This window comes from Thiothrix eikelboomii, from assembly GCF_900167255.1.
In the GTDB taxonomy this organism is placed as follows: Bacteria; Pseudomonadota; Gammaproteobacteria; order Thiotrichales; family Thiotrichaceae; genus Thiolinea; species Thiolinea eikelboomii.
Genome location: NZ_FUYB01000001.1, coordinates 142975 through 200300 on the forward strand (window position 1 = coordinate 142975; position 57326 = coordinate 200300).

The window sequence follows — 57326 nt, forward strand, 5'->3', positions numbered from 1 at the left end:
ACTCTGAAAAAGTGGTCGGGGTAGAGAGATTCGAACTCCCGACATTCTGTACCCAAAACAGACGCGCTACCAGGCTGCGCTATACCCCGACTTGAGTTAAGACAACTTTCGTTGCTTGATGTTTCAAGACCGCGAAATATACAGATCGAAATTAAAGTCGTCAAGTAGAAAAATACAAGTTAAACACGTTCGTTTAGCCAGTAGCCAATAGCGGGGGGAATCGTCTTTTGTGCCTTCCCGCTGACATAAACACCAATATGTCCGCCATTAAAGCTCAGCTCTGCATAATCCTTAGAACCGACATAGTTGGCTAGTGCTTTAGAAGCAGCTGGCGGAACTAAATGATCCTGATCTGCATAGATATTTAGCACAGGCATCGTCACATTCGCAAGCTTGACTGGCTGTCCAGCAAGCTCTACTTCGCCTTTAATTAATTTATTCTGTTGGAAAAAATCCTTCATAAACTGACGGAAGGTTTCACCGGCTTGATCGGGGCTATCAAAAATCCATTTTTCCATGCGCAGGAAGTTTTTCAGAACCTCCTTGTCGCCCATCATATCCACCAGCCCTAAATACTTCTGCCCCATCAATTGATAAGGCTTTAGATTCAGGAAAGTCCAATTCAGCATCTCCCCCGGAATATTACCCAAAGTATCCACCAGCAAGTCGACATCAACTTTCTGAATCCAGTTACTGAGCATATTATCCGGTGTTTGGAAATCGACTGGGGTCACCATTGTGACAAGATTTTTTACCCGTTCAGGATGCAAGGCGCTGTAACACAAGCTAAATGCCCCACCTTGACATATCCCTAATAAGTTGACCTGCTCAACCCCATGTCGCTCGCACAACTGATCAATACAACGATCAAGATAGCCATTCAGATAATCATCCATCGTTAAATAACGATCCGAGGCATCGGGATAACCCCAATCTATCAAATACACATCCTGTGCTGCCTCTAACAAGCCTTTAATCGTGGAGCGGTTTTCCTGTAGGTCGGTCATATACGGCCGATTGACTAAGGCATAGACCACCAATAAAGGAATGGGATTACGCTCCATTTCTGGATCACCGAGATAATGCAGGAGTTTGAGCTTGTCTTCTTGATAAATCACCTCATGCGGCGTTACCCCAGCTCTGCCCTCTTGCATAGCCAGCATATTCGCCATACCTTCGGTCAGCTTCTCATTAAAGGCTTTGACTTCAGCGGCTAAAGCTTCGGGACGCATATTAAAAGGAATCATTGGGCAGCCTCCTCAGTAGCGGTTGCTGTGGTTTGCAGAGTTTGCTCAATTCGTTTCAAGCGCTGCTCTAAAGTACGAACTTGCTGGCGTAATAGATTATTTTCGCGCTTTATTTCATATTGCTTTTTAATAACTGCCTCATAATCAGCACGGACAGGCAAACCAAAAGCTTTGAACTCAGCCTCTAAATGCTCATTCATCCCCTGCTTGAGCAGCAAGAAGGCATTCACTAATTCACCATACAAGGTTTGATAATGCTCACTCGCCGCAAATTGCGCATAAGTATCTTCACTGACATCAACCCATAAATCATACAGCTCGCGTAAGGAAGTCACCTGCTTGCCCGCATCCGCCAAGCTTTGAATACGGACTCGCAAAGCTTGTACTGAGGCCTGACCTTGAGTCGCAAACGCCTCGCTGTAACGATCCATCGCCTGCTGATAACCTAAGGCTAGCGCAGCTAATTTCTTTAAGCGCGCTTGCCCTTCTTGCGATAACCCAAAACTAGGACTCGCCAAAGCTTTTTGTAGATGCTCTTGCCATAAACCCGCGTTCGGCATATTCAGGCCACCCGTACCGACATCTCGGAACAAGTTCATGCTCTGCATATTGCCAACCAGCTGCTGCCAACCCTCAAATAAAGAATGGCCTAAACCTAGATTACCTGCTGTCACGCCACCTTGATTACGCCCTTGGTTAAAACTCTGCTCGAGTGTACGCATCCAAGCTTCCACACTCGGTGTGTCGGGATCAATTTTTGAGTTGCTATACACTTGCTCGGCTAAACCCAGATAGACCTTGCCCATCTCCATGACACGACTTAAGACATCTTGGATTTGTGGTGGAGAATCTTGGGTGACAGAACTCCACCATTGGTTTAAATCCTGCGCCCAAGTGGGTGCTTGTGAGTGCGGCGTAGTAGAAGCAAGAGGATTAATTGTGGAGAGAGTTGACCAATAGCGCTGTTGTGCATCTAGCCATGTTTTGATGGCTTCTTCCGACCATTGTTTAGAACTCATCTCGGTCTCCTCCAAACCTAAAGATAAAATGGTTGTACAGTTCAACCATATCATGCTAATTTGTGCAGCGCAACAAGCGCAACCTAGCGGGTGACTTGTGAGTCTACTCGTTCTAGCTAAGCCTTGTGAATACTCCATCATGTATGGTCCCCACTGTTGATTTTCACATCATCGTTTAACGGAGATTTGGTTATGAGTAAAGTTGCACTAGTTACTGGTGGTACCGGTGGTATTGGCACCGCTATCTGTAAACGTTTAGCAGCTAATGGTTATACAATTATTACAACTTACTTCGAGCCAGAAGAAAAAGCGAAAGCTTGGGCCGAAGCTCAAGACTATGATGTGGATCTCTATCCTTGTAATGTCAGTGATTATTATTCTTGCCTCGAACTCAAAGAACGCATCTTAGCGGATCATGGTCAAGTTGATGTGATCGTCAATAATGCGGGTATCACTCGTGACGCGAAATTTACACGCATGACCCCAGAACAGTGGAAAGCCGTTTTATCCACTAACTTAGACAGCTTATTCAATGTTTGCCATCAATTTGTCGAAGGTATGACTGAGCGTGGCTTCGGGCGGATTATCAATATTGCATCCGTGAATGGCCAAAAAGGTCAAGCCGGTCAAACCAATTACAGCGCAGCTAAAGCCGGCGTTCATGGGTTTACAATGGCCTTAGCACAGGAAGTTGTTCGTAAAGGTGTCACCGTGAATACCATTTCTCCGGGCTATATCGGTACAGAAATGGTCATGGCGATTCGTGAAGATATTCGTAATGCCATTGTTGAACAAATCCCAGTGAAGCGTTTAGGTAAGCCAGAAGAAATTGCAGCGGTTGCCGCTTTCTTAGCTTCTGATGATGCGGCCTTCATCACGGGTGCAAATATCAGCGCTAACGGCGGCCAATTCATGCACTAATCACGTGCGAGCAGCTGTCAAAGTAGCATAGTCAAACTATGCTACTCGTTACAAAACCCGTGAATTCTCACAAATTTCCTCTTAAATCATTGATCAAGAGTATGCAGGGCAAAACAATAGCCTATACAATAAAGATGCATATACTTAGTGCACACCACATTGATCACCAGAAGTTTGGTAAAGAATGAGCATGACCGATATCCGGATTATTAAAAAATACCCTAATCGCCGCCTGTACGATACGCATCAAAGCTGTTACATCACGCTAGCTGATGTACGCGAGCTGGTAATGCAAGAGATTCCTTTTCAAGTCGTTGACCGTCAAACTAGCGAAGACATTACCCGTAGCATTTTGTTGCAGATCATCATGGAGCAAGAATCAGGCGGTAAACCGCTGTTTAGTAGTGACCTATTGTCTAAATTTATTCGTAACTATGGTGTCACCACTCAGCAAGGCTTTAGTTCATTCATGGAGCAGAGCATGCAATTGTTTAATAATCAGCAACAAGCGATTAGTGAGCAAATGCATCGTGCCTTGGCTGGCACACCCTTAGACAATTGGTTAAAACTGAGTGAGCAGAATTTGCAAGCTTGGAACAAGATGCAACAGGATATTTTGAAAAGCATCTCGCCTAATAAGCGCGATTAATCGAATCAAGCTAATCAGCTGAACACGGCTCTGATAAAGGTCTTGGCCGGATGGAAGAGTAGATAAAAAATTACCCGCCTTGAGCGGGTAATTTAATAACTTCAGCAACTAAGCACCGGAGGAGGAGAGGAGAGCACTTAGTGGCTGGTTCAAACGGATATTAAGCAGATTTAACGTCTTCAGCCGCTTTCTTAGTGGCAGCGACTGTTTTGTCAGCTGCGTCTTTTGTCGCAGCAACTGCTTTATCGGTTGCATCTTTGCCAGCAGCGATTGCTTTATCAGCCGCTTCTTTGCCAGCAGTTGCCGCTTCTTGAGTTAATGCGGTGGCTTTAGCCATTGCTTTTTCAACTGCAGCTGAGGCTTTTTCCATGTTTTCAGTTAAAGCTTGCTTGCTCAGCTCAGTGGCTTTTTCAGTGGTTTGAGAAGCGTATTTTGCAGCTTCTTCAGCAATAGCAACTAATTCATCACGAGTCGCTGTTAACAGTTCAGCCGCTTCACGAACATTGGCTAACCACTTTTCGCCACAAGACTTCAATACTTCTTGTTGCAGAGCAAACGCTTCTTTCGGGTCTTTAGCTTTTGATAAAGCATCAGCATTCTTAGTGCCTGCTTCGAAACAGCTGCTCAGTAAAGCAGTTTGCTTAGCCGTTAAAGTTTCGAAAGTTTTCATATTTAATTCGCCAACGCGCTTAGCTGAGCTCATAGCGTTGTCATTCAATTGTTTGAACAGATCCATCATAGCGTTTTGCATGGTCATATATCCCTTAGTGAGTCAGTATAAGTGCCTGATTTTAATTTCAGATTTCGTCTTGCTTTTCAGCATTTGATGCAGTGCACAATAGCGAAGTTCTAATCTGCTGTCAACCATTTTTGTGCATTGCAACAAAAGATTTATTTTTAAGCATATCCTAAGTATAGCGTCTTTTTGTGACCGGTGAATTTCAATAGTCCTGTGCAAAAAGCTGGTGCATAATCAATACTCTATCCTGCTAGCAAAAGACCCTACTATGCAAACGAATACTGCCCCCTATGAACTCGCTAATCTCAAAGAATTAGAAGCTCGAGTGCGTCAATTTGGCGAACTGCTGGGTGAAATTTTGCGCGAGCAAGAAGGGCTCGCTTTATACGAAGCCGTAGAAAAATTACGTCGTGGTTATATCCAGTTACGTCAACAAGATGATCCCGCCCTGCGCGAGGCCTTGATGCAATTTATTCTCGAACTGGATGTACAGGCAATTGAAAAAATCATCCGTGCCTTCAATACCTTTTATGTCATATCCAATATTGTTGAAGAGGACTTTCGGGAACGTGAGCGCCGCCGTAAGTTCGCCCACGGCGATGATCCATTGCTTTGGAAAGGTTCAGCACGGCGTACCGTAGTTGAATTAAGAGATGAGGGGGTGACAGCTGAGCAAATGCAAACGCTCATGAATCAACTGCGTTATATCCCTGTGTTTACGGCCCATCCAACCGAAGCTCGCCGCCGCACTCTAATGGGTATTCAACGCCAGATTTTCGTGATGATTAATCAACTCGAAACCCTAGATGAGGCTAGTGATGATGAGCGCTCTGCCCTTTTGCGCCAAATTAAAGGCCAGATTCAAATGCTCTGGCGCACCAATGAAGTTCGCACGCGCAAGCCTACCGTTGAAGATGAAGTCAATTATGGGCTTTATTATTTCCGCGAAAGTTTATTTGACGCCATTCCACTGCTGTATCGTTTCTTTGAGCGCGCCATGCGTTATGCCTATGGCAGCCATCAAGTCAATGTACCGAGCTTTTTGCGGATTGGCTCATGGATCGGCGGTGACCGCGATGGCAATCCGTTTGTCACGGCAGCGGTTACCCGCAATGCTATTCGCTTAGGGATGAGTGAAGCTCTGTATGCCTATATTGAGCGAGTGGATGTGCTGCGTAATTCACTGTCGCATTCCACCGAGTTTATTACGCCCTCACCTGAATTTTCCCAGTACTTAGCGGCTATTAACGAGCAAATGGGTAATCGCTTACTCGCTAAGCGTACTGACCAATTGCTTGAAGAACCTTATCGCCGCTTACTCACCATTATGCGCTATCGCTTAAAAAATACCTTAGAAGTGGTACGTGCGCGGCTCAATCATCAGCAGGCAGTTTTACCGCTAGCTTCTTATAACCATGCTGAACTCTTCCTACACGAATTGAAGCTCATCTATGACTCACTGTATAGCCATAATGATGGCCTGCTCGCAGGACGTGAATTACGTGATTTGATTCGTTTAGTCGAAACCTGTGGGTTTGGACTCTACCAATTAGATATTCGCCAAGAGTCAACCATTCACAGCGAAACCGTCGCCGAGCTGCTCAATCGTTCAGGCTTATGCGGTCACTACTTAGCCTTACCAGAAGACGAACGGATTTCATTACTGGCTGAACTGATTCAGCGTCAGCGCCTACCGATGCCTTATCGACCCGAGCTGACTGCACGAACTGCAGAAACCTTAGAAGTCTTCGATACTCTGACTGAAATGCGCAGCGAGGCAGGCCCTGAAATCTTTGGCACTTATGTGATCTCGATGACCCATCATGCCAGTCACATTATGGAGGTACTCCTGCTGGCTAAAATGGCAGGTCTGATTGGCTATACCACTGAACGGCAATTATTCTGCAACATTCGTGTTTCACCGTTGTTTGAAACCATTGAAGACCTCAAACATATTACCAGTGTATTAACCCATCTATTTGAAAATCCCACTTATCAAGCTTTGCTGCGAGCCTCGGGTAATTTACAAGAAGTCATGCTCGGTTATTCTGATTCGTGCAAAGATGGCGGTATCCTTGCTTCTAATTGGAATTTATACAATGCACAAAAAGAAGTTTTAAGCCTCACCGATCAATACGGGATTACTTGCCGCCTGTTCCACGGACGCGGTGGTACCGTTGGACGCGGTGGCGGCCCCACCCATGAAGCCATTGTCGCGCAACCCCCTAATACCGTGCGAGGGCAAATCAAATTCACTGAGCAAGGTGAGGTATTGGCTGCCAAATACAGTAATCTAGAAACCGCTGTGTATGAATTAGGCGTGGGCGCGACTGGCCTACTCAAAGCCAGTGCGGGCTTAGTGATTCCGCGTGTGGCAGATCGTGCGTCTTATCACACGGCGATGCATGAGATCGCCGCGATCGGCGAAAACAGCTATCGACAGTTAACGGATCGGACACCGGGCTTAATGGACTATTTCTATGAAGGTACACCCGTACAGGAAATTGGCCAGCTCAATTTAGGCTCGCGCCCCTCACATCGTAAACAAACAGTCCGTGACAAATCGTCGATTCGGGCGATTCCTTGGGTCTTTGGCTGGGCACAAGCACGGCATACTCTGCCCGGTTGGTATGGTATCGGTACAGCCCTAGCCGATTTCCGCCATAGACATCCTGATGGTTTAGAGCGCCTGCGTGATATGCATAGCAACTGGCCTGCGTTTAAATCGCTGTTGGGCAATACCCAAATGGGTTTATTTAAAGCAGAAATGGATATTGCGCGTGAATATGCCAGTTTGGTGGAAAATCAAGAAATCGCTAAACAAATTTACGCGACGATTCGAGCTGAGTTTGAGTTAACGGTCAGTGAAATTCTGCTGATTACCCAGCAAGCACGTTTGATGGACGATACGCCGTTATTGCAATACTCGGTACTCAGGCGCAACCCTTACCTCGACCCCTTGAATAATATTCAAGTGACTTTACTCCGTCGCCATCGTGAGCATTTAACCCAAACCACTGAGCCATCCCCTTGGCTGGAAGCCTTATTGCGGACGATCAATGCGATTGCGGCAGGCCTAAGGAATACAGGCTAGCCACCTAAAAAACAAAACCCCTCCTAAGTTTGGAGGGGTTAGAAAAGAAACTTGCGTTTGAGTTGCCGTGGGCTAGTTCTTGCGAGTTTTGGGTCTAGGGACTGAAAGAAGAACCGCAGCCACAAGTCGTTGTCGCATTCGGATTACGAATCACAAACTGTGCACCCTCTAAACCTTCGGTATAGTCGATTTCAGCACCTACCATATATTGGAAACTCATGGGGTCGATGAGCAACTTCACTCCCCCGTTTTCGACCATCGTATCACCCTCACCTTCAGCTTCGTCAAAGGTAAAGCCATACTGGAAACCCGAGCAACCACCACCCGTCACAAACACCCGCAACATTAAAGCGGCATTATTTTCTTCATCAATCAACTGTTTTACTTTAGCTGCAGCAGCATTAGTAAACACCAGTGGAGAAGCCATTTCTACGGTCATGTAAAAACTCCTGCAAACTGTGCAAAATCAAGATAAAGAATACGTTAACACCTGCCGTCAACAGGGTCAATAAAGCCTCTTTTCTAGCTAGATAAGCTTAAGTATTGCTTGGCTCTGGTGCTTTGGGTGGGGGTAATTTACTCGTATCATTGGGTTTTTGCCGTACTAACTTACCATTGACTTCGGCACCGACGGCCATTTCCAACAAATTGTAATAAACATCGCCACAAATACGGGCTTTTTCAAATAACTCAACCTTGCCATTGGCGAAGACATCCCCATCAATCGCACCATTCAACAGCATACTCGAGACACGTACTTCACCTTGAATACGGCCTTGCTCGCTCAGAATCAAGGTAGAATCATCATTATCAGCCGTTAGATTGCCTTTAATTGTGCCTTCAATATTCAAATTGCCCGAAAAGGTCAAATCCCCGTCAATCGTCGTACCCCGACCAATTAAAGTGTCAATACGTGCACTGCGGTTGCCACCCTTTTGTTCGGCTGTCGTAGTAGCAACCGCAGGGGTTACTGGATTATTGGTAGTCGCTGGCGGATTCGCTTTCGGATTACTCTTACCAAACATTGACTTTTACTCCTTAACTTGCTGCAGATTTTTTAGATAAATTAAATACTTGCCAATCATAGCTCTTGGTTACTGGGTTAGCACCTGACTCAGGACGCAAAGTCACTAAGACTTGCTCTGGAGTAAAATCCGGTGGCAACTCAATCATCCCCTCAAAGCGCTGATAATACTTCAAAGAAAAACGATTAACATCTTGATTCTGCTCAGTGGATTTCACTCGCAGGGCGCTCAAGGGTAAATTGAGTTTTGCACCTGCCTTTAAACCTTTGATCTCTAGATGATAGTGACCTGAGACACCTGCCTCATTGCCCCGTACATTGGCTAGTACTAATTGATACTGATAAAACCGCTCATGCTCAAGCTTATTTCCCTCAGCATCAATCACACGCGGCTTGAGTCCAAAATACCGAATGGATAATCCCGCTTCGACATCTTTAGGAGACAGAATATCCTCATAAAGCAGTAAATTATCTTTGGCATCCGCTAATTCAGTTTCAACGAGAGCCAACCGCCGCCTTAAGGCTTCATTCGCAGTCGTTTGCACTTGCTCAGAACGAGTCGCTGAGGCTGCTTGGCTTTCGAGCTTAATAATGTGTTGATTTTGCTCTTCAAGCAAGCGCGCCTGCTCATTCATCTTGCCGCGCAAAGACAGTGCTTGTGTTCCATCCGTGGCATCAACGGGGGTTAAATAACCACTGACATATAACCAAGCAACTAGCACTCCTAACAATAAGAGTAAGGCGACTAACAACGGCCAACACCGACTCGGTTGGCGCGCTGCTTGAACCTGAACAACACCCCGATGGTCAATCCGATATTCAAGACTCATACAGGTTTAAACAAGGCAATCAAGGCAATAACCCGGGGCTGAGTAAGCCGGTGGTTTCTGGATAACCAAACATTAAATTCATATTTTGCACTGCCTGCCCAGCAGCCCCTTTCACCAAATTATCAATCACCGACAGCACCACTAAACGTTTACCGCCTTGTGGTTGATGAATCGCAATTCGGCAAGTATTCGCACCCCGTACCGAGCGAGTTTCTGGATGAGACTTAGGCGGCATCACATCAACAAAAGCCTCCGCTTGATAACGCGCTTCATAGAGAGCTTGAATCGAAGCAGCGCTTTCAGTGTTGGCGGTTAAATCTGCATACAAGGTGGCATGAATACCGCGAATCATCGGCAATAAATGCGGTACAAACGTCAGATCCACCGCTTTACCGGCCAAGTTTGTTAAAGTTTGCGCAATTTCAGGCTGATGTCGATGCCCAGATACACCATAAGCTTTGAAGCTATCCGCTGATTCACAAAGCAAATGCGCCACACTGGCTTTGCGTCCTGCACCGCTTGCACCCGATTTAGTATCCGCAATAATATCTAAATCGACTAGGCCTTGTTCAATCAGTGGCACTAAGCCTAAAGTCACTGCCGTAGGATAACAACCGGGGTTCGCAATTAAACGCGCTTTGGCAATCTCAGCACGATTTAGCTCAGGCAAACCGTATACAGCTTCTGCAACCAAATCGGGGCAAGCATGCTTCATTTCATACCATTTTTCCCAGACTTCGATATTTTTGATGCGAAAATCAGCAGCAAGATCAATGACTTTAACCCCTGCTGCTAGCAAAGCGGGCGTGCTTTTCATCGCAACCCCATTGGGGGTGGCAAAGAACACTAAATCATTATCAGCTAATTGCTCCACTTCAGGGGCAGTGAAGTCGAGATCCAAAAAACCCCGTAGATTGGGAAACATCGCGTCTACACGTGTGCCTGCATTTTCACGCGAAGTCACTTGACTGACACGTATTTGAGGGTGATTAACCAATAAACGTAATAGCTCAACACCGGTATAACCCGTAGCCCCGACAACAGCAACCTTTTTCACAGTAGTCCTTTATCTCTATTCACTAGAATATTTTGTATAATACCCCATCCTTTTTGATTCACAAGATTTTGGCTATGAAACTCGATATTAAAGCTTTATTGATTTTGGCAGTGATTGTCGGCGCAGCCGCTTTGTTTTGGTTAGTGCCTAGCGAAGGCTTGCAAGCGGCTCCTAACGCGGAGATTACCACCATTGATGGTAACAAAATTGCCACTGAGCAATTGAAAGGCAAACCTTATTTAGCGGTCTTTTGGGCGACCAGTTGCTCCGGCTGTGTGAAAGAAATTCCGCAGCTAGTTGAGTTGCAAAAAGAGTTTGGCAAAGATGGCTTTAAGGTCCTAGCCATTGCGATGGAGTATGACGAACTCCCCCTGATTAAAACCATGCGCGAGCAAAAAGGTATGAATTATGACATCACTTGGGACCAAGGCGGAGTACTCGCCAAAGCCTTTGGCGGAGTGCGAGTGACACCGACTAACTTCCTTGTCTCAGGGGATGGCAAAATTGTCATGCAGCAATTAGGTGATTTTAAAGTCGACGATATGCGTGAGCGCATTAAAACGCTGCTCTAAGCCTTAGGAAATTTTATGTACGAATGGATTAGAGCCTTCCATATTATCTTTATGGTGACTTGGTTTGCAGGCTTGTTTTATTTACCACGCCTGTATGTTTATCACGCAATGGCAGAGAACCAAGCGAGTTTTGAGCTTTTCAAAATCATGGAGCGCCGCCTGTTTGGGATTATGACCCTAGGTGCTGTGCTGACCGCTGGGTTTGGTGTGTGGATGCTAATCCTCAGCGAAGGGCTGATCTTAAGCATGGGCTGGTTTCATGCCAAGGCCGTCTTGCTGATTTTACTGCTGGCCTATCATTATGGGTGCTGGCGAATCATGCACACCTTTCGTGCAGACCATAATCAGCGCAGTCATCAATGGTATCGCTGGTTTAATGAAGTCCCCGGTGCTTTGCTGATTTTGATTGTGATTTTTGCTGTGGTTAAACCTTTTTAGTTGTAGTTTATTAACGTTAATTGAGTGGCAAGCCTATTTTCTTAATTCTTGCAGAGACCTAAAATTATGAAACAACTCATCAGTCCAATGGCCTTGGCTATTTGCTTATCCGCTTGCGTGGCTACCCCATCCAATCCGTCTTTACCCAGTGATGGTGAACCTGAATACGTATTTACCGCTACGATTCAGGCAGCTAATCGTATTAATTTGGGTCGTGGCGGGGCAACGGGCAGGATGCCTATTTATCGCCTTACGACGACCGTGCAATATGTAGCCCGAGGCGATTCATATATCCAGCCTGCCCAAAGTGTCGCAGTGGAATTATTGCCCGATCAAATCTTACCCGCCCAATTCCAAACCTGCCAATTTGTAGCCAAAGAACGTCATCCTGCTTATGCTTCTGGAGTTCTACTGTTGAATGCCCGCATTATGGGTTGTCGTTGAATAGATGTTTGATAAGGATTCTAATAGTGATATCGAGTCATTTAGCGTAGCATCAAATTCTAGACATCGCAGTTAACACCCAAAACCACCTAGGAGTGACCGATGAAACGTACCGCACAAGCCGATTGGACCGGCGATACCCAAAATGGACAAGGTAAAATTAGCTCACTCAGCGGAGCACTCAACCAGCTACCTTACTCCTTCAAAACGCGCTTTTTAAGTGAAGATGGTCAAGCAGGCACTAACCCCGAAGAACTTATCGCGGCAGCTCATGCAGCTTGCTTTACGATGGCCACCAGTCATGCATTAAATCAGGCAGGTTTTACTGCTGAGTCGCTACATACTGAAGCCGAAGTTGATATTCGCCCCGGTGCAAATGGTTTTAGCATTGAAGCTATCACTTTACGCTTACAGGCTAAAGTACCGAATATCAATGCCGAACAATTCCAAACTTTTGCCGAAGCTGCCAAAGTGGGCTGCCCGGTCTCGAAGGCGCTCGCCGCTGTGCCAATTAGTTTGGAAGTTGAGTTTCTGAGTTAATAGCTTAAAACCAACCGCATGGTGACTCTAGGTCCAAGTGCATAGAGTCTCAAACTAAGACTAATAGACTCGATCAACCCTGACTCAACCACTCACTGCTCTGCTTAAAAGCAAACAGTTTATAAAAAACTAACAGATAGACTCCACCTCATGCATTTAGGTTATTTCTTTGAGCTGATTGCTTTAGCAGCGCTCTGGGGCGCTTCTTTTTTATTTATGCGCGTAGCTGTGCCTGAATTTGGCCCAATTTGGCTGATTGCATGGCGCGTTTTTTTAGCGGGTTTAATCTTATTGCCTGTATTAATGCATCAGGGTTTGGTCGGGGAATTGCGCAAAAATCTGAAACCTTTATTTATAATCGGCGCATTTAATTCAGCCCTACCTTTTTTAGCCTATGCTTATGCCACTACCATTTTAACAGGTGGCTTTACCTCAATTCTTAATGCAACCGTGCCTTTATTTGGGGTGTTACTTGTACTATTAGGCATCAATAAAGAAATCCTTTCTTGGACGCAAATCGGTGGATTTTTATTAGGCTTTGCGGGGGTAGGTATTTTATTAGGCTGGCATACCTCGACGGCAAACCCACATTTTTGGTTAGCGGTTATGGCTGGTTTAGGCGCTGCTTTTCTTTATGCAGTTTCTGCGACCTATATTAAACGCAGTCTTGTCGGTGTATCGGCAGTCGTGATTGCGGCAGGTAGCCAGCTTGCAGCATTTTTATTATTTTTACCTTTATTGCCGTTTAGTGTACCTACCGCTGCTCCTTCTTTAATTGCTATTTTGGCATTAATTGCCTTAGCCGTTTTCTCAACCGCTTTGGCTTATTTAATGTATTTCCGCTTAATTCGTATTTTAGGCCCCGCACGCGCAGTGACCGTGACCTATATGATTCCTTTGTTTGCTATGATTTGGGGTTCACTGTTTTTACATGAGCCGATTACTTGGGATATGATTGTGGGTTGTATTGTGATTTTGACGGGGACAGCTTTGGCGAACGGGGTGTTTACGAGATGGCGGAAGAAATCTTTGGCTACTAGCGAATAGTGAGCATGCCCTTGCTTTGAACGAGTGCTCGCTCAAGTGGCATCACGAGTATTTTGTGCCACACTATGATTAAAGTGTGGCACAAAAGGTATGTATCATGGAAATGTCTATTCGGGAAGTTCGCCAGCAGTTATCTCAACTTCAAACTGTTTTAGAAAAAGCGCAAGAAATTATTATCACTCGGCACGGCAGGCCTTTAGCACGGATTGTACCTGTCGTAGCTCTTCGCAAAAAACCGACTCACGCCAAATTACGCGCTTTGCAACCGCTCCATCACATTGCTAGTGAAACTTTAATTCGTGCTGATCGAGATGAGCGATGAGAACCTATCTAGATACTAGCGCACTCGCCAAATGATATTTGAATGAAATCGGCTCAGAACAATTTGCTGCTTGGATTGATGAACAAGATGAGACCCATATCAGTACCCTAGCTGTCACCGAGTTTCGTTGCCTGCTCGCTCGCCGTGAACGTATGAAAGAACTTGGCTTAGCTTCCACACAACAAATTTTTGCCACCTTTGAGCACAATATTGAACAGGGATTTTTAATCCTATATTAAGTGCAAAATGATGATGTAGTCATAGCACGACAATTAATTGACCGCCTTGCTAATTTGCCGCTGCGAACTTTGGATGCGCTGCATTTAGCGATTGCTGAGCGTATAAATGCTGAAGCTTTAGCTAGTGCAGATAAAGTTAATGTTGGAAGCTACAGATTATTTAGGAATACATGTAGTTTCTTTTGCTCCATAAAAACTGATCTGGCGGTTACACATCCAGCACAAAGCCAAGAAATTCAAACCCCAGTTCGCCTGCCAGCCAGAAACGCTGTAACACTCACATCGCCAAGCCTCATGCACGGGTTGAGCATGTGTTTGGGGCAATCCGCGTCATGGGTGACAAGGCTATCCACACTATTGGCTTGGTACGCGCAGTGTTTGGTCTGAGCATCTAAGCGGCGGTGTATAACTTACGCCGACTTTGTTCGCTCAAAGACGGTAGAGTTATGCCCACCTGATTGAAAAATCACCATAAAAGACGATAAAAAGCCACAAAGTGCGGAGAAATAACCTAAAAATTGGCTAAATTTCGCTATATCGACGAGTTGAAATTGTTTAACAAAATACTGGCGCAGCAAGATTAAACGGCTGACACTTATCGAGTTTTTAAAGCTTCCCTAGCCTAGGGCTTTATTATTGCGCAGAGTTCTAGCCAAAACTCTGCTTTGTATTTATAATACATCGCCTAAGTACTCGTGACAAAAGTCTTTCGTAAAACAACTCGTTACATAGCCACGCTTGTAAAGCTCCGTGGTAACTTACGCCTAGATACTTTTCAAGAATTGCAACCATTTGGCCTATATATAGTGTTTTACGTCATATAAAAAACTATATCTATTAACTTTAGGAGGTATTTTTCATGGGTAGGCTGAGTAGTTACCAAGAACTTAAACTTGTCAGCCTGTAAATGATATCCATCCAGTAATAGTGGATAAAATTTACAACTACACGAGTATTTAATTGAAAAAGTTTTGGAGTTAGTTCACAAAAACATAGTTTACTTGGAGCTACTGACAAAATAGTTGGTTAGAACTCTTGCAGCATTACGAGGGAAATTGTGTGTCTATTGCTTCAGCAGAAAGTGCTTTTCAAAACCCCCTCATTGCCCTCCTTATCGGTGCTGCTGTCTCACTTGATGTTATAGCACTTATATTTTGTTCTGCGCACATCTATCAATCCAAGCGCAAGGTTTGGATGCGTTGGGCTAAGTATAATGCTGGTTGGCATGCAGGATTACTTATTTTCTATCTTTTAGTAATTGATATTGGTGCAGTACTCGTTCAATATTTAGGAGTCCTACTCTCACTACCGCTTCCTGATTGGTTAAATTTCTTTGCCCCAGCATGGTTATGGTTAGCTGATAAATTCCGCTCACATATAGTTGTCTATGCTGCCATAATAGCAATGGCATACGTTTGGTATCAATACTCAAATAAAGTTCGGGCAGTTCCTACAAACCCCAACATCAATGAAACTCCTTTTTTCATTAGACCAATATTTAGTCGTGGAAGTGGGAAGTTAAAAGATCTCAATTCACCTTGGTTTTGGCATTTGTCTGCTTGCTTGGTTGCTGTTGATATGCTTGCTCTTGCTGCAGTGGTAAAGTCTGGAGAAAAACTAATTCAGTTTCCACGTGGACTCGAAGTTGAAAACCTTGATGCAACTGAGCTTGCAGTACGTATTAATGATTCATTTGATCTAACCTTTTTTTGGGCGACGCTTACTGTTACTACTGCAGTATTTATCGTTGTTTTTTTTCTATGCTTGTTTGCTGCGAAAATTAGCAATATTTTCTGGCTAAATTTAGCCGATGACGATATGTCTGACGACAAGATATTATCTGCGGGTTTCATCGTTGTCGCATTGAAGCTTCTTGAACCTTTAGTAATTTTCTACTTTATAATTCATTCGATGGCATTTTTGGTCACAGGTGTGCCTTTGCATAGTCCTGCATTTATCCTTGGATCGGGTTTTCTTGTTGCTGCGTTAGTCGAATATGTCACATTCAACGCGATTGTCGTCGCCTCTAAAGCTCAAGTTGAACACAGTATAAATTTAGGTTCTCGTAAGGTAGGGAGGGAGGATGTTTAGCGCTGCGCTCTCTGCTGATGCAGCGATATCTTTCATTGGTGCGATAATCGTTTTTCTATTAACCTTACTGAGCACTATACATGAATTAAAAGCTCCCCTTAGTTCTACTAAACTTGGTTCTCAGATAGTTGACTGCGGTGAAAGTGCACGAAATAACTTATTCAGCATTATAGAGCGTGGTTATCAATTGCGGTTTACTAGTTTATTCATTCTTCTAGCTGTATTCGTCTCAACTATGTCACCAGTTTCCACTCTCATTGAACTTGAAGACAATATTGTTATGCGTTCGTGTGAGAATCTATATATTCATAACAGTCTGAACAATAAAACTAGTATTGATAATTGTGTTGATGCCGCAAAGAAAAGCAGCTTCTCTTTCGTTGAATCTAAGTTTAGTGAAAAACAAAACCATTTGCTACAGATTGCAATGTGGCCTTTAGTTGCGACTATCTATGGTTTTCTTATTGCTGGTTATTTTCGCTTTTTTAGAAAATGTGCCGAAGAACCATTACGGGAAATAATTGATCGTATGCCACATGTATTTCATTTAATTCATTTTCTTCTTGCTGCAATAGCAGTCGCAGCAGGTATTATCCAGAATCAACTTGGTGCTTAATAAGTAACGTAAGCGTTCACATCATCTGTAGCGTGTTACAGGGACGAATTCGATTCAGAGGAAAATGCACCGATACGTGCTTATGAGCAAAGCCCTGAGAGCAAACATCCCGTATCAAGATCGCCCTATTCATCACTATTTGACGCTGTAGAGTCTGTCAAATAAACTGTGTAACACGTTTTTCATAGGGCGGAGAGCGGTAAGCGGTCATTTCAGCCCGTCTAGCGCCCACGATTTCAAGATCCTAAACTGGTTTCCAACCAAACAACCGAAGGAAACCCCAATGAAACGCCCTCACCGCCGCACCAGCGAATGGCAAGCCCTCATCAGCCAATGGCAAGCCAGCGGCTTATCCGCCCCGGCATTTTGTGGACAGCAGGGTATCGGCTACGCCAGTTTTTGCCAATGGCGGCAGCGTCTACGGACAGCAGACGTGGTGGACGAGCCAGCGGCCACCCCCGGCACTTTCATCGACCTGGGTGCATTATCGGCGGGTAATGCCGTGCTGGGGCAAGGCTGGCACATTGTGCTGAGTTTGGGGAATGGCGTTGAACTACGCCTGAGCCAAGGCTGATGTTTACCCCCGCAGCCACCGCCCGCCTCTGGCTATGCACCCAAGCCACCGACATGCGCAAAAGTTTTACGGGGCTGACCGCCTTGGTGAAAAACCAGTTAAGGCAAAATCCCCTGAGTGGGCATTATTTTGTGTTCGTGAACCTTCGCAAAACCCAGATGAAGATCCTCTATTTTGAACCCAGCGGCTATTGCTTATGGAGCCAACGCCTGGAGCAGGGAATACCGGGTGCAGCCGACAACAACCGGGCAGCGCGAATTGACCCGGACGGATTTGCAGTTAATTTTGGCGGGTATTGAAGTGCAAAAATCCAGACAATTCAAGCGTTACCAGCATTCCTATCAGCATTTCGGTACAATGGTGCCATGATTTCAGCGCACGCCAGTACCGACAATACGCTCCTTTCCGCGCCATCCCCTGTCGCGGAAATAGCTGCCTTGCGTGAAGAAAACACCGCTTTAAGGCAGCAGGTTGCTGAGTTGACACGGCAATTGTCATGGTTAAAAAATCAGGTGTTTGGTAGCAAATCCGAAAAGCGTCCGGTTGAGATACCGGTGGAGCAATTGTCCTTACTTGCCCCCGCCGCCACCCCGGTTGCCGCGTCCGCAGGTGAAAGCATGACCGTCACCTACCAACGCGGCAAAGCCCCCAAGCTTCGCCCCGATGACTGCGTGAATGACAGCGGGCTACGCTTTGGGGCCGATGTCCCCGTCAAGGTGATTCACCTCACCCCGTCGGAACTTCGGGGGTCAGAGGCCGAGCAGTACGAAGTCATCGGCACCCACGTGACCCATCGGGTGGCGCAACGCCCTGCCAGTTACCTCATCCTGCAATACGAACGCCCCGTGATCAAACGCAAGGACAGTGCTTCGGCTTCGCTCAGCAACCGTAAGCGGTCAGCGTATGCGAGATGTCCACCCCGTACAGACGTTTGATCGTGTCTGCGATGTCGCGGGTGGTCATGCCTTTGGCGTACAGCGTCAGGATGTGTTCGTCCATCCCTGCCAGCCGTATTTGGCGTTTTTGTATCAACTTCGGCTCAAAGCTGCCATCACGGTCACGCGGTGTCTCTACCTGCAACTCACCAAATTCGCCTTTGATGGTCTTGTTGCCTTTGCCGTTACGGGTATTGCTGCGCCGTTGCCCGGCTTCGCTACGCTCACCCTTGTCGTAGTTTAGGTGCACATCCAATTCGGCTTCCAAGCTGCGGTTGATCATCCGCTGCAAGAGCTGGCTGTAAAGGTTTTTGACATCAGCAGGCGTTTTGCAATCGCTGAGTAAGTCGTCCATGAGTTTCGGGTCGAGGCGTTCCATGTTACTGCTCCTTCTCGGGATTCACGTTATATAGCAGTTACACTGTTCAGTTTACAGTCTCGGGCTGTACCCAAGACGGTAGAACCATTGGCCTTAAACCTGTCACCTTGTGCCGACTGGCTGGCAAAACTGGTTTTACGCCATTGCACATAGGATCTGATCACCCCGGTGTTTTTCAAGGTAGTTGTCGCAAAAATCATGCTGCCTCCCTCACTTTTTCCCGCACTGGTTTGTCGGGGTTGAGGGTGACGGCAGCAATGGGCGTCCAGTTCCGGGTATCGCCCGACCAGCGCTCGGAGGTTTGGCTTTGGCAGCGGCATAGACGTCTACTCGCTTGGCAATGATAGCTTTGTCTTCCCCGTGGTGGCGTTGTGCTGGGGTGACGAAGCGGATCTTGCTGTGCGGGTGTCCGTGGTTGTACCACTGCATGAACTGTTGCACCCACTCACGGGCTTCCTCCAGCGTGGCAAAGCCTTTGGCAGGCCAAGTGGGGGCATATTTGAGGGTGCGGAAGAAAGATTCCACATAGGCATTATCATCACTGACACGGGGACGGCTGAAGGATTGGTTCAAGCCGAGTTCGTCGAGTTTGGCGCGCAAAGTCTGGGCTTTCATGATGCTGCCATTGTCGTTGTGCAGCACCGGTTTGTCCTTACCGTGCAGCTTTTCGCGCCACACCGCCTTTTCCAGCAGTTCGGCTGCGAGTTCGCCGGATTCGCGCTCGTGGACTTCCCAAACGACACCATAACGGCTGTAGAGGTCTTCGACCAGATACAGGTAAAAGAAACGCCCAGTGACGGTGCTGGGCAACCACGTCACATCCCATGTCCAGACTTGGTTGGGGGCTGTTGCAGTGTGGGTGACGGGTTGACGCTTAGCTTGCGGGGCTTTGGTATGACCCTGGTGATGTAGTTGATTGTGGGCTTTCAAGGTACGGTAGATAGTGGATTCACTGGCAATATAGCAGCCTGCATCCGCCAATTTCGGCACGATTTGGGAGGGCGGTAGGCTGGCATATTCGGGTTGATTGCAGACCTCCAGCAGTTCCTGACGTTCTGTTTCACTGAGTTTGTTGGCAGGTTCAGGACGTTGGGCAAATGAGCGTTGGTCAACCCGCACTTGCTGTTCACCTTGGGGATGCCAACGTTGTAACGTGCGCACATTGATCCCGACCACTTGGCAGGCAGGGCTGCGCCTTGCTCCTGCTGATACAGCTTCCTCCACCAGTTTGACCACAGTTTCGCGCTGTTGGGGTGTGGTCATCATTCCGCGTCCTCCCACAGCGCATTGAACTTTTTTTGCAATAGCAACAGGGCGGCACTTTCTGCCAAGGCTTTTTCCTTGCGCCGCAGGTCTTTCTCCAGTTGGCGGATTTGCTTGCGGGCCTGTTTGAGGGATTCATTCCCTGTCTGTTCACCAGTCCCCGCTCCGGCGATACAGGCTTGTTTCCAGCGGGCTACCTGTTCGGGGTATAAACCTTTGCTGCGGCAATATTCGCCTACTTCGCTGGCATTCATACCGGCGGTTTCCAGTACAACGGCAAACTTGGACTCACCACTCCAGCTTTCAGGGCTGGCTTTTCCATTTCCCGGCACGACGTGTCCTTCCTCTTTGGCCTGTTTCAGCCAATTATACAAGGTGGCTTCGCTGATGCCTTCGGCTTGGGCAATTTCGGGTATCGGGCGGTTGTGCGGCGGCAATAGCTTGTTCAGCACAGTGGCTTTGCGTTCAGCAGCATAACGTGGCATGTTTTTATCCATTCCGTCCCCCATTGTCAAAATTAATAAAGGCGACAACTAGCCTGACATAGGGGGACCCGCTCAGCTCGGTTATTGGTGAGCTGAATCCGGTTCTCCTTGAGGAGTATCCAACGCATCGCCTCATCTTTCAGCAAATGCTTGCATTGGTTGGCAACCGTTCATGCAATGGTACAACCACACAGCAAGATCCGCTTCGTCACCCCAGCACAACGCCACCACGGGGAAGACAAAGCTATCATTGCCAAGCGAGTAGACGTCTATGCCGCTGCCAAAGCCAAACCTCCGAGCGCTGGTCGGGCGATACCCGGAACTGGACGCCCATTGCTGCCGTCACCCTCAACCCCGACAAACCAGCACGGGAAAAAGTGAGGGATGCAGCATGATTTTTGCGACAACTGCCTTGAAAAACACCGCACTCTGCGAATACACAAATCATCTACTTGCTACGATATAACATATTTGTTATTTTCATCGTATGGATTACACGATTAGCTATTACAGTGAAGAAGTTCAACAACAAATCCTCAACCTACCGGACACGCTTGCAGCCCGTTACGTTGTGTTGACTCGCCGCATGATTGCTCTTGGTTCCAATTTGGGAGAGCCACATACCCAACCTTTTGGTGGAGGGTTATTCGAGCTGCGTCTCAAAGGTGCTGAAGGGATTGCCCGTGTATTTTATTGTACCCTCGTCGGGCGACGAATTGTCATGCTCCATAGCTTTGTCAAAAAATCTAATAAGACACCACACCGTGAACGTGAAATAGCCGAAGCACGAATGAAGGAGGTTAAAAATGAAAACACATGATCAATTAATAGAACAGTTGATGAGCCGCCCTGGTGTCCAAGCTGAGCTTGAGCGGATTGAACAGGAAGAACTTGATTTACTAGACCAATTGCTCAAAACAAGACTGGCAGCGGGTCTGACACAAGCCCAACTTGCAGAGCGGATGGGGACACAAGCCTCTGCTGTTGCACGATTAGAGCGTTCTTTAGCAACAGGGAAACATTCACCTTCTGTTGCCACTTTACGGCGCTATCTGAGAGCTTGTGGCAAACGTCTTGTTCTTCAGGTTGCATAATTAAAAACGCCGCTAAACAGCGGCGCTCTGAACAACTGAAAACCGAAGCTTTACCGACTCACTGTCTCATTAAAACTGAGTAAACCATCTTTCACATCCACCTTGATCGTTTCACCCGGCATAAAATGCCCGGCCAAGATTTCTTGTGCCAAGGGATTTTCCACCTGATTTTGAATCGCACGTTTCAAGGGGCGAGCACCATACACCGGATCAAAACCGACGGCGGCAATATGATCCATTGCGGCATCACTAAATTCGATATTCAATTCACGTACCGCTAACCGCTTACGCAAACTATTCAATTGAATATCTGCAATTTGGCGAATTTCATGTTGATCCAGTGGATGGAAAACCACCACTTCATCAATCCGATTAATGAATTCAGGGCGGAAATGCGTACCCACCACTTCCATCACAGCCGCTTTCATCCGGTCGTAGTTTTCTTCACCCGCCATATCTTGAATCAGGTGTGAGCCAAGATTAGAGGTCATCACGATCACGGTATTACGGAAATCTACCGTGCGGCCTTGACCATCGGTTAAGCGTCCATCATCCAAGACCTGCAGCAAAACATTGAAAACATCAGGATGCGCTTTTTCGACTTCATCCAATAAGATCACCGAGTAAGGGCGACGCCGCACGGCTTCGGTCAAATAGCCACCCTCCTCATAGCCGACATAGCCCGGAGGTGCACCAATCAAGCGTGCTACTGAATGCTTTTCCATGAATTCCGACATATCAATCCGCACCATCGCATCATCATCGTCGAATAGGAATTGTGCCAAAGCTTTAGTCAACTCGGTTTTACCGACCCCAGTTGGCCCTAAAAACAGAAATGAACCACTCGGACGCTTAGGATCCGATAAACCCGCTCGACTGCGCCGAATTGCATTCGATACCGCCTTCATGGCTTCTTCTTGACCAATCACCCGCTTGCGTAACTCATCTTCCATCCGCAGCAATTTATCCCGCTCAGACTCCAGCATTTTGCTAACTGGGATACCAGTCCACCGTGCGACAATTTCAGCAATTTCATCTTCAGTCACACGATTTTTCACCAGCTTTGGCTGGTTTTGCCCAGCGGCGATTTCATTGGCATCGGCTTGCTTTAACTGTGCCTCTAGCTCAGGAATACGTCCGTATTGCAATTCAGCCATCCGTTGCAAATTCCCCGCCCGCTTCGCAGTTTCAAATTCAATCCGGGCTTGATCCAACGCTTCTTTGATATGCGTTGTGCCTTGCATCGCGGCTTTTTCGGCTTTCCAGACCTCATCTAAATCAGACGACTCTTTTTCAAGGCGGGTGATTTCTTCCTGCAAATTATTCAGGCGTTTAATCGAGGCCTCGTCCTTTTCCTTTTTCAGCGCTTCACGTTCAATCTTTAATTGAATCAAACGCCGATCCAGCATATCCAAGGCTTCTGGCTTCGAGTCAATCTCAATCCGAATCCGTGAGGCTGCTTCATCAATCAGATCAATCGCCTTATCTGGCAAATTACGGTCGGTGATATAACGATGCGACAAAGTAGCCGCTGCAACCAAAGCTGGGTCAGTAATCTCCACTCCATGATGGACTTCGTACTTTTCCTGAAGACCCCGCAAAATCGCAATCGTGTCTTCCACGCTCGGTTCATCAACTAAGACTTTCTGGAAGCGGCGCTCCAAAGCAGCGTCTTTTTCAATGTATTGGCGATACTCATCTAAAGTCGTCGCGCCTACACAATGCAATTCGCCTCGTGCCAAAGCAGGTTTGAGCATATTGCCTGCATCCAGCGCGCCATCGGCCTTACCCGCACCGACCAAGGTGTGAATCTCATCAATGAATAAAATCGTATTACCGTCAGTTTTAGCAATATCATTCAAGACTGCTTTTAAGCGCTCTTCGAAATCACCACGGAATTTAGCCCCTGCTAGCAAAGCACCTAAATCCAGCGACAATAAACGCTTGCCTTTGATGCCCTCAGGTACTTCACCATTTACAATCCGTTGGGCTAAACCCTCCACCAAAGCCGTTTTACCCACGCCCGGCTCGCCAATCACCACTGGATTATTTTTAGTACGCCGCTGCAGGATTTGGATCATGCGACGAATCTCTTCATCACGACCAATAATCGGATCAATCTTGCCCTGCTCGGCGCGCTCAGTAATGTCGATGGTATATTTTTGCAAGGCTTGGCGTTGATCTTCGGCATTCGGATCACTCACCGTTTGCCCACCACGCATCGCCTCAATTGCTTTTTCTAGTGCGCCCTTAGTTGCCCCTGTTTCCCGCAATAAATTCCCAAGTGTGCCTTTATCGTCTAAAGCTGCTAAGACAAATAGCTCGGAACTAATGTATTGGTCCTTGCGTTGCTGGGCGATTTTATCAGTGACATTCAACAACCGCGACAAATCGTTCGATACGGATACCGAACCTGCATCCCCTCCCGAAACGGTGGGTAAACGCTCCATTTCATGGCCTAATTTAGAGCGTAATTGGTTAACATTCACATCCGCTTTGGTGAGTAAACCTCGGATTGAACCACCATCTTGGTCAAGTAATGCCGTCATTAAATGAATCGGTTCAATAAACTGCTGATCACGCCCAAGTGCAAGTGACTGCGCATCTTGTAAAGCCAGTTGGAATTTGCTGGTCAGTTTATCCATTCTCATCTGGGCTACCCCTCATCAATTTTTTAAAAGCTAAAACACTTTGAATAGGTATGGATATAGGGGATAAAAACCGCAAATTCAAGACTAATCTGCTCGAAATCCCCTACCAACGGGCGCTAGGTCTGCCATAATCTATGGCATAATCCTTTTAAAGCCGATCTAGCTAAAACAGGAATTTGAGTGAAACGATCCTTGCAAGCCCTGTCTAAACAAACTGGCGAAACTAAATTTTGGCACATCATCCTCATTGTCTTAATTGTGGTCGGTCTAGCACTGTTTATTAACGCCAAAGGGACTGGCTTTTTCACTCATACCATCCCCAATAGCTTGGGTTTTACTAAAACTCAGAATAACTATAACTATACAACGAGCTATTCAGAACCCCATGTGTCTACTGCCAGTTATTACCGTGAACCTGGAGATACTGATCTTGATATATGGGTGATCGAACCTACCCCCTCTCAACCCTCAAACCCCAATCCACCGCCTACCATCGTAGAAGAATATAATGATAATCTTTATGAGACGCCGCAGAGCCTACCTAAACCAAGCTCTAGCTATGATCAACAATTTCCACCGCGCCTGAGTCGCGGCTATTACACAGTACAAGTATTTACCGGCTATAACTCAAAATTCGCTTATGATTTACGCACTGCTTTAAAGAAAGATGGCTATACCACTACCCATATTCGTGAACTACGCACCCGCAAAGGTGTCTTATTCAAAGTACGGATTGGTCGCTATAAAGAGCGCTATGCTGCGTTTGCAGTACGTGATCAATTACGCCGTCGCTATCCAAAAAACTTAAACACCAGCTTTGTTTTACTCGTGGAATATCAGTATCATTAATCTCGAGCTAATAGCTCATATTGCGCATTGTCTAAACCTTGATCAGCACACCTTAAACTACCCCGCTGCAGAGTATTCGATACGCTGACTGTACCCGCTGCATTCAACACAATACCTTGAATTTCAGTTCCACACCGTTGCGTACTTGCAGTGGGCGTGGTAGGTGTACCCACGACCGCCAGCACACGACTCACCTTATCCCGTTGATACACTTGTACCGTCTCTGTACCCGGGGATTTGATAAAAAAGCACGGTGCATTGGGCTGTAGACTAAGCGGCTCGCGTTTAAGCTTGGGGTGATCGACCTGAAGTTGACAGCGCCCATGATCAAACCAAAGCGAGATTGCCTGACCCGCTAGCGTGACTTGATCAGTGATATAAACCGGTGTGTTCCGTTCTGGAACCACTAAATTTTGCGTGATGAACTGGGAGTTATTGGTTTCTTTATCACAAGCAACCACCAGTAGCAAACTGCTGAGACTCAGCCACCGTAAACTACCCAGTCTTGAGCCACACGCTAAGCTTGCAATAGCAGGCATCACCGCTTGAATTAAACTGGGCTGCTTACTCATTAATAATGAGCATCTCCAACTCATTAAATGCCAATAAGCCATCACCTGAGTGCTCCTAATTACCCCCCTTCAACTATAGCCGATCTCAGCAGTGCTTGCCGGAATTATCTAGACCTCTTAAGACTGTAAACAGCGCTGACGTAAACTGCTCGTGCGTGGAAAATGCGCACTTAAAAACTCCATTTGATCCGCCAAAATACTTCTACCTTGTAAAAATACATACTCCACATAAGTAGGCTGAAAGGGTACGGCTAATAAAGGCATATTCGCCTGCTCAGGTGTCCGCCCACCTTTAGCACTATTACAATGTTTACAAGCAGTCACCACATTCGTCCATTTATCTTTACCGCCTTTAACCAAAGGCAGGACATGATCACGCGATAACTCATTCGCGCTAAAGTGCTCGCCGCAATAAAGACAAAGATGATTATCTCGCCGAAATAAAGTCGGGTTATTTAAAGGTGGCACATACGATTCGCCAAATAGACCTTGCTTACTACCATAAGTAGCAATAATAGAATTGAGAACTAACTCACTGCGCTGGCCCGTGCGCGCATTAATACCGCCATGAACATGCAGCAGCGAACAACCACAAGTATAGGCAACTTGTTGAGCATAATAGAGCTTGACCGCCGTTTGGAAATGAATCCATTCCAAAGGCATCCCGCTAATGTCCGTTCGCAAAATTAACTGCTGCAAGTTCGTCATGAACTTCACTCCTTCATTGATCTGCGGCCTCACCCTAGCATAAATAAATGACACAAGGGTGATAACTGCCTTTTGTTAGTTTGTCTACTGCCAGAAAATCTTGTCCAATTCCTGATATAAATCAAATAGCCTGTATTTTTTAGCTGCTAACTAGCCGATGATCGGAGAGTTTTGACTCAAATCAACAAATCGCCCCCATAGATCATACAAACTCCTGCCCATAACTTCATTATTTAGACAGGAGCATTCAATGCTAAGTTTTGACTTTGGATTACCGATGGTACTGATCGTTGCTTTGATTGTGTGGGCTTGGCTGAGTTTCTTCTCCGTGGTGTTTTTCTCTTAGGATTTTCGTCCAAATCTTGAGAGATCCACTTGCCCTACTTAGCTTCCTGAGTGGGGCTTTTCTGTTTGCGCTTGTTCTGTGTAGCGTCTTTGATTATCATCAATCACTTATAATAATCGTTGACGATAGGAACACAGAATTATGAAACTCGGTTTTGACTTTGGCATTCCCATGCTATTGGTTTGGTTGTTGATTGGTTGGTCTTGGTTTAGCTTTCTCTCAGTCGCTTTCTTCGGTTAAACCAAAGCTGCAAACTGACCGCCTAGACAGCCTAGCTACGAAAAAGGCCGCATTGCGCGGCCTTTAATTAACCTATAAACCTATTAAGCTTGCTTGCAAACTTAGAACTCGCCGACCGCAGCACGCAGCTTTTTCACGGCCACATTCTCAAGCTGACGAATCCGCTCAGCCGAGACGCCGTATTTATCGGCTAACTCTTGCAAAGTCGCTTTTTCTTCCACCAACCAGCGGCTCGCTAAAATATCTTTGCTACGCGCATCTAAACCCGCTAAAGCCTCTTCAAAACGACCATGAGTGTAGTTTTCCCATTCTTCAGCCTCTAAAGCTTCAGCTGGGTCAGCAGACTCGGCGGCTAAATATTGGCTCGGCGAATAAGAGCGCTCGTCATCGTCTTGATCATTAGCAAGATCAAATGAGACATCTTGTGAACCTAAGCGCTGTTCCATTTCCAGAACATCGGCTTTGCTCACACCTAAATCATTCGCGACTTCTTGGGCTTGGTCATTCGATAACCAACCTAAACGCGCCTTGCTGCTACGCAAATTAAAAAATAATTTACGTTGTGCCTTAGTCGTGGCGACTTTAACAATCTTCCAATTACGTAGAATGAACTCATGGATCTCCGCACGAATCCAATGCACGGCAAAAGAAATCAGGCGCACATTCATCTCAGGGTCGAAGCGCTTAACCGCCTTCATCAGACCCACATTGCCTTCTTGAACTAAATCACTTAAAGGTAGGCCATAACCGTTATAGCCACGAGCTACTTTCACAACAAAGCGTAAATTGTGCAGGATCAACTGCCGTGCTGCTTCAAGGTTATTCTCCTGACGCAGACTTGTCGCCAACTCACGCTCCTCTTCAGCCTCCAATACAGGAATGGCATGAATGGCGTGGATATAACTTTCTAAACTTCCGACTGGGGAAGGCAGCGTTTGTCCACGTAGCGTTAGGGCTTGTGTCATAGAATTTGCTCTCCTATTAATTATTAACTGTATCTTAGCACTCTTCTGGTTAGAGTGCTAATAGTTGCAATAGTTCACCAGATAGCCGCTTAATTAGTTAAACAAACCGCTTGATTATCTTTAATTTTAAATTCAACAAAACCTGTTAGAATCTTCACACAAGACCACAATAACAATAAGCTCATGAGCATAGATCATACCGTACTACTGGAAAAAATCAGTGGCAATCGCTTCCTGACTAATGAAGACCGACAAGCCCTGCTAAGCTTGTTTACTGCTTATCAGAATGAAGCCCAAGCCTTGCGTGACCAAACCAAGCAACTGACGACCCGCTTGCACAATCGGGATACCGTCATTGAGGATTTAGAGCGTGCACTCGCTCTGCGCGAACAGCAGATTCATAGTAAAGAAGAGATCTTGCAAAAAAACCAAACGGCGGATCAAGCCTATCAACATAAAGCTGAGCAATACGAACAGCGCTTACATGAGCGAGAGCAGATTATTAAAGAGCGCGATGAAGCGATTCGCTCACGTGAACAAATTATTCGTGATCTAGAAAAACGCCTGCACGAAGTTGAAAAAAACACCTACCAAACCGAGAAAAGCCTACGTGAGCGCGAAGAGCAACTTAAACAACGCGACCGCTTACTCGAGGAAAAAGAGCGGCATTTAGAAAAGCGGGATCGTGAACTAGAAAATCGTGACAAACATATCAGTCGCCGTGATACTTCCTTAAATGAATACGAACGCCAATTGCAGGAGGTCAATCAATGGGTGCTGAACTATCAGCAAGACCAACACGAACAAAAGAAAATTATTGCGGCGCGGGATGAACAAATTAGCCTACGCGATACCCTGTTACAGGAAGCCCAACAACAACTCTTAATTCTAGATCAATATTTACAAGCAGCACATCAACAATTACACCAGCGGGATGAATCACTGCAAGAGCGTGATGATCAGCTCAAAGAACGTGATCAACTGATTAAGCAAAAAATTGAACACATCAGTATCCGTAATGAACAATTATTCGCCCAAACACGCACGCTCCACGAAAAAGAACAACACGCCGTACAGTATCACCAAATGCTGGAGCAGCGTGAAAAACTACTGGTCGAGAAAGATCAACAATTGCTGGTTCTTGAGCAAGCCATTGCTCAGCACAGCCAGCAACTGAATCAACGCGATACCCAAATCAGTGCACAATTCTTGCAGCTGCAAACCCGCGATCGTGAATTAAGTCACCGTGATACCCAAGTCTCAGAGTTGGTTCAACAACTAGACAAGCTCAATACCTCGACTCAAATTCAACAGCAACAAATCCATACGCATCAACAGCAAGTCGATCAGTTGCAAGCCTATCTACAGCAGCAACATGAGCAATTCAGCCATATCCAACAAACCCTACAAGCTAAAGAGGCTCTCGTTAGCCAACGTGACACCACCATCCAGCAACTGAGTAACTTGTTAGAGCAGCGTGAAACACTGTTGTTGGCGCATGACACACAATTGCAACAACAAGCTCAAGTACTGCAGCAAAAAGCCGAACAATTGCAACAAAGAGAACAGCAACTCAATAGCCTAGCCGCCCAGCTGATGGAAGAAGAAACGCAGTTACACAAACAAATAGCGGTACAACAGACTCAAATCATTCAACTCGAAGAACGCGAGCAGCATCTACAACAATTAGAGCAACAACAATTAAAGGTAGTCACCCAACTGAATGAACAACTAACCGCCTTCCAAACACTCACTCAGCAAGAACAGCTCCAACGCCAAAACTTAGTGGAACGTTCTGAGCAGTCGATTAGCCAGACTTTTGAGCAGGTTAAAACAGATGCACAACAATTGATGAGTGATCAGCAGCGCCAACTTAAATTAATCGCAAAAATGATCGAAGCCCTGATGCAACAGCAATACAGCCACTATCAAGAAAAACTGAGTGGCCTAACAGAGCTGTATCATCAAGATGTACAAGAGCGTCAACAAGCACAGCAGCTCCAACGGCAAGTCATCGCTGATATGGGGCATTATCTGGAGCTATTGAAACAGATCAAAATGGAGCAAAGCCAAGAGCGCCTGACGATTTTGATTGATCAATTGCAAGACTTGAATGAACAATTAGGCCAAGGCTCGAATGAATTGCAGCAACAACGGCATACTGAAATTGTTCACTACTTTAAAGATCTAGGACGGCAAATGGTGGCTAATCGCCCGATTGATCAAGAAGCATGGAAAAAACGAGTACTCGTCGATTTAAAACAAATTTCTGAGCAACTGACCACTCAAACCACGCAAGCAGCTCAAATACTGCCCACACCTGCCACCGAAGCGCGTGAAGAGAACCGTGAAGAAAATCAACGCTACCAACAATTAGTGGAGCAGCGCGAAAAAGTCATTCAACTTAAAGAGCAAATGATCCAACAACTGAACAAGCAACTGACGGTGAAAGATAAAAACCTACTCGCCAAAGAAGAGCTGATTTTTAAACTCAGTCAGCAAGTGAAAAATATGCAGTCCAGTGCTTTGTAAAACCCAATGCGTGGAAAACTACAACCTAGCAGTGTAAATTTTTAGTGTGAATAATGCGATTGCAAAGCTACACTTAATAACCGTGCGGTTAAATCCACGACCGGAATGACCCGCTCATAAGGCATGCGTTTGGGGCCAATCACGCCTAAAACGCCAACATGCTCATCACCGAGGGAATACGGTGCAGTCACCAGACTGCAATCTTCAAACACTGCATAGCCTGCCTCACGCCCAATAAAGATTTGCACGCCATCCGCCTGAATGGTTTTATCCAATAAACTCAGGATATCCCGCTTGCGATTAAACGCACCGAATAAATCCCTAAGCTTGCTAATATCTGAGAGGTCGTCGTAACCCATTAAATTAGTTTCGCCAGCAATCACACAATCTTCTTCTTGCTGACTATTCAGCCCCGCAAAAGCTAACTCCCCTAATTCAATCGCAGCGAGCATTAAGCGATTCATATCCTCGCGATGTTGGCGCATTTCATCCAACAAAGCTTGACGGGCTGTAGGCACATCTTTACCGACTAAGCACTCATTCAAGAAATTGGCGGCTTGTTGCAAATCCGCTGTGCTCATTTCACCCTCCAGCTGAATGATTCGGTTTTGTACCTCATTACGGGTAAAGACCAAAATTGCCAATACTTGGTGGCTGGATAAACGCAAGAATTCGATTTGCTTTAAGGAGGAAGGATTACGACGCGGGACAGTCACTACCCCCGTTAACGAGGTGATTCCTGATAATAAACTCGAGGCCGATTGAATCAATACTTGAGAATCTAAGCCCACGCTTAACCGGCCTTGCAAAATATTAATAGCTTGGGTTTCTAACGGCTGGACTTGTAATAAAGAATCCACAAACAAACGATAGCCTTGTGAGGTCGGCACTCGCCCTGCTGAGGTATGAGGAGAGCGGATATAACCTAGATCCTCTAAATCAGCCATGACATTGCGAATGGTTGCTGCACTCAGATCAAGGCCACTACGCTTAGCTAAAGTACGTGAACCCACTGGTTGGCCATCGGCGATATAAGCCTCGACCAACACCTTTAATAAGTGCTGAGCACGCTCACTTAAATCACTAGTTTGACGGTTGACTGCCATTTGACCTGTATTATCTCCACTACATAGTGTCACAATAGATGCTTAGACAGGAAATTCAAGGCTTTGCTTATAAACAATCCAGAGTTTTTGTCTGATAAGTGCCACGGTCACTTTAGCCTTTTATTAGGCAGCTCGCTACAATAACGCGCATAAGCGCCGCATCTTATTATTTTTCAAACGGGTGCAAGACCATATGAAATTATTCACTACCGTTGGCATCTTTTCTAAGCAGGATGGCGAAGCCGTACAGTCTACCTTAGAAACCTTATATGACTTTTTAGTCACACAAGGTTTAAAGGTATTGATGAGCACCCATGCTGCCCATTTACTGAATAGCACCGCTACCGCTGATGAGGAACTAGCCAAGCAGATTGATCTGGCGATTGTGGTGGGCGGTGATGGCAGTTTACTAACAGCAGGACGCTTATTAGCCGCTCATCAAGTTCCCATTGTTGGCGTGAATTTAGGCCGAGTGGGCTTTTTGGTGGATGTCTTACCTGCACAGATGCTAGAGCAAATCACGGCGATTTTAAATGGTGACTATTTGGAAGACGAGCGCTGCCTCTTAAAAGCCTGCGCTTGGCGGGGTGAAGACAAGCTCGGCGAGAATATTGCACTCAATGATGTGGTTCTACATGCACGCAATAAAGTACGGATGATCGAATTCACTACTTATATTGATGGCTTTTTTGTCAACACCCAACGAGCCGATGGCTTAGTGATTTCCACCCCGACCGGTTCAACAGCTTATGCGCTGTCGAGTGGTGGCCCGATTCTACATACCTCATTAGAGGCCAGTATTTTAGTCCCCATCAGCCCTCATACCTTAACCAGTCGGCCGATTGTGATTCCGAATCAAAGCTTAATTGAAATTGAGATGGGCAATGATCGCCCGGTCGAGGCTTTACTATCCTTTGATGGGCATCATGATATTCCCTTAGTATCGGGTGATCAGATAAAAATTATTGCCTCCCCGAAAAAAATGCGTTTACTCCATCCCCGCCATTACGACTACTATCATATACTGCGCTCAAAATTGCACTGGGGAACGCAACTATAATGCTGACTTATATCCATATCCGTGATTTTGCCATCATTACTGATTTAGCCTTAGAATTGCAGGCCGGCATGACCGCTTTAACCGGAGAAACCGGAGCAGGTAAATCCATTCTCTTAGACGCCATTGGCTTAGTGCTAGGCGATAAAACGGATGCGAGTAGTGTTCGGCATGGAGCAGAAAAAGCCGAAGTGACGCTGAGTGTGGAAATTAGCCATACGCCACAGGCTCAGCAATGGCTAGCTGAACAAGACCTACTCACGGAGGATGACACCTGTATTTTAAGACGTGTCGTCACCCATACAGGCAAATCCCGCGCATGGATTAATGGCTCACCAACCACCTTGACAGCCTTACGGGAATTAGGCGAACAATTAGTAGATATTCATGGTCAGCACGAACACCAGTCGTTAATGAAACGAGAGATGCAACGCAATCTGGTCGATGCGTATGCAGGTCATGAGGCTTTATTAAAACAAACCCAAGAGGCCTATAAACAGTGGAAAACACTGCATGAGCGCTACCACACTTTAAGTAGTCAAAGCTCACATTTCCAAGAGCGCTTAGACCTACTCAATTTCCAAATCCAAGAATTAAGTGACTTGGCCTTAGCCACCGATGAAATCACTCAATTGGATGAAGAACTCAACCGCCTAGGTCATGCTGAGCAATTGCAAGCCACGGCTACACAGGGCTATTTGCAATTATATGAAACTGAGGGTGCTGTCTATTCTGTGCTCAGTCAACTGAGTCAAGAACTGACCCGCCAAGTGCGCGTCGATGAAGCTTTAGTGGCATCACTGGAATTAGTCAGTAGTGCACAAATTCAGGTACAAGAAGCGGCTTGGCTATTACGTGACTATGCGCAAGCCGTGGATCTTGATCCTGCTCGCTTAAGTACGGTTGAAGCGCGGATTGCTGAGATCCGCAATATGGCACGTAAATATCGTTTAGAAGCTGAACGCCTTCCAGAGCATCTAACCCGTTTACAAGCCGAACTCAGCAGCTTAGCCAGTGATGATTATGATTTAGACACCTTAAAGTCTAAATTGGATGCAGCTCAACAAACTTATCAAGCGGCCGCACAAACCCTAACTAAGTCGCGTATGCAAGCGGCTGATCAATTATCGAGTGGTGTCAGTGCTGCGATGCAAGGCCTCGGCATGCAAGGAGGGCAGTTTCATATTCAGCTCAACTGCCTTGAAGATAAACATCCACAACCCCAAGGGATGGACCAACTTGAATTTTTAGTCAGTGCCAACCCCGGCCAACCCCTCAAGGCTTTAACTAAAGTGGCCTCGGGTGGTGAGCTATCGCGGATTAGCCTAGCTATTCAAATGATGGCCGCCCAAAAAATGATTTTACCTGCGTTGATCTTTGATGAGGTCGATACTGGTATTGGTGGCAGTATTGCAGAAGTCGTCGGTACACAGCTGCGTAGCTTAGGTACAAATCGTCAGGTCTTATGTGTCACTCATTTGCCTCAAGTCGCCTCTCAGGCACATCATCATTACAAGGTGACTAAACTAAAAACCTCGGATAGCACCCAAACTGGGATTATCCATCTCGATCACCGTGCACGGGTCGAGGAACTTGCCCGCATGATCGGCGGCACTGAAATCACGCTGGCTACTCGAGCTTTAGCAGCTGAAATGCTTGAGCGCACCGAATAAATTTCTAAAAAATCACCGCGATCTTCAAAGACTACCGTTTATCAGAGACTTGCCACTTTTCACGGCTGAACTCAGCGAGAGTCTCGCCTTGCCTACTATACTGTATTTAAAGGTTAACTTGGTATTGATGCTCCACCACCAAGTAGATTTTTACCTATTAACCAAGAACAACCTTGATAGAAACTTAATATAGTTTCCGTATAGAACTCTCCCCAAAAAAGAGAGACTAATTAAGAAGCGTTAATTTTATGGAAAAAATAACGCTCTGCTCGGCGATAAATTTAATTTAGCCGCCTTGTACTTGATACTTATCAAGGAGGATTTCTGTGAAAAAAACCTTCCATAGTTTAACCGTAGCTGCTCTATTATTAGGCGCTACAGGCGTTTGCAACGCCGCGTGGGCGGATAGTCGATCCGCTGAAGTACGGTTAGTTGCAACCATTAACAATAGCCCTGCCTTTCAACCGATCATATGGAAAGTGTTTCGGGTGGATGGTGAAGGCAAACCCGTGCATGTTGAAGGCCAACCTTATGAATCTACGCGCCATGTGTTTACCATTAGCTCATTAAAGCCGGGTCGTTATACGGCTATTGCTAAGCGTAATGGTCAATCTGAGCGTAGACGTGACTTCTATGTGATGGCTGATACCACGAATAAAATTAGTATCCCTGTTGATTAAGCTTTATACAAATGCTCTCCTCCATCTCAAACCTGCCTCACCTTCGGGCGAGGCAGAACCTATTGCCTTACTGAGTTTAAATTTTTCTTAACCCCGCTTGAACCAAGGCCTTTTCTAGCTTGTCTTTATGTCATAATGGCTGTTAATAAATAACACAATAATCTAGCTCAGGGCTAACAAGCTAGACCATTAAAAATTTAAGAATTATAGAAAAATAGGGGATCATTCAAATGGGTTCAACGAGTCAGCATGCTCTTGCGGTCGGCATTGGTGTTGGCGCTGCTTTAATTAGTTATTATCTTCTACCTAACCTTGATTGGGTCGCCTTAATTTTCATTGGCTTTAGCGGTTTTGTGGGTGTACATCTACCTAATATCCAACAGCCCTCATCCTCATCTTATTGGATGGTACGCTTAGTGAGTATACTCGCGGCGATTGGTATTCCCTTTATTGTTTATATGTATCGTCCAAGTGATTTATTAATCGCATGGCTGGCGACCTATCTTTTATTTCAAGGGGCTTGGTGGATTGTAGATCGCATTTCACTGTACCGTGATTATACACATAGCTTGAGCGCGATTATTGGCCTACCTGCTGTGATTACACTGCCTGCTTATATTAGCTTAGATACACTCGCTGTTTTGCCTGTATTCTTAGCCAGCAGCACGGGTTATATCGTGCAACTATTGACTGAGCAGCGCAAGCGAGTTGGTTTAAAAACCAGAGAATTATTTCCCAAATAGACTGAGCGAATTAAACATATTAGGTTATTGGGGAGTCAGAAACTCCCCTAGCACAGCGCTTTATTCAGGCTGATCTTGCTTAGCAATTTCCTCGTGTACTTTCGCCATATCCACTTCACGTACTTTGCCAATTACTTCATCTAATTGACTTTCAGATAGCATACCCGGTTGGGCAAATAATACGACCTGCTCACGGAAAATCATCAGTGTAGGAATCGAGCGAATTTGGAAATGACTAGACAATTCCTCTTCTTCCTCGGTATTGACTTTAGCGAACACAATATCGGCATGACGCTCTGAAACCTTCTCATAAATTGGTGCAAATGAGCGACAAGGCCCACACCAAGGTGCCCAGAAATCAATAATTACAATTTCGTTATTGCTGATCAATTCATTGAAATCAGCGGCAGTCACATTTTCAGTTGCCATAGCAAGCTCCTTTTCATTAATAACTCTTGATGCTAATCGTTGCCTGACAAATGATTTGCCGGAAAAGTATCAGCAAGCTCCTGCGTGGGTGCTCCCCAACGGGGTTGTACTTGATGCTTTAGATCTAAATGATCTAAAACCCGCGCGACCATGAAATCCACTAAATCATCAATAGACTGCGGGCGAAAATAAAATCCGGGATTAGCCGGCATAATGACCGCACCCATCCGCGCCAGTTTTAGCATATTTTCTAAATGGATTTCAGAAAATGGTGTTTCTCGCACCACTAAAATTAATTTCTTCCGCTCTTTAAGGGTCACATCTGCCGCACGCTCAATTAAATTACGACTACTACCACAAGCAATCGCCGATAAGGTCGCTGTCGTGCAAGGGCAAACCACGGTCGCATCAGCCACTGCACTGCCACTGGCAATCGGCGCCATCCACTGTTCACGCTCAAACACCGTTAACTGCCCAGCCGATGCTTGATAAAGATGAGTGAAATAAGCAGCAATTTCCGCTGCACGAGCGGGGACTTTATAATCTGTTTCTGTATTAATCACCAGTAGTGCAGGCCTTGAAAGCAGCAAATAGACTTTACACTGCAAAGCCAATAGCTGCTCTAATAAGCGTAGCCCGTATTGCGCCCCTGAAGCCCCCGTCATAATTAAGGTGATTGTTTTAGACATGCGAATTAGCCAAAGCCGCTAAGACTTTATCGTGAACGCCCTCAAAGCCACCATTACTCATAATGAGTATATGATCATCAGCTTGAGCCGCCGCCGCAACTTGCTTAGCTAACTCATCAATATCTTGCTGGAGTTGTCCCTTAGAACCTAAATCGTCTAGCACTGTCTGCAAATCCCAATTCAAACCCGCCGGTTGATACAGCCATACTTGATCAGCATCGCTTAAAGAGTCAGCTAATTGCTCTTTATGTGTACCCAGCCGCATGGTATTAGAGCGTGGTTCTAACACAGCTAAAATGCGCCCTTGCCCGAGTTTAGCCCTTAACCCCGCCAAGGTAGTCGCAATCGCTGTTGGATGATGTGCAAAATCATCATAAACCGAGACTCCACGGACTTGACCCCTTAACTGCATCCGCCGCTTTACACCTTTGAATTCAGGTAAAGCGGCGATGCCATGTTCGATGGGTACACCCACATGGCGAGCAGCGGCTAAAGCGGCTAAGGCATTATGGACATTATGCAAGCCCAACAAGTTCCAACTAACTGTGCCAACCGTTTGACCTTGGTAAATAACTTTAAATTGACTACCATCCGCTGCCATTAACTCTGCCTGCCAATCCCCCACCACAAACTGCTCGATGGCTGTCCAACATCCCAGCTCCAAACTAGCTTTTAGATGCTCATCTGCTCCGTTACTAATCACCAAGCCTTTGCTCGGTATCATTCTTACTAAATGATGAAATTGAGTTTTAATCGCTTGTATATTGGGGAAAATATCAGCGTGATCATATTCAAGATTATTCAGAATCGCAGTACGCGGATGATAATGAACAAACTTAGAGCGCTTATCAAAAAAAGCCGTGTCATACTCATCAGCCTCCACGACGAAAAAGGGAGACTCACCTAAGCGTGCCGAAATACCAAAGTTTTCTGGCACTCCGCCAATTAAGAAGCCGGGTTTTAAACCTGCATACTCTAAAATCCAGGCCAGCAGACTCGCTGTCGTGGTTTTACCGTGTGTACCGGCTACCGCTAATACCCAGCGCTCACGTAAAATATTTTCATACAGCCATTGTGGACCCGATATATAAGCTAAGTTCTGATCTAAAACCTCTTCAATCACAGGCATACCACGTCGCATGAAATTCCCGATAACGATGCTATCAGCATCCGTAGGGAGCTGTGTTGGATCATAGCCATCGACAATGTGAATACCTTGATCTGCAAGCATCGTACTCATCGGTGGATAGACCTTACTATCGGCACCCGTCACTTCAATCCCACTAGCACGCGCTAATACAGCAATACCCCCCATAAAGGTACCGCAAATACCTAAAATATGAATCTTCATTCAGCCCTTGTCCTTAAGTTTTATTAGCCGATGCGGGTAGGCCGACTTGAAGATGTGTTGCAATCACATCCGGTAAAGGAATAGGCCGCGCAATCCCATAGCCTTGCCCAAACTCAATCCCAATCTCCCGCAAAATACGAATAATTTGTTCATTTTCAACATATTCAGCAATCGTTTTTACTGACATTAACTGCCCTACTTGATGCACTGATTGTACCATTGCGCGGCCTACATCATCGGTTGCAATATCTTTAACAAAGCTACCATCAATTTTTAAATAATTGACTGGTAACTGTTTCAGGTAAGCAAATGAGCTAACCCCTGTACCAAAATCATCCAGTGAAAAGCTACAACCTTGTAGTTTGAGAGTATCAATGAATTTGTGAGCTAAGGCTAGATTACTAATCGCTACACGCTCAGTGATTTCAAAGCAGAGCATGGTGGGCGGTACACCCGACCACTTCAGCACATCTAACACATATTTTAAGAAAGTTGGATCATCAAGGCTTTGCCCTGATAGATTAATCGCAAAAATGGGCAAAGGATCGCATTTAGCGACCCGTCTAATATGAGTGAGTAACTCTTTAACAACCCACCGGTCTAGCTTGGGCATCATCGAATAATATTCTGCCACCGGTATGAATTCGTCGGGTGAGATGGTTTTACCCTCTACATCGAAGAGCCTCAGTAAAATCTCATAATGATGAAAGGGCTTCAAAAAAGCTCTAGGCTCTAAGGGTTGAATCGGTTGCGCATATAAACGGAATTCACCACTTTCAAAGGCTTTGCGTAAACGTCCAATCCACATCAGCTGCCCACGATGCTTGTTGATTTCCACATCATCGGGACGATATAAATGCAAGCGATTGCCCCCCTTGGCTTTAGCCACCCGACAGGCCGCATCCGCCAAGGAAAAAACACGACTTGGTGTGCCGGATTGCTTATGAATCGGCACAAACCCTAAGCTTGCGGTAATTTTATGGGGTTGCCCATCCCAGACGAAATTATAATGCATCACGGTATTACGAATACCTTCTGCTTTACGCAAAGCCTCGATAGGCTCCGCTTCACGAATTAAAACGCCAAATTCATCCCCGCCAATACGCGCTAGAATGTCGCGGCGCTTATCAATCGCATTCTTTAATAATTCAGAAATCCGCTCAATAAAAGCATCACCCGCACTATGCCCTAAGGTATCATTCACGATCTTAAATTGGTCAAGTGCCACATGGCAGAACGAGTGCTTCACCCCTTGCTGTCGGGCTTCATCCAAGGCAACCTTAAGTTTAATTTCAAAACTTTTACGATTCAGCAATTTGGTTTGGGGATCATTCATCTGCACATAATTTAGATGTGCTTGTAAAGCTTTTAACTCTGACTGATCTTTGAATAGCAGCAGCACATGGCCATCCTCTTCTCCATTTAAGGAAAAGGGTTTGACCAAATAAGTGATTTCAACATCCTGTAAACCTTGGCAATTGAATAAGCACTCACGAAATAGCGGTTCGCGAGTCATTTGCTGGCGCTCCATCCAAGCAAGCGGCGTATGTTTAGCAGGATCTTTTAATTGGAAAACCTCAGTATGATATTTACCTCGCGTGCTGCGTGCACGTTGGCGCAATAACCGCTCTGCAGCAGGATTAATTAAAATGATGAAGCCATGCTTATTCGTAAGCACAGCAGCTTCTTCTACATCCATTAATGCTGCAATCAAGACATTTTCTTGATCCACATAGGCTCTTTTCGGCCGATTCTTTTGGCGCAGAAAATATACAAAACCTGCACCAACTGACCCTAATAATGAGACAGCTATTGATAGATACCAAAGAGACTGAGTCCATATGGATGGAATCCCAGTGTCAATCACTTAACTATACCCCATTTGATATAAATTATTTTTCTAATAGGCGTATCATAAAGAGCAGTCTATGAACTGTATAGGCTGACCAGATAGGCGCGGTAATCTCAGACCCTAACGCGAATTACCTCGGTCATTTCAATGGAAAACAAACGAAAAAAGCACTATAACAGTGCAGCTATAGTGCTTTTAGGCTGTTGGTTTTAAGCTGAGCCGCTTAAACTTTTTCTTTAATACGAGCTGCTTTACCGGTCAAACCACGCAGATAATATAATTTAGCTCGACGTACATCCCCACGGCGCTTCAACTCAATGCTTGCGATACTATTGCTATAAGTCTGGAATACACGCTCTACACCTTCACCATAAGACATCTTGCGCACGGTAAAGGCTGAATGTAAGCCACGATTACGCTTAGCAATCACGACCCCTTCATAGGCTTGCAAACGCTCTTTGTCGCCTTCTTTTACACGAACTTGAACGACAACAGTATCACCCGGAGCGAAATTAGGAATGTCCTTATTCATTTGCTCTTGTTCTAACTGACGAATAATCATACTCATGAGATAACCTCTGAAGAAATCTTGTATTCCTGTCTAAATTCATTCAGCAGTGCTTGTTCTGCTGCACTTAAATCTTTCTTTGCTAGCAAATCGGGGCGTTTTAACCAAGTCGCACCTAACATTTGCTTCTTACGCCAACGAGCAATCGCGGCATGGTTACCACTTTTAAGGATAGCGGGAACCTCTAAACCTGCAATCGACTCAGGGCGGGTATAATGTGGACAATCTAACAAACCTTCTGCGAATGAATCTTGCTCAGCAGAGTCTTCATGCCCGAGTACCCCAGGTAATAAACGGGTGATGCTGTCAATTAACACCATCGCTGCCAGTTCACCACCACTCAGTACATAGTCACCGATAGAACATTCTTCATCTACTTCAAGCTGAATAATGCGCTCATCAATGCCTTCATAACGTCCACACAATAAAATTAATGCAGACTCTTGTGCAAAGTTTTGCACTTTAGCTTGTGTTAATGGCGAACCTTGTGGGCTTAAATAAATCAGCCGACCTAGATTGCTCTGCCGTACATCACGAATAGTTCGCAATAAACAGTCAGATTTCATCACCATACCCGGACCACCACCATAAGGGCGATCATCAACGGTACGATGAACATCTGTTGTATAATCACGCGGATTATAACAAGCAAGGCTAACAGCTTGCTGCTCCACAGCACGACGTATAATGCCATGTTGTGCCACCGCCTGTACCAACTCGGGAAACAAAGTCAGTACTGCAAACTGCATCTTAAGCTCAAAAATCAGGATCCCAATCGACTTCAATCAAACCCGTGGTTAAATCAACCCGCTGAATGACGGTATCCATAACCCAAGGCAACCAATGCTCACCCGTGGTGTGCTTCACCACTAAAACGTCGTTAGCACCAGTCTCCACTAAGTGATCAACTTTACCTAAAACGACACCAGCGATGGTGACTACTGTCAAACCCTCAAGATCTGACCAATAATACTCACCGGCATCTAAACTGGGTAACTGACTACGTTGCACCGCAATGTCTGTACCCGTGAGTTTTAGCGCTAGGTCACGGTCTTGTACATGCTCAAATTGAGCCACTAAACCTTTGGCTTGTGCTTGATAGCTCACTAGTTTAACCACTTGCCATTCTTTATTAACACTCAAATACAAAGGCTGGTAATTAAAAATATCTGCCATCTTTGCCGTGTAAGAATGGATTTTCACCCAACCTTTAACCCCAAAAGCACCCGTAACTTTACCGAGTACAATCATAGAATCTGGCTGAGTTTGCATCAAACTAACCTAATTAAGCCGCTGCCTTAGCTGACTCGCTCAATAATTTTGCAACACGGTCACTAGGCTGAGCACCTTTAGATAACCAATATTGCACACGCTCTTGCTCAAGGTGTAAACGGATTTCTTGACCACGAGCAACTGGGTTAAAAAAGCCGACACGCTCAATATAACCACTGTCACGCGGTTTGCGCTTGTCAGTGACTACGATGCTATAGAATGGATTCTTTTTAGAACCACCACGAGCCAGACGAATATTGACCATAAATCCAAAACCTTAGTTAAATTCAAATAACCCTTAGCAGCACTCTGCTAAAAGTAAACGCGCAATTGTACGGTTTTTTTAAGAAATGTGAAGAGGGTATTGACAAATAAACCGTGTACTCAACCCCAAGCTTGCTTGAGGTTGAGCTAAAAAACCATTCATACGGTTAATACTGCTGTGCGTAAGCCAGTTGTGGACGACGTGAACCGGGGAAAAAGCGATAATGCCCAGTAATCGGCATCTTAAAGAGAATATCCTCCATCTTTTCACCCTCGCCAATATTATGCACGATCATGAAACGACGCGGATCAGCCGCTGAGCGTTGATCAACTACAATACCAATATGCTCTTGATCTCCGCCCAAACTCCAAGTGACCAAATCACCTGGGCGATAGTCATTCGGACTCCCCGTCACAGGTAAGCGCTGACCATGACGAGTAAAGAAGACTTTTAAGTTATGCACCCGCCGATGATCAATATTGGTATCAGGTCCTTGCAGCCCCCACTTTGGAAGGTTCGGGTAAGAATAGAAAGCCCGGGAAATATCTTCGTGAACTAAGCGTTGTAAATCAACACCTAAGCGCCGGTAAGAGCGAATAACGGTATCAGTACAAACACCAATGTTTTGTGGGACATCACCATTTGGATAACCAATTGGAATATAAGCCCCGTTATAATTGACTCGATAACGCAAGCGATCTATCGCTGCTTGGGCAAGGCGTTCAGAATAATCAATGCTTACTACCCGTTGAGAACGCTGTGTTTGCCAAGCGGCCTGAGCGTGTTGTTGTTGTCGTTGTTGATTAGTCCGTTGAGTTAGCTCCCACTGCTGGTGATACCAACGCTGTTTTTGCTCATACTCTAACTGATGCTTGTCTTTACCACGCTGAACATGATTCTTTGTAATAATTTTAATTACTGTTTTTGGTTCATTCGTTGCTAGCTTTTGCGGGCTTGAAGGCTCAACTCCCGTTTCTACGGTATTTGTGGAGCAACCTGACAAATTAGCCATTACCATCAAAGCACTGGCGTAGGCCACCAAACTAACCTTTCTTTTTAAATCTTTATCAATAAAAGAGCTCGCCATAACTCCACCCAAAGGAATAAATAGTCTAGAAGAAATGCACCTCCCCAGCCAGTGCGCCTGTAGTTTTATAATAAATACCTAAGAAATACTAGCATCAACTACATTAACTTTTTAAGGCTTGGGGCTTAATAAAACAAAACTCTGAAAATTCAATCGCTTAACTTTAAGCTATCTTTAGAAGGCATGGCTAGGTAATCAACCTAACCATGCCCACTCACTAGTACTGACTAGTACTGATACTGCTGCATAGCACCACGATCAATTTGTACCGCGCCACGATAAGTACCTTTAGCTTTTACAGGCGGTACTTTAACAGGCGGACGCTGTACAGGGCGTGGACGTGGACGTTGTACCGGTACCGGTTGCACAACTGGCGCTGGCTCTTCAATCACAGGCATAGGCTCTGGTTGAGGAACTTCGACAACGGGTTCTGGGACAGTCTCAACTGGCGGCGCTGCTTGTTGTTGGCTACAACCTGCTGCGGCTATACCCGCAATCAAAATAGCCATTGCTACATGCCGATTATTAATTTTCATTATTATTTGCCTCTATTTTAAACTTATTGTTATTAAAAATACGGTGCGTATTAAAGCCCATTGCAGACAGTCTTACTATGCTCAGACCTACCCTAATGACAGCTTAACCAATAAATTTTTAGGCAGTTGCTAAATGACGACTAGATAAACGGCAAAGACGTTCATCTTTATAGGATGAACGTCTGATAGCAGACTAGTTTATATACCTTTCCAGTAAAACCTAGTAAAGGCTTATTGCTGATAAGGTTTCAAAGTACCTTGGTCAATTTGAATCGGACCTTTGAAATTACCTTTTGCCTTAACGGGTGGAACAACAATAATTTGCTGTGGCCGATCGGGACGTTGACCACCTCTACAGCTGTAATGATGTGAGTGATTGGGATTATTGTATGGATGAGTATGTGTTATAGAGTTAGTGCAACCCGGAATCGCTGGATGCGTATGCGCCCACCGATCAGCCATCACCGGTCTTTGAGTTGGCCGTTGAATGGGCCGCTGAGGCTTACGCCCTTTGCAGCTATACTTATGCGTATGCCGTGAATTCGTGTAGGGGTGACTATGGGTCACAGAATTTGTACATCCCGGAATGGCTGGATGAGAGTGACGACCACCCATACCACCACTTGGTTTTTTACCACCACCAGAACCAATAGGGCGTGGACGTGGAGGACATTTACTGCAATCAGTGATTGTAATAACTTTGCCCGGTGCAGGAGTAGGCTCAGGAGCAGCTTGAGCGACTTGCTGAGCACCCATCATTTGACTACAGCCGGAAGTTATTAAACCTGCCAAGAAAATGGTAGCCAGAGAAAGTTGGGTTTTCATCTTCATAATAGTGGTCTCTTTCGTTGTTTAAGGGAACGCACTCTCGAGTATAGTCAAACTTTTTAAAATTGAGGGTTGGAAACTTATCTTTTGAGTTTTTTTTACGACATTTTTTAGGTTTTTAACAGGGATCATTGGCATTGGTTACTATCTAAGCAGACCTTGCTAAAGCCTTGTTCTAGCTAGCTTCGCTCCACTTGAGACTCAAAAATAAAAAGCCCCTTACTCTTTGCAAAGTAAAGGGCTTAACAGTTTTGTTGTGATTTAGCTACAAAGACTAGATCACAGCCAGAATTACTGTTGGTATTGTTGCATTACGCCTTGATCAATTTGGATCTTACCACGATAAGTACCTTTAGCCTTAACCGGTGGTACTTTAATCGGTGGAACAATCACAACTGGAGGACGTGGAATTGGACGTGGCTGAACAACCACTGGAGGACGAACGATTGGACGTGGACGTACAACTGGACGTGGGCGTGGCTTCACAACTGGGCGTGGTTTTACAACAACTGGCGCAGGGCCACACTTGCTGCAATCTAATACCACTTTATCTGGAGTCGGTGGTGGTGGTGGCTCGACAACTTGTTGAGCACTCATTTGGCTACAGCCAGATGCTAACAAACCAGCCATAATGACTGCAGCGAGAGAGAGTTGAGCTTTTATCTTCATAGTCTTCGGTCTCTATATCACGTTAATTAGGGAACAAGGTTCTCTTAGTATATTCAAAATTGTTGGACAGATAAAACAATTACCCTGACTTTTTTACAACAACTCGCCCAAATGATCAATAAGTTGGGCAAGTGGCTTGATAAGGCGTCTTTACTATACCCCAACGATACTGTAAAGGCGCATGTGGATCGGATACTAAATGACCACCCTCTAGATTTTTACGCAATTCACGTACACTCATATATAGTTCTTCACCTAGCGTCATTTGCACCATACAAAAATCATTCAAGTGCTTCATTTCGCCTGCCGGTGGCTCATCAATCGAAAACACCGCTTTAGCCCAACGCGCAGGTTGTGATTGCGGATCAAAACGGCCAATCCGATCGAGATGATGACGAATAGAACTAAAAAACATGCCTAAACGTTTATCACGCCCAGGGGTAGAGTGATCATCGTATTCTTTTGCATTCATACATTGACGACCGGTTTTACGAATCTCTTGTAAATGCCATAAAGCATCATAAACGTAAACACTACGATCATTGGCTGACATACATAAGGCTAACAATAAACGAGTCGTTTTTTCATCAGGGCGCTCGGCACGTTTACCGAGCTTTTTAGAAATAATATCCGTGAAGGCTACATAGTCATATTTCAGATCAGCTGCTAAGAGGAATTGCTCTTCACTATAACCGGGCTGAGCACTAGCAGGTTGACGAATATTTTGTGGCTGCTTAAAGCGGCGATAACCATCAGCGAAAGTTTTATCTTCCGGCACATAAAAAGGGAAGGACGGGGTGCGTAACAAGAAACGTGAAGTCTTAGGCGTAGTAGAGGCCATGACTTCCGCGATACCCGTTTCAGTCACTTCAACGATTTGATAGGAGTGCACACCCGGAGCGGCATAAAGATCGCCCGGTTTAATATCATTCAAAGCAACGGGATAGGTATCCTGCCTTAAAGATTTGGTGCTGGTCATATCCGCAACATAATCCATAAAGCGCCGGACACGCTGCGGCTCAGGTAAGTTATCCCAAGTACTCATATCATTACTAATAATCTTTCCGGGGCTTTGCTGGTTATTGACCGCAAAGGGCAACCGATGCTCAAAAGAAAAAATTAGGCGCATGGCATAGGTTGCATCAGCACAATCATTTTCAAACTTATAATAAATTGGCTTGGCTGGGTTCATGAAAATATCATCTTTCCAGTTCTGGACTACCCACTGGCGATAACGATTTTCCCACGATTCGTCCCATTGAGACTCTGTGCTCCAAACAGCCGCATATACTGAGCTTAAAGGTGCTAAACAGATCCAGACCGCTAGTAGTAATAACGCTTTAAATTTATCCATGACTTCTATGCTTATACGAGAAGAACAACTACGGTTGAGAGGCAAGAATGCAACAGTAACTGATTATCTACAACAATATCAAATTTAACCGCTTTATAAGAAAAAATAATCACTAATAAAAAACGCCCGATTTCGTAAGAAATCGGGCTGTTAAGAGTCGATTTTATTGAATCACAGCCTCAGACTGCAACCCAAAAAACACTATTCTCATTACTTTTTGTAAGTTTTCATCACGCCGGCATCAATTTGAACCGGACCTTTGTAATTGCCTTTAGCCTTGACGGGTGGCATGACTACCTCAACCTTGTTGCCACCTTTGCAGCTGTAATGATGGCTGTGGTTAGCATTGTTGTAAGGATGGGTATGGGTAATCGAATCGGTACAACCCGGAATCGCTGGGTGAGTATGTGCCCATTTATCAACCATTGGTGGCTTTTTCATTGGTGGTAAAGGCTTTTTCTTCACTCCACCTTTGCAGCTATACGCATGCTTATGGTTAGCATTCGTAAATGGATGAGTATGCGTAGTAGAATCGGTGCAACCCGGAATCGCTGGGTGAGTATGTGCGCCACTGACAGGCGGCACAGGCTTCTTGCACTTGCTGCAATCTACAACAGTCACTGTCTCAGCTGGCTTAGCCTCGGGTGCAGGTGCAGCTTGTTGTGCAGCCATTTGGCTACAACCAGAAGCAAACATACTAACTGCAAAGATCGCCGCTAAAGTATACGGAGTCTTGATTTTCATGGCCTTTAATCTCTTTCGTTGTTAAGTGTAAAGCAGCAACGACTAGACGTGAACCCCACTTTCTAATCATTGATCGACGTAATGGCTCAGCAGAATGTTTGTATGAATATGCCCAACATTCAGCCCTAAATGTTGCTAAAAGCCAACAAACCCAAGAATTTAGTTGTAACTTTCGCACAACCAAATCATACCGCTCAGTATCCAGTAGGTAAACAGTTCAAGCTATGAATTTCTATGGAAAACGCAAATTTTTAGCCCGGAAATCCGCCCCCCATCGGCGGAAAGCCCCCACCAGTCGGCAATTTACCTTTCATGCTTTGCATCAATTTTCGCATCCCACCTTTCGAAAATTGCTTCATGACTTTACTCATCTGCTGCTGTTGTTTGAGCAAACGATTAACATCTTGAACTTGCAAGCCACAACCCGCTGCAATCCGGCGTTTACGTGAAGATTTAATCACCTCAGGATTACGGCGCTCTTCAAGGGTCATTGAGTTAATAATCGCAATCATCCGGCGAATTTCTTTGTCATTGGCTTGGTCTTTGAGATGGGCAGGCATCGCCCCCATGCCGGGCAATTTATCCAGTAAGCTACTCATACCACCCATTTTTAGCATTTGATTCATCTGATCACGCAGATCCTCAAAATCAAACCCTTTACCCTTATTCAGCTTACGGGCAAGCTTCTGGGCTTTTTCATGATCGACTTTAGTTTGTGCTTGCTCAATCAAGCTGAGCACATCACCCATCCCTAAAATACGCGAGGCCATACGATCAGGATGGAAGGGTTCTAAAGCATCTAATTTCTCACCCACACCAATAAATTTAATCGGCTTACCCGTGATATGCCGCACTGATAATGCTGCACCCCCCCGTGCGTCACCATCTGTTTTGGTCAGTACCACCCCAGTTAAAGGCAACGCATCACCAAAAGCCTTGGCAGTGTTCGCCGCATCTTGCCCGGTCATGCTGTCAACGACAAATAAAGTTTCAACGGGATTGAGCAGTTTATGCAACTGGCTGATTTCACCCATCATTTCAGCATCAATATGCAACCGACCTGCCGTATCAATGATCAAAACATCCATGTACTGTCGCTTAGCTTGAGCAAGCGCAGCTAACGCGATCTCAGTCGGTTGTTGATTCGGCTCACTGGGAAAGAAGACCGCTTCGGTTTGGTTAGCAATCGTTTCTAATTGCTTAATCGCGGCGGGACGATAGATGTCGCAGCTCGCCACCATCACCGTCTTTTTGCTTTTTTCTTTTAAGAAACGAGTTAGCTTACCGACGGTTGTGGTTTTACCCGCACCTTGTAAGCCAGCCATTAAAATGACTGCCGGAGGTTGAGTATTAAGATTTAAACTCGCATTGGCCTGCCCCATGATTTCAATCAGCTCTTCGTGAACGACTTTAATCAAAGCTTGGCCGGGTGTTAAACTGTCTAAAACCTCTTGACCGACTGCCCGCTCACGAATGCGATTAATAAAATCTCGCACCACAGGCAGAGCCACATCGGCCTCCAGTAGTGCCATTCTGACATCACGCAGCGCATCTTTTATATTTTCATCCGTCAGGCGCGCTTGCCCACGTAATTTTTTTACCGTTTTCGAAAGCCGATCACTTAAATTTTCAAACATGATTATGGTCTTCTGCTAGTCCCAATCGAGAACAAATTGCTATCATAGCATTAAACTGTATCGTCACACTGATGAGAAGCTAATCTGTATCTAGAATGACAATAATGATGAATGTGGTAGTCATGGCGGCTTGGATGTCGACCTGGCTGATAATTGCTTTACGCTTACGTAAGCCTCCTCAACCGAGGCCACCTAGTTGGCTACTCAATAGTCTTTGGCTATTGGCTTTGATTATACAAGGTGCCAGCTTAATCCTCACTTGGACTAACAGTCAGTCGGGCTTTGTTGATTTTTTTGCTGCCTTATCGGTTGTGCTATGGCTGACTTGCTTTTTGTTATTCCTAGCCCAATTGAATCGACCGCTAGAGAGCCTCGGCTTATTAATCATTCCCTTTATTCCCCCCACCTTGCTGGGTAGCTATTTTTTTCCGACCCAAAGCACCAGTTTGAGTTTAGACAATGGGTTAGGGCTACATATTTTCATTTCACTGCTGGCCTATAGCCTGCTGACCCTAGCCGCCTTACATGCTTTATTATTGGGTTTGCAAATCCGCCAACTCCATGATCACAAACCGAATATTTTAGTCAGAACCCTGCCACCCTTGCAGGATATGGAATCACTGCTATTTAAGGTGATTGCTTTAGGTTGGCTATTACTCAGCCTTAGTTTAATCAGTGGCTTTATTTATCTTGATGATCTGTTTGCGCAGCATGTAGCGCATAAAACGCTCTTGTCGATTTTAGCTTGGTGCGTCTTTGCTATTTTATTGTATGGACATTGGCAATACGGTTGGCGGGGCAAAAAAGCGATTCGTTGGACCTTAGTGGGCTTTTTATTATTGATGATCGCTTTCTTTGGTAGTAAGTTTGTTCTTGAATATTTAAAACAACCATGAACGGGACCAACGAGACCCTCTCACTCAACCTACAACTCATCACTTTGCTTGTTTTGGTACTCTTAATAGCGCTGCTAACCGCCTCAGAAACAGCTTTGCTGACTTATAAGCGTCTGCATGCCACTAGTCGCAAAGAGCGTTTAAACCATTTATTGAGCCATACCGATCAGGTCATCACCCTGCTACAACTGTTTAAGTACTTTCTTCTAATTCTAGTCATTTGGTTAGGCCTAGCACTGATGAGTCGTTTCATTGACCTTGCCGTGGTTTGGTCAATGGTACTCAGCCTCCTCGGTTTTACGCTAGTCTTGCTCTTGGTAGCGGAACTACTCCCTCGTAAACTCGCTCGACTCTACCCAGAGAGTTTTGCCTACCCATTTGCCGAGTTTTACTCAGCCTTACTGGTGTTGGCTTGGCCATTGGTTGCCCTCGTGAATCTACTAGCCAATATGGTTTTGAAGCTCTGCCAACAACCCACCACGCCGCCTAACATCGTGAAGTTTAGTGGTGCAGAGCTGAGACAACTCATTGAGGTTGAAGGCCTCAATATTCCGCCCGAGCATCTAGAAATGCTGATTAGCATTGTTGACTTAGAATCGAGCCAAGTAGAAGACATTATGATTCCACGTCATCAGTTAGTCGGGATTGATCTAACCGAAGATTGGGCTGATATTCAAGAGCAAGTTATCCACAGCCTATTCACCCGCCTTTTGATCTATGAACATTCTGTGGATAATATTTTAGGCTTTGTGCATTTGAAACGCCTCTTGCCCTTACTCGCTGAAGACAAGCTTGATCGTGAGCATCTCAAAGCGAGTATACGCCCCGCCTATTTTATTCCTAAAGGTACGTCGCTGATTCAGCAACTCTTGAATTTCCGTGAGCAAGCACGGCGTTCAGCAATTGTGGTCGATGAATATGGGGATATTTTAGGAATGTTGGCATTAGAGGATATACTAGAAGAAATTGTTGGTGAGTTTTCTACAGTTCCCATTAGGCATGAAAATACGATTCAAATCATGGCGGACGGTAGTGCTTGGTTAGATGGAGCGACACCTATCCGAGAAATCAATCAGGCTCTTAATTTGGATTTACCCGTCAATGGCCCAAAAACCATTAATGGTTTAATCATGGAGCATTTAGAGTTGCTACCCGTACCCGGCATGACGGTATTAATCGAGCAGCATCCGATGGAAATTCGCAAAACTCGCAAAAATATTATTAAAACTTTGATTATTTATCCAGCAATTCCAACCTCTAACCTCAGCGGAGCAGCCGATGGCAAAAAATAAATTGCAGTATTACTGCAGCGCCTGTGGCAGTGTGCACAGTAAATGGAATGGCCAATGTTCTGATTGTGGTGCTTGGAATACTTTAGAAGAAAGCATCGCAGCGCCTACCACCACTAAAAACCCCCGCTTCACGGGCTATGCTGGCGAACCTGCCAGTATTCGTAGCCTTAAAGAAATTCATGTCCAAGAAGACCCACGCACCACAACTGGGGTTCAAGAATTAGATCGGGTGTTAGGCGGAGGATTAGTGGCCGGCTCTGTCGTCCTTATTGGCGGCGATCCCGGTATCGGTAAATCAACCATTTTGCTACAAACGCTCTGTGACCTCACTGAGATTCGTAGCCTTTATGTCACAGGTGAAGAATCACTCCAACAAGTCAGCTTGCGCGCTAGACGCTTAGGCTTGAATGCTGAGCATTTACGTTTACTCACTGAAACAGGGGTCGAAACTGTACTGGCCTTGGCGCAGACTGAACAACCACAAATTATGGTGATCGACTCGATTCAAACCCTGTACACTGAACAATTGCAGTCTGCACCCGGCTCAGTCAGCCAAATTCGTGAATCGGCTGCACAATTAGTTCGCTTTGCTAAGCAAACTCAAACTACACTCTTTATAGTAGGCCATGTCACCAAGGAGGGTACTTTAGCCGGCCCTCGGGTACTCGAGCATATGGTTGATACCGTCTTGTACTTTGAAGGCGACCCCGGGGGGCGCTATCGGATTTTGCGAGCGGTTAAGAATCGTTTTGGCGCTGTCAACGAACTAGGCGTCTTTGCCATGACTGAGCAAGGTTTAAAAGGAGTTAGCAATCCGTCGGCTATTTTCCTCTCTCGGCATGAAGAACCTGTCTCTGGTAGTGCTATCATGGTAACACGTGAGGGTACGCGCCCCTTATTGGTGGAAGTGCAAGCGTTAGTCGATACCAGCCATGCAGGTCATGCTCGCCGTGTGACTTTAGGGATGGAGCAAAACCGCTTAGCGATGCTCTTGGCTGTTTTGCATCGGCATGGTGGAATTTCCATGTACGATCAAGATGTTTTTATTAATATTGTAGGCGGCGTTAAGATTTCAGAAACGGCAGCTGATTTACCATTGTTATTGGCTGCGCTGTCCAGTTTTCGAAGCAGACCGCTACCTGCCGATGTGGTGATTTTTGGCGAAGTCGGTTTAGCAGGAGAGATTCGCCCTGTTCCAAATGGCGAAGAGCGACTGAGGGAAGCGGCCAAGCATGGTTTTAAACAAGCTATTGTGCCTAAAGCCAATAAACCACACCATGCTATTCAAGGCATGAAAGTCACTGCAGTGGCTCGATTAGAGGAGGCGATGGCGGCATTGATGTAAAAATACAACACGCCAAGCGCATAATTGTTGACTCAAAACCACATATATAATAGCTTTATGAACATTCTGGGGCGTAATTTTACTCACAAATTCGGTTTGATCCGCCCTAACAGGTTTCTTTGCCACAATCGCCTTATTCATATGTTCATGAAGAAGTAAGTTATGGATCACTTGCCTGCTTGTTCAGCCAGGGAGTTTTATCTTGTCATTTATTGATTTAGGTCTACAGGGTGCTTTCGCCGATAATATCGACGCAGCAGGCTATGAGACCCCGACAGAATTACAACAACAGCTTATTCCTTTAATGGCACAACGTAAAAGTGCTATTGTTTGGACTCAGTCCGCAGCCGGTAAAACGGGTGCTTTTTTAATCCCTGCCATTAATTATATTTTTAATAACCCGCTCACTGAGCATCAAGGCGCACGTATTCTAGTGCTTACCTCGCGCCGTGATCGAGTGAATCAAATCACTTACACGATTAAGCGTTTGCTCGGTGAAGGCCAGCAGATTCGAACCGGCTTTATTGTCAGTGGCCGCCCTTATCAACCTCAAATGCGTTTATTGCGTCGCCCTCTCGATTTAATGATCGCGACTCCGGGACGCTTAAATGATTTAGTTGATAATAATAAGGCAGACTTCTCACATATCGAACTACTGATTATTGATGATCTGACAGCTATCCATAAAAAGGGTTTACATGGTTTAGTCGATCGAATTATTCAGCAAAAACCAGCGGGTGCACCGGTCATCGCTTTTGTGCGTCATGATGAGGAAGTGACACCGTATGCCCGTAATATGCTGCCCAACTGTGAAGAGATTACGATTGAGGATGAAAAGTCCCAGTTGTTACGCTTGCCACAATTAGTCCATCAGGCGGATGATTACACCCATAAATTAGCCTTGATTGATTACATTTTAGATGGCTTAAAAGGCAAACCTACCGTTATTTTTACCGTCACCAGCAAAACAGCCAAAAGCCTAGCCGATAATTTAGCGAATCACGGACATACCGCAGACTCGACACATCTCTTACCCGATGAGGAGCGCAATTTAGAAGCTTGCCCGATTCTGATCGTGCCTGATCAAGAGGACTTTATTCCTGACTTGAGTGGCTATGAACCAGTGATTCATTTTGAATTACCTGAAAAAACAGACACTTACCTAAGTCGACTCCAAAGCGTCTTAGGCATTGAGCGTCAAGAACCCATTATTTTATTAGCCGGCCCTAGTGATCGTGACTGCCTGAAAAAACTCGAAGAATTTCAGGGTGAGCCGATTAATCAGCGGACGATTCCGGGTTTAGAGCCTAAACAAACAAATCGTCACAGCGCTAAACCCAATCCACGCACCAACACCCGCAAACCGGGTAGCCATCCTCGAAATCCTGCCAATGGCGAAAAATCCAGCCGCCCACCCAATGGACGTGGCAAGCCTACTAATAATAGCTCAGCAACTGCAACCGCACGCACAAGTGGTGCTGGTGCTGCTACCGACGATAAACAACGTGGACGTAAAGGCCCTTATGGGCGCTTAAATGGTGGTGCGCAGCGTAAGCAAGGAGCAGGTCAACAAGCAGCCGATGCAGGTTATGAAATTGGTAGCTGGGAAAAGCAAGATTATGTACCCAAACAGGCGACGACTGCCGATAAAAAAGTGGTGATTCGTTATAAAGAAAAACGTCGAAACTTAGTCAAATAGCCGAATCAGCCATGCTAAGCTTAGAAGACGAGCATTTGCTCCGCCAAAAACTGTTTGATTTGCGCCAAGAACATCGTGATCTTGATGTTGCAATTGAGGCTTTGCGCGCAAGTCCGACGGGTGACGAGTTTATGCTGTCACGCCTGAAAAAACGTAAATTGCTTTTAAAAGATATGATCCAAAAAATCAGCAGTCAGCTGATTCCTGATATGAATGCTTGAAAGTGTGTGCATCTGCGTGAAGGCTTCAGCGATTGACTTAAATCAGACTCAAGTCAACGTATTATCAGCCGTTTGGTGATGAGGATGATGAGTTAAGCTTTTGCAAAATTGAGAGATTGGCAGCCGGAAAATCTAAGTCTTGCAGCTGTGCTAATTCAAACCAAGCAATAGTCTGCCCCTCTCGGCCTATCGGTTCATATTGAAACTGATCAACTATCCAGACATCGAGCCAAATATTTTTATCTGAGTAGGCATGTTTAATTTCCAGTAAGGGCTGCATACTCGTTGGCTCAGCCTCAATGCCAAGCTCTTCTAATAACTCGCGCTGCAAAGCGTTCTTAGCCGATTCATTTGGCTCGACTTTACCGCCCGGAAACTCCCATTTACCGCCCTGATGCTTATCGAGTGGGCGCTGAGCGAGCAAAATCTGATGGCGGCGATTATAAATAACGGCCGCAACCACATGAATCCAAATCGCTTCAGCCATACTTAGCTACGATACTCAGCATTGATCTTGACGTAATCATAAGAAAAATCACAAGTCCAAGTCGTTGCACTAGCAGAACCACGCCCTAGGTGAATCCGCACGGTAATCTCATCCCGTTTCATTTCTAGCTGACCTAACTCCTCGCGGTACGAGGGTGCAGGCTGACCCTTTTCAATCAGTAAAGTATCACCAAGCCAAAGAGTAACCGCATTTACATCCAAAGCGTCAATGGGGCTGCGTCCAACAGCGGCAAGAATCCGCCCCCAATTAGGATCACTCGCAAACATCGCGGTTTTAACCAAGGGCGATAAAGCCACTGTGTTACCCACCACTCGTGCTTCGGTACGATCTTTAGCCCCTTCAACGCTCACACTGATGAATTTAGTTGCACCCTCACCATCGCGCACAATCGCTTGTGCTAGATACATACACAAATCTTGGACGGCCTGTTGAAAGATCGCCCGATTGCTGGCATCAATCACGACTCCAGACCGACCCGTGGCGGCCAATACTAAAGAGTCATTGGTGGAAGTATCACCATCAATCGTGATGCAGTTATAGGTTTCCTCAACCACTTCACTAAGAATAGTTTGTAGCAAGTTAGCCTCGACTTGGGCATCCATTGCCACATAAGACAACATAGTCGCCATATTCGGATGGATCATACCTGCGCCCTTGGCAATGCCCGTCATCGTCACTTGCTGACCGCCGATTTCGATTTGCTTGCTCATGGCTTTACCCACCGTATCGGTGGTCATAATGGCTTTAGCCGCCGCCAACCAATGATCTTCCTTTAAACTAGCCAACGCAGAGGGCAAGGCAGCTACAATTTTCTCCACGGGTAAGGGCTGGCCAATCACACCGGTCGAGAAAGGTAAAATCTGCTCAGGAGCACAAGCACCTGCTGTAGCTAAGGCCATACAACAGGCTTTAGCAGCTGCTAGACCTTGCTCACCTGTTCCTGCATTCGCATTACCCGCATTGACTAGCAAATAACGGGGCTTAGCTTTAGCGAGATTTTCACGCGAAACTATCACGGGGGCAGCACAGAAAGCATTGCGAGTAAAAACTGCCGCACAGGAACTCCCTTCAGCTAATTCAAGCAGCAAGAGATCATCGCGCCCTTTATACCGGATGCCCGCATTCAAAGTCGCTAAACGTACCCCTGCAATCGGCAATAAATCTTCATTAAAGGTTAAATTGACGGCCATTAGCTTAACTTCCCATGACATTGCTTATATTTTTTACCTGAGCCACAAGGACAAGGCTCATTCCGTCCCACTTTCGGTTCAGTTGCAGCGGGTAGCGCACTCGGGGCTGGTGTGAAAGCATCCACCACCTCATCATCCTCTGCAAATGCACTGCCAGCAGCAGCATGCGTGTATTGCACGGGTTGCTGCTCAGGTTCATGCAATGGAGGCGGTTCGCCAATTTGAATACGGACTAAGAAGGTAATCACATCATGCTTAATGCGATCTAATAGCTCCTCGAACATATCGAAAGCTTCACGCTTATATTCTTGCTTCGGATTTTTCTGCGCATAACCCCGCAAGCCGATGCCTTGACGTAGATAATCCATCGCAGCTAGATGCTCTTTCCAATGAGTATCCAGAATATGCAACATGGCTTCACGCTCTAAACGACGCATATTTTCTGCACTAATGAGCGCTTCCTTCTGCTCTAACTCGGTTTTCACCAGTGCTTGAATCCGCTCGCGGATTTGCTCTTCGTAAAGCTTCTTATCTTCATCCAGCCATTGCTGAACCGGTACATTCAAACTTAAATCTGTCTGTAACTGCTTTTCTAAGCCCGGAATATCCCATTGCTCATCCACGCTACCTTCTGGAATAAAGCGACTAATCAAAGCCTCAACCACATCATGGCGAATAGAAGCCACCATGTCTTGAATATTGTCGGCCATCAGCAGCTCAGTGCGCTGCTCATAAATGACTTTACGTTGATCATTCGCAACATCATCATATTCCAGCAAATGCTTACGAATATCGTAGTTATGCGCCTCCACTTTACGCTGGGCATTCTCAATCGACTTCGAGACTAAACCCGCTTCAATCGCTTGGCCTTTCTCCATGCCTAGTTTTTGCATCATGCTTTTTACACGATCAGAGGCAAAAATACGCATCAGATTATCTTCAAGCGATAAGTAAAAGCGTGAAGAACCGGGGTCACCTTGACGGCCTGAACGCCCCCGCAGCTGATTATCAATCCGACGCGACTCATGCCGCTCTGTACCGATAATATGCAAACCACCGGCTGCTAACACAGCATCATGACGCTTCTGCCACATGGCCTTGATAGTTTGCTTAGCAGCTTCATCCGCATTGGCTGGTGGAAGCTGTGCAATTT

60 protein-coding genes, 1 tRNA gene and 2 pseudogenes (1 of these 63 running past the window's edge) are annotated in these 57326 nt (G+C 45.6%); 29 read left to right on the forward strand and 34 right to left on the reverse strand.

Features of this window, described 5'->3' with window-relative positions:
• Nucleotides 1–12: 12 nt before the first annotated feature.
• The 3 genes from B5D50_RS00685 to phaE all read right to left on the reverse strand — a co-directional run bounded on the left by B5D50_RS00685 (nt 13) and on the right by phaE (nt 2266).
• Nucleotides 13–89: transfer RNA gene (locus tag B5D50_RS00685), tRNA-Pro, on the reverse strand.
• Nucleotides 90–179: 90 nt separating this feature from the next.
• Nucleotides 180–1247 (reverse strand): class III poly(R)-hydroxyalkanoic acid synthase subunit PhaC, encoded by a 1068-nt coding sequence (locus B5D50_RS00690; RefSeq protein ID WP_078920649.1) that lies wholly within the window; start codon nt 1245–1247, stop codon nt 180–182.
• Nucleotides 1244–2266, reverse strand: a complete 1023-nt coding sequence (gene phaE, locus B5D50_RS00695) for a class III poly(R)-hydroxyalkanoic acid synthase subunit PhaE (RefSeq protein ID WP_159448537.1) — start codon at nt 2264–2266, stop codon at nt 1244–1246. The genes B5D50_RS00690 and phaE overlap by 4 nt, the downstream gene beginning before the upstream one ends.
• 192 nt (nt 2267–2458) lie before the next feature.
• On the opposite strand from phaE, the gene phbB reads away from it, so the two are divergent.
• Nucleotides 2459–3187: an acetoacetyl-CoA reductase gene (gene phbB / locus B5D50_RS00700; RefSeq protein ID WP_078920651.1), complete on the forward strand. Its 729-nt coding sequence runs from the start codon at nt 2459–2461 to the stop codon at nt 3185–3187.
• Nucleotides 3188–3377: 190 nt separating this feature from the next.
• Nucleotides 3378–3836, forward strand: coding sequence for a polyhydroxyalkanoate synthesis repressor PhaR (gene phaR / locus B5D50_RS00705; RefSeq protein ID WP_078920652.1), 459 nt, complete (start codon nt 3378–3380; stop codon nt 3834–3836).
• Nucleotides 3837–3996: 160 nt separating this feature from the next.
• On the opposite strand, the gene phaP is transcribed toward phaR, so the two are convergent.
• Complete coding sequence (gene phaP / locus B5D50_RS00710; protein WP_159448538.1) at nt 3997–4587, reverse strand: phasin family protein; 591 nt, start codon at nt 4585–4587, stop codon at nt 3997–3999.
• Nucleotides 4588–4843: 256 nt separating this feature from the next.
• Between phaP and ppc the strand changes: the two genes are divergently transcribed.
• Nucleotides 4844–7669, forward strand: a complete 2826-nt coding sequence (ppc, locus tag B5D50_RS00715; protein ID WP_078920654.1) for a phosphoenolpyruvate carboxylase — start codon at nt 4844–4846, stop codon at nt 7667–7669.
• A 94-nt stretch (nt 7670–7763) separates the two neighbouring features.
• On the opposite strand, the gene erpA is transcribed toward ppc, so the two are convergent.
• The 4 genes from erpA to argC form a co-directional block, all read right to left on the reverse strand.
• Nucleotides 7764–8108, reverse strand: coding sequence for an iron-sulfur cluster insertion protein ErpA (erpA, locus tag B5D50_RS00720; RefSeq protein ID WP_078920655.1), 345 nt, complete (start codon nt 8106–8108; stop codon nt 7764–7766).
• A 97-nt stretch (nt 8109–8205) separates the two neighbouring features.
• The gene (locus B5D50_RS00725; RefSeq protein WP_078920656.1) at nt 8206–8694 is read right to left on the reverse strand and encodes a bactofilin family protein; all 489 of its coding nucleotides are present in this window, start codon (nt 8692–8694) and stop codon (nt 8206–8208) included.
• 13 nt (nt 8695–8707) lie between these two features.
• A complete protein-coding gene (locus B5D50_RS00730; RefSeq protein ID WP_078920657.1) occupies nt 8708–9523 on the reverse strand; it encodes a DUF6776 family protein in 816 nt (271 codons plus the stop codon).
• Between the two features lie 19 nt (nt 9524–9542).
• A complete protein-coding gene (gene argC, locus B5D50_RS00735) occupies nt 9543–10580 on the reverse strand; it encodes an N-acetyl-gamma-glutamyl-phosphate reductase (RefSeq protein WP_078920658.1) in 1038 nt (345 codons plus the stop codon).
• Nucleotides 10581–10654: 74 nt separating this feature from the next.
• Here argC and B5D50_RS00740 point away from each other — a divergent pair, with 74 nt between their 5' ends.
• The 12 genes from B5D50_RS00740 to B5D50_RS00795 all read left to right on the forward strand — a co-directional run bounded on the left by B5D50_RS00740 (nt 10655) and on the right by B5D50_RS00795 (nt 18398).
• Nucleotides 10655–11152 carry a peroxiredoxin family protein gene (locus tag B5D50_RS00740; protein WP_078920659.1) on the forward strand — a complete coding sequence of 166 codons (498 nt, stop codon included), beginning with the start codon at nt 10655–10657 and terminating at the stop codon, nt 11150–11152.
• Between the two features lie 15 nt (nt 11153–11167).
• A complete protein-coding gene (locus B5D50_RS00745; RefSeq protein ID WP_078920660.1) occupies nt 11168–11590 on the forward strand; it encodes a CopD family protein in 423 nt (140 codons plus the stop codon).
• A 66-nt stretch (nt 11591–11656) separates the two neighbouring features.
• A complete protein-coding gene (locus B5D50_RS00750) occupies nt 11657–12034 on the forward strand; it encodes a hypothetical protein (RefSeq protein ID WP_078920661.1) in 378 nt (125 codons plus the stop codon).
• Between the two features lie 102 nt (nt 12035–12136).
• Nucleotides 12137–12574 (forward strand): OsmC family protein, encoded by a 438-nt coding sequence (locus tag B5D50_RS00755; protein WP_078920662.1) that lies wholly within the window; start codon nt 12137–12139, stop codon nt 12572–12574.
• A 150-nt stretch (nt 12575–12724) separates the two neighbouring features.
• Entirely contained in the window at nt 12725–13621 is an 897-nt protein-coding gene (locus tag B5D50_RS00760; RefSeq protein ID WP_078920663.1) for a DMT family transporter, read from the forward strand.
• A 97-nt stretch (nt 13622–13718) separates the two neighbouring features.
• Entirely contained in the window at nt 13719–13943 is a 225-nt protein-coding gene (locus B5D50_RS00765; RefSeq protein WP_078920664.1) for a type II toxin-antitoxin system Phd/YefM family antitoxin, read from the forward strand.
• Nucleotides 13944–13981: 38 nt separating this feature from the next.
• Complete coding sequence (locus B5D50_RS00770; protein ID WP_078920665.1) at nt 13982–14182, forward strand: PIN domain-containing protein; 201 nt, start codon at nt 13982–13984, stop codon at nt 14180–14182.
• A 1059-nt stretch (nt 14183–15241) separates the two neighbouring features.
• Nucleotides 15242–16273 carry a hypothetical protein gene (locus B5D50_RS00775; RefSeq protein WP_078920666.1) on the forward strand — a complete coding sequence of 344 codons (1032 nt, stop codon included), beginning with the start codon at nt 15242–15244 and terminating at the stop codon, nt 16271–16273.
• Nucleotides 16266–16889, forward strand: a complete 624-nt coding sequence (locus B5D50_RS00780; RefSeq protein ID WP_078920667.1) for a hypothetical protein — start codon at nt 16266–16268, stop codon at nt 16887–16889. The genes B5D50_RS00775 and B5D50_RS00780 overlap by 8 nt, the downstream gene beginning before the upstream one ends.
• 283 nt (nt 16890–17172) lie before the next feature.
• The gene (tnpA, locus tag B5D50_RS00785; RefSeq protein ID WP_078920668.1) at nt 17173–17463 is read left to right on the forward strand and encodes an IS66 family insertion sequence element accessory protein TnpA; all 291 of its coding nucleotides are present in this window, start codon (nt 17173–17175) and stop codon (nt 17461–17463) included.
• Complete coding sequence (gene tnpB, locus B5D50_RS00790; RefSeq protein WP_078920669.1) at nt 17463–17762, forward strand: IS66 family insertion sequence element accessory protein TnpB; 300 nt, start codon at nt 17463–17465, stop codon at nt 17760–17762. The genes tnpA and tnpB overlap by 1 nt, the downstream gene beginning before the upstream one ends.
• 138 nt (nt 17763–17900) lie before the next feature.
• Nucleotides 17901–18398: an IS66 family transposase gene (locus B5D50_RS00795; RefSeq protein WP_159448539.1), complete on the forward strand. Its 498-nt coding sequence runs from the start codon at nt 17901–17903 to the stop codon at nt 18396–18398.
• Here B5D50_RS00795 and B5D50_RS00800 read toward each other — a convergent pair.
• From B5D50_RS00800 to B5D50_RS00805, 3 genes and pseudogenes are all read right to left on the reverse strand, one after another.
• Complete coding sequence (locus B5D50_RS00800) at nt 18343–18777, reverse strand: transposase (RefSeq protein WP_078920671.1); 435 nt, start codon at nt 18775–18777, stop codon at nt 18343–18345. The two genes, B5D50_RS00795 and B5D50_RS00800, sit on opposite strands and share 56 nt — an antisense overlap.
• Before the next feature lie 26 nt (nt 18778–18803).
• Entirely contained in the window at nt 18804–18977 is a 174-nt protein-coding gene (locus tag B5D50_RS20290) for a hypothetical protein (protein ID WP_159448540.1), read from the reverse strand.
• Nucleotides 18974–20525, reverse strand: a pseudogene (locus B5D50_RS00805) (IS3 family transposase). The gene B5D50_RS20290 and the pseudogene B5D50_RS00805 overlap by 4 nt, the downstream one beginning before the upstream one ends.
• 189 nt (nt 20526–20714) lie before the next feature.
• Between B5D50_RS00805 and B5D50_RS20560 the strand changes: the two are divergent.
• From B5D50_RS20560 to B5D50_RS00815, 3 genes and pseudogenes are all read left to right on the forward strand, one after another.
• Nucleotides 20715–20920, forward strand: a pseudogene (locus B5D50_RS20560) (IS3 family transposase); the annotation flags it as partial.
• A gap of 92 nt (nt 20921–21012) precedes the next feature.
• Nucleotides 21013–21345: a type II toxin-antitoxin system RelE/ParE family toxin gene (locus B5D50_RS00810; protein WP_078920672.1), complete on the forward strand. Its 333-nt coding sequence runs from the start codon at nt 21013–21015 to the stop codon at nt 21343–21345.
• A complete protein-coding gene (locus tag B5D50_RS00815; protein ID WP_078920673.1) occupies nt 21332–21619 on the forward strand; it encodes a helix-turn-helix domain-containing protein in 288 nt (95 codons plus the stop codon). Before B5D50_RS00810 ends, B5D50_RS00815 begins: the two co-directional genes overlap by 14 nt.
• Before the next feature lie 50 nt (nt 21620–21669).
• Here the strand turns inward: B5D50_RS00815 and clpB are convergent, their stop codons facing one another.
• A complete protein-coding gene (gene clpB, locus B5D50_RS00820) occupies nt 21670–24270 on the reverse strand; it encodes an ATP-dependent chaperone ClpB (RefSeq protein WP_078920674.1) in 2601 nt (866 codons plus the stop codon).
• A gap of 180 nt (nt 24271–24450) precedes the next feature.
• Between clpB and B5D50_RS00825 the strand changes: the two genes are divergently transcribed.
• Complete coding sequence (locus tag B5D50_RS00825; RefSeq protein WP_078920675.1) at nt 24451–25119, forward strand: SPOR domain-containing protein; 669 nt, start codon at nt 24451–24453, stop codon at nt 25117–25119.
• On the opposite strand, the gene B5D50_RS00830 is transcribed toward B5D50_RS00825, so the two are convergent.
• The 3 genes from B5D50_RS00830 to rpoH form a co-directional block, all read right to left on the reverse strand.
• Nucleotides 25116–25691 (reverse strand): hypothetical protein, encoded by a 576-nt coding sequence (locus tag B5D50_RS00830; protein WP_143594204.1) that lies wholly within the window; start codon nt 25689–25691, stop codon nt 25116–25118. The genes B5D50_RS00825 and B5D50_RS00830 overlap by 4 nt on opposite strands.
• 117 nt (nt 25692–25808) lie before the next feature.
• The gene (locus B5D50_RS00835) at nt 25809–26399 is read right to left on the reverse strand and encodes an HNH endonuclease (RefSeq protein WP_078920677.1); all 591 of its coding nucleotides are present in this window, start codon (nt 26397–26399) and stop codon (nt 25809–25811) included.
• Between the two features lie 687 nt (nt 26400–27086).
• Complete coding sequence (gene rpoH, locus B5D50_RS00840) at nt 27087–27950, reverse strand: RNA polymerase sigma factor RpoH (protein ID WP_078920678.1); 864 nt, start codon at nt 27948–27950, stop codon at nt 27087–27089.
• Nucleotides 27951–28133: 183 nt separating this feature from the next.
• Here rpoH and B5D50_RS00845 point away from each other — a divergent pair, with 183 nt between their 5' ends.
• A complete protein-coding gene (locus tag B5D50_RS00845) occupies nt 28134–30482 on the forward strand; it encodes a coiled-coil domain-containing protein (protein WP_078920679.1) in 2349 nt (782 codons plus the stop codon).
• A 41-nt stretch (nt 30483–30523) separates the two neighbouring features.
• Here the strand turns inward: B5D50_RS00845 and hrcA are convergent, their stop codons facing one another.
• Nucleotides 30524–31588, reverse strand: a complete 1065-nt coding sequence (hrcA, locus tag B5D50_RS00850) for a heat-inducible transcriptional repressor HrcA (protein WP_078920680.1) — start codon at nt 31586–31588, stop codon at nt 30524–30526.
• A 193-nt stretch (nt 31589–31781) separates the two neighbouring features.
• On the opposite strand from hrcA, the gene B5D50_RS00855 reads away from it, so the two are divergent.
• The 4 genes from B5D50_RS00855 to B5D50_RS00870 all read left to right on the forward strand — a co-directional run bounded on the left by B5D50_RS00855 (nt 31782) and on the right by B5D50_RS00870 (nt 35741).
• Nucleotides 31782–32648, forward strand: coding sequence for an NAD(+) kinase (locus B5D50_RS00855; protein ID WP_078920681.1), 867 nt, complete (start codon nt 31782–31784; stop codon nt 32646–32648).
• Nucleotides 32648–34318, forward strand: coding sequence for a DNA repair protein RecN (gene recN, locus B5D50_RS00860; RefSeq protein WP_078920682.1), 1671 nt, complete (start codon nt 32648–32650; stop codon nt 34316–34318). Before B5D50_RS00855 ends, recN begins: the two co-directional genes overlap by 1 nt.
• A 326-nt stretch (nt 34319–34644) precedes the next feature.
• Nucleotides 34645–34998 carry a hypothetical protein gene (locus B5D50_RS00865; protein ID WP_078920683.1) on the forward strand — a complete coding sequence of 118 codons (354 nt, stop codon included), beginning with the start codon at nt 34645–34647 and terminating at the stop codon, nt 34996–34998.
• Between the two features lie 230 nt (nt 34999–35228).
• A complete protein-coding gene (locus B5D50_RS00870; protein ID WP_078920684.1) occupies nt 35229–35741 on the forward strand; it encodes a hypothetical protein in 513 nt (170 codons plus the stop codon).
• Nucleotides 35742–35801: 60 nt separating this feature from the next.
• Here B5D50_RS00870 and trxA read toward each other — a convergent pair whose 3' ends face one another.
• The 15 genes from trxA to ffh all read right to left on the reverse strand — a co-directional run bounded on the left by trxA (nt 35802) and on the right by ffh (nt 49022).
• Entirely contained in the window at nt 35802–36170 is a 369-nt protein-coding gene (trxA, locus tag B5D50_RS00875) for a thioredoxin (protein WP_078920685.1), read from the reverse strand.
• A gap of 32 nt (nt 36171–36202) precedes the next feature.
• Nucleotides 36203–36859 carry a flavin prenyltransferase UbiX gene (locus B5D50_RS00880; protein ID WP_078920686.1) on the reverse strand — a complete coding sequence of 219 codons (657 nt, stop codon included), beginning with the start codon at nt 36857–36859 and terminating at the stop codon, nt 36203–36205.
• Nucleotides 36852–38210: a UDP-N-acetylmuramate:L-alanyl-gamma-D-glutamyl-meso-diaminopimelate ligase gene (mpl, locus tag B5D50_RS00885; RefSeq protein WP_078920687.1), complete on the reverse strand. Its 1359-nt coding sequence runs from the start codon at nt 38208–38210 to the stop codon at nt 36852–36854. Before mpl ends, B5D50_RS00880 begins: the two co-directional genes overlap by 8 nt.
• A 13-nt stretch (nt 38211–38223) precedes the next feature.
• A complete protein-coding gene (locus tag B5D50_RS00890) occupies nt 38224–39942 on the reverse strand; it encodes an EAL domain-containing protein (protein ID WP_234975753.1) in 1719 nt (572 codons plus the stop codon).
• Between the two features lie 343 nt (nt 39943–40285).
• Nucleotides 40286–40630: a 50S ribosomal protein L19 gene (rplS, locus tag B5D50_RS00895; RefSeq protein ID WP_078920688.1), complete on the reverse strand. Its 345-nt coding sequence runs from the start codon at nt 40628–40630 to the stop codon at nt 40286–40288.
• Complete coding sequence (trmD, locus tag B5D50_RS00900; RefSeq protein WP_078920689.1) at nt 40627–41379, reverse strand: tRNA (guanosine(37)-N1)-methyltransferase TrmD; 753 nt, start codon at nt 41377–41379, stop codon at nt 40627–40629. Before trmD ends, rplS begins: the two co-directional genes overlap by 4 nt.
• A 7-nt stretch (nt 41380–41386) precedes the next feature.
• Entirely contained in the window at nt 41387–41902 is a 516-nt protein-coding gene (gene rimM, locus B5D50_RS00905) for a ribosome maturation factor RimM (protein WP_078920690.1), read from the reverse strand.
• A 13-nt stretch (nt 41903–41915) separates the two neighbouring features.
• Nucleotides 41916–42167: a 30S ribosomal protein S16 gene (gene rpsP / locus B5D50_RS00910; RefSeq protein WP_078920691.1), complete on the reverse strand. Its 252-nt coding sequence runs from the start codon at nt 42165–42167 to the stop codon at nt 41916–41918.
• A gap of 166 nt (nt 42168–42333) precedes the next feature.
• Entirely contained in the window at nt 42334–43254 is a 921-nt protein-coding gene (locus B5D50_RS00915; protein ID WP_200807001.1) for a DUF1287 domain-containing protein, read from the reverse strand.
• Between the two features lie 227 nt (nt 43255–43481).
• Nucleotides 43482–43790 (reverse strand): hypothetical protein, encoded by a 309-nt coding sequence (locus tag B5D50_RS20565; RefSeq protein ID WP_078920692.1) that lies wholly within the window; start codon nt 43788–43790, stop codon nt 43482–43484.
• A 231-nt stretch (nt 43791–44021) separates the two neighbouring features.
• Nucleotides 44022–44621, reverse strand: a complete 600-nt coding sequence (locus tag B5D50_RS00925) for a hypothetical protein (protein ID WP_078920693.1) — start codon at nt 44619–44621, stop codon at nt 44022–44024.
• Between the two features lie 288 nt (nt 44622–44909).
• Nucleotides 44910–45287, reverse strand: coding sequence for a hypothetical protein (locus B5D50_RS00930; protein WP_143594206.1), 378 nt, complete (start codon nt 45285–45287; stop codon nt 44910–44912).
• 115 nt (nt 45288–45402) lie between these two features.
• Nucleotides 45403–46641 carry a hypothetical protein gene (locus B5D50_RS00935; RefSeq protein ID WP_078920695.1) on the reverse strand — a complete coding sequence of 413 codons (1239 nt, stop codon included), beginning with the start codon at nt 46639–46641 and terminating at the stop codon, nt 45403–45405.
• Between the two features lie 210 nt (nt 46642–46851).
• Nucleotides 46852–47385, reverse strand: coding sequence for a hypothetical protein (locus B5D50_RS00940; protein ID WP_078920696.1), 534 nt, complete (start codon nt 47383–47385; stop codon nt 46852–46854).
• A 251-nt stretch (nt 47386–47636) separates the two neighbouring features.
• Nucleotides 47637–49022: a signal recognition particle protein gene (ffh, locus tag B5D50_RS00945; RefSeq protein WP_078920697.1), complete on the reverse strand. Its 1386-nt coding sequence runs from the start codon at nt 49020–49022 to the stop codon at nt 47637–47639.
• 104 nt (nt 49023–49126) lie between these two features.
• Between ffh and B5D50_RS00950 the strand changes: the two genes are divergently transcribed.
• The 5 genes from B5D50_RS00950 (at nt 49127) to B5D50_RS00970 (ending at nt 54475) form a co-directional block, all read left to right on the forward strand.
• Complete coding sequence (locus B5D50_RS00950) at nt 49127–49918, forward strand: cytochrome C assembly family protein (protein WP_234975754.1); 792 nt, start codon at nt 49127–49129, stop codon at nt 49916–49918.
• On the forward strand, nt 49915–51210 hold the full coding sequence (locus B5D50_RS00955; protein ID WP_078920699.1) for a CNNM domain-containing protein: 1296 nt from the start codon (nt 49915–49917) through the stop codon (nt 51208–51210). Before B5D50_RS00950 ends, B5D50_RS00955 begins: the two co-directional genes overlap by 4 nt.
• The gene (radA, locus tag B5D50_RS00960; protein ID WP_078920700.1) at nt 51197–52555 is read left to right on the forward strand and encodes a DNA repair protein RadA; all 1359 of its coding nucleotides are present in this window, start codon (nt 51197–51199) and stop codon (nt 52553–52555) included. Before B5D50_RS00955 ends, radA begins: the two co-directional genes overlap by 14 nt.
• 202 nt (nt 52556–52757) lie before the next feature.
• Nucleotides 52758–54254, forward strand: coding sequence for a DEAD/DEAH box helicase (locus tag B5D50_RS00965; protein WP_078920701.1), 1497 nt, complete (start codon nt 52758–52760; stop codon nt 54252–54254).
• 11 nt (nt 54255–54265) lie between these two features.
• Nucleotides 54266–54475, forward strand: coding sequence for a YdcH family protein (locus tag B5D50_RS00970; protein WP_078920702.1), 210 nt, complete (start codon nt 54266–54268; stop codon nt 54473–54475).
• A 64-nt stretch (nt 54476–54539) separates the two neighbouring features.
• Here B5D50_RS00970 and mutT read toward each other — a convergent pair whose 3' ends face one another.
• The 3 genes in view from mutT to secA are tightly spaced (at most 2 nt apart) and all read right to left on the reverse strand, a layout consistent with a single transcriptional unit that may run on beyond the window.
• Complete coding sequence (gene mutT / locus B5D50_RS00975; RefSeq protein ID WP_078920703.1) at nt 54540–54962, reverse strand: 8-oxo-dGTP diphosphatase MutT; 423 nt, start codon at nt 54960–54962, stop codon at nt 54540–54542.
• A gap of 2 nt (nt 54963–54964) precedes the next feature.
• Complete coding sequence (gene argJ, locus B5D50_RS00980) at nt 54965–56173, reverse strand: bifunctional glutamate N-acetyltransferase/amino-acid acetyltransferase ArgJ (RefSeq protein WP_078920704.1); 1209 nt, start codon at nt 56171–56173, stop codon at nt 54965–54967.
• Nucleotides 56173–57326, reverse strand: partial view of a preprotein translocase subunit SecA gene (gene secA / locus B5D50_RS00985; protein ID WP_078920705.1) — the 3' end only. The gene runs 1549 nt beyond the window's last position; the window shows 1154 of its 2703 coding nt (coding positions 1550–2703); the start codon falls outside the window, past its right edge; the stop codon is at nt 56173–56175. Before secA ends, argJ begins: the two co-directional genes overlap by 1 nt.

Excerpts from the sequence above, each read along its gene's own strand:
- B5D50_RS00690 (WP_078920649.1), bottom strand. The coding sequence starts at position 1,247 with ATGATTCCTTTTAATATGCGTCCCGAAGCTTTAGCCGCTGAAGTCAAA.
- phaE (WP_159448537.1), bottom strand. The coding sequence starts at position 2,266 with ATGAGTTCTAAACAATGGTCGGAAGAAGCCATCAAAACATGGCTAGAT.
- phbB (WP_078920651.1), top strand. The coding sequence starts at position 2,459 with ATGAGTAAAGTTGCACTAGTTACTGGTGGTACCGGTGGTATTGGCACC.
- phaR (WP_078920652.1), top strand. The coding sequence starts at position 3,378 with ATGACCGATATCCGGATTATTAAAAAATACCCTAATCGCCGCCTGTAC.
- phaP (WP_159448538.1), bottom strand. The coding sequence starts at position 4,587 with ATGCAAAACGCTATGATGGATCTGTTCAAACAATTGAATGACAACGCT.
- ppc (WP_078920654.1), top strand. The coding sequence starts at position 4,844 with ATGCAAACGAATACTGCCCCCTATGAACTCGCTAATCTCAAAGAATTA.
- erpA (WP_078920655.1), bottom strand. The coding sequence starts at position 8,108 with ATGACCGTAGAAATGGCTTCTCCACTGGTGTTTACTAATGCTGCTGCA.
- B5D50_RS00725 (WP_078920656.1), bottom strand. The coding sequence starts at position 8,694 with ATGTTTGGTAAGAGTAATCCGAAAGCGAATCCGCCAGCGACTACCAAT.
- B5D50_RS00730 (WP_078920657.1), bottom strand. The coding sequence starts at position 9,523 with ATGAGTCTTGAATATCGGATTGACCATCGGGGTGTTGTTCAGGTTCAA.
- B5D50_RS00740 (WP_078920659.1), top strand. The coding sequence starts at position 10,655 with ATGAAACTCGATATTAAAGCTTTATTGATTTTGGCAGTGATTGTCGGC.
- B5D50_RS00745 (WP_078920660.1), top strand. The coding sequence starts at position 11,168 with ATGTACGAATGGATTAGAGCCTTCCATATTATCTTTATGGTGACTTGG.
- B5D50_RS00750 (WP_078920661.1), top strand. The coding sequence starts at position 11,657 with ATGAAACAACTCATCAGTCCAATGGCCTTGGCTATTTGCTTATCCGCT.
- B5D50_RS00755 (WP_078920662.1), top strand. The coding sequence starts at position 12,137 with ATGAAACGTACCGCACAAGCCGATTGGACCGGCGATACCCAAAATGGA.
- B5D50_RS00760 (WP_078920663.1), top strand. The coding sequence starts at position 12,725 with ATGCATTTAGGTTATTTCTTTGAGCTGATTGCTTTAGCAGCGCTCTGG.
- B5D50_RS00765 (WP_078920664.1), top strand. The coding sequence starts at position 13,719 with ATGGAAATGTCTATTCGGGAAGTTCGCCAGCAGTTATCTCAACTTCAA.
- B5D50_RS00780 (WP_078920667.1), top strand. The coding sequence starts at position 16,266 with ATGTTTAGCGCTGCGCTCTCTGCTGATGCAGCGATATCTTTCATTGGT.
- tnpA (WP_078920668.1), top strand. The coding sequence starts at position 17,173 with ATGAAACGCCCTCACCGCCGCACCAGCGAATGGCAAGCCCTCATCAGC.
- tnpB (WP_078920669.1), top strand. The coding sequence starts at position 17,463 with ATGTTTACCCCCGCAGCCACCGCCCGCCTCTGGCTATGCACCCAAGCC.
- B5D50_RS00800 (WP_078920671.1), bottom strand. The coding sequence starts at position 18,777 with ATGGAACGCCTCGACCCGAAACTCATGGACGACTTACTCAGCGATTGC.
- B5D50_RS20290 (WP_159448540.1), bottom strand. The coding sequence starts at position 18,977 with ATGATTTTTGCGACAACTACCTTGAAAAACACCGGGGTGATCAGATCC.
- B5D50_RS00810 (WP_078920672.1), top strand. The coding sequence starts at position 21,013 with ATGGATTACACGATTAGCTATTACAGTGAAGAAGTTCAACAACAAATC.
- B5D50_RS00815 (WP_078920673.1), top strand. The coding sequence starts at position 21,332 with ATGAAAACACATGATCAATTAATAGAACAGTTGATGAGCCGCCCTGGT.
- clpB (WP_078920674.1), bottom strand. The coding sequence starts at position 24,270 with ATGAGAATGGATAAACTGACCAGCAAATTCCAACTGGCTTTACAAGAT.
- B5D50_RS00830 (WP_143594204.1), bottom strand. The coding sequence starts at position 25,691 with ATGAGTAAGCAGCCCAGTTTAATTCAAGCGGTGATGCCTGCTATTGCA.
- B5D50_RS00835 (WP_078920677.1), bottom strand. The coding sequence starts at position 26,399 with ATGACGAACTTGCAGCAGTTAATTTTGCGAACGGACATTAGCGGGATG.
- rpoH (WP_078920678.1), bottom strand. The coding sequence starts at position 27,950 with ATGACACAAGCCCTAACGCTACGTGGACAAACGCTGCCTTCCCCAGTC.
- B5D50_RS00845 (WP_078920679.1), top strand. The coding sequence starts at position 28,134 with ATGAGCATAGATCATACCGTACTACTGGAAAAAATCAGTGGCAATCGC.
- hrcA (WP_078920680.1), bottom strand. The coding sequence starts at position 31,588 with ATGGCAGTCAACCGTCAAACTAGTGATTTAAGTGAGCGTGCTCAGCAC.
- B5D50_RS00855 (WP_078920681.1), top strand. The coding sequence starts at position 31,782 with ATGAAATTATTCACTACCGTTGGCATCTTTTCTAAGCAGGATGGCGAA.
- recN (WP_078920682.1), top strand. The coding sequence starts at position 32,648 with ATGCTGACTTATATCCATATCCGTGATTTTGCCATCATTACTGATTTA.
- B5D50_RS00870 (WP_078920684.1), top strand. The coding sequence starts at position 35,229 with ATGGGTTCAACGAGTCAGCATGCTCTTGCGGTCGGCATTGGTGTTGGC.
- trxA (WP_078920685.1), bottom strand. The coding sequence starts at position 36,170 with ATGGCAACTGAAAATGTGACTGCCGCTGATTTCAATGAATTGATCAGC.
- B5D50_RS00880 (WP_078920686.1), bottom strand. The coding sequence starts at position 36,859 with ATGTCTAAAACAATCACCTTAATTATGACGGGGGCTTCAGGGGCGCAA.
- mpl (WP_078920687.1), bottom strand. The coding sequence starts at position 38,210 with ATGAAGATTCATATTTTAGGTATTTGCGGTACCTTTATGGGGGGTATT.
- rplS (WP_078920688.1), bottom strand. The coding sequence starts at position 40,630 with ATGAGTATGATTATTCGTCAGTTAGAACAAGAGCAAATGAATAAGGAC.
- trmD (WP_078920689.1), bottom strand. The coding sequence starts at position 41,379 with ATGCAGTTTGCAGTACTGACTTTGTTTCCCGAGTTGGTACAGGCGGTG.
- rimM (WP_078920690.1), bottom strand. The coding sequence starts at position 41,902 with ATGCAAACTCAGCCAGATTCTATGATTGTACTCGGTAAAGTTACGGGT.
- rpsP (WP_078920691.1), bottom strand. The coding sequence starts at position 42,167 with ATGGTCAATATTCGTCTGGCTCGTGGTGGTTCTAAAAAGAATCCATTC.
- B5D50_RS00915 (WP_200807001.1), bottom strand. The coding sequence starts at position 43,254 with ATGGCGAGCTCTTTTATTGATAAAGATTTAAAAAGAAAGGTTAGTTTG.
- B5D50_RS20565 (WP_078920692.1), bottom strand. The coding sequence starts at position 43,790 with ATGAAAATTAATAATCGGCATGTAGCAATGGCTATTTTGATTGCGGGT.
- B5D50_RS00925 (WP_078920693.1), bottom strand. The coding sequence starts at position 44,621 with ATGAAGATGAAAACCCAACTTTCTCTGGCTACCATTTTCTTGGCAGGT.
- B5D50_RS00930 (WP_143594206.1), bottom strand. The coding sequence starts at position 45,287 with ATGAAGATAAAAGCTCAACTCTCTCTCGCTGCAGTCATTATGGCTGGT.
- B5D50_RS00935 (WP_078920695.1), bottom strand. The coding sequence starts at position 46,641 with ATGGATAAATTTAAAGCGTTATTACTACTAGCGGTCTGGATCTGTTTA.
- B5D50_RS00940 (WP_078920696.1), bottom strand. The coding sequence starts at position 47,385 with ATGAAAATCAAGACTCCGTATACTTTAGCGGCGATCTTTGCAGTTAGT.
- ffh (WP_078920697.1), bottom strand. The coding sequence starts at position 49,022 with ATGTTTGAAAATTTAAGTGATCGGCTTTCGAAAACGGTAAAAAAATTA.
- B5D50_RS00950 (WP_234975754.1), top strand. The coding sequence starts at position 49,127 with ATGATGAATGTGGTAGTCATGGCGGCTTGGATGTCGACCTGGCTGATA.
- B5D50_RS00955 (WP_078920699.1), top strand. The coding sequence starts at position 49,915 with ATGAACGGGACCAACGAGACCCTCTCACTCAACCTACAACTCATCACT.
- radA (WP_078920700.1), top strand. The coding sequence starts at position 51,197 with ATGGCAAAAAATAAATTGCAGTATTACTGCAGCGCCTGTGGCAGTGTG.
- B5D50_RS00970 (WP_078920702.1), top strand. The coding sequence starts at position 54,266 with ATGCTAAGCTTAGAAGACGAGCATTTGCTCCGCCAAAAACTGTTTGAT.
- mutT (WP_078920703.1), bottom strand. The coding sequence starts at position 54,962 with ATGGCTGAAGCGATTTGGATTCATGTGGTTGCGGCCGTTATTTATAAT.
- argJ (WP_078920704.1), bottom strand. The coding sequence starts at position 56,173 with ATGGCCGTCAATTTAACCTTTAATGAAGATTTATTGCCGATTGCAGGG.